General features: G+C 62.4%; 57 protein-coding genes (2 of these 57 running past the window's edge). 45 read left to right on the top strand and 12 right to left on the bottom strand.

What is annotated here, in order from left to right:
* From JVX98_RS14685 to JVX98_RS14660, 6 genes are all read left to right on the top strand, one after another.
* Positions 1-259: the final stretch of an alpha/beta hydrolase gene (locus JVX98_RS14685; RefSeq protein WP_205239066.1), read on the top strand. Its footprint begins 662 nt before the window's first position; the window shows 259 of its 921 coding nt (coding positions 663-921); its start codon lies beyond the left edge, outside the window; it ends in the stop codon at positions 257-259.
* A 126-nt stretch (positions 260-385) separates the two neighbouring features.
* Positions 386-1828, top strand: coding sequence for a UbiA family prenyltransferase (locus JVX98_RS14680; protein WP_192445981.1), 1443 nt, complete (start codon positions 386-388; stop codon positions 1826-1828).
* Entirely contained in the window at positions 1825-3147 is a 1323-nt protein-coding gene (locus JVX98_RS14675) for an FAD-binding oxidoreductase (RefSeq protein ID WP_205239065.1), read from the top strand. Before JVX98_RS14680 ends, JVX98_RS14675 begins: the two co-directional genes overlap by 4 nt.
* A 93-nt stretch (positions 3148-3240) precedes the next feature.
* The gene (locus JVX98_RS14670) at positions 3241-3681 is read left to right on the top strand and encodes an EamA family transporter (protein ID WP_192445983.1); all 441 of its coding nucleotides are present in this window, start codon (positions 3241-3243) and stop codon (positions 3679-3681) included.
* Positions 3678-4688 carry an NAD(P)-dependent oxidoreductase gene (locus tag JVX98_RS14665; RefSeq protein WP_205239064.1) on the top strand — a complete coding sequence of 337 codons (1011 nt, stop codon included), beginning with the start codon at positions 3678-3680 and terminating at the stop codon, positions 4686-4688. Before JVX98_RS14670 ends, JVX98_RS14665 begins: the two co-directional genes overlap by 4 nt.
* 107 nt (positions 4689-4795) lie before the next feature.
* Positions 4796-6151, top strand: a complete 1356-nt coding sequence (locus JVX98_RS14660; protein WP_371826565.1) for an aspartate aminotransferase family protein — start codon at positions 4796-4798, stop codon at positions 6149-6151.
* 36 nt (positions 6152-6187) lie between these two features.
* Here the strand turns inward: JVX98_RS14660 and JVX98_RS14655 are convergent, their stop codons facing one another.
* Both JVX98_RS14655 and JVX98_RS14650 read right to left on the bottom strand, forming a co-directional pair.
* Positions 6188-6787: a YceI family protein gene (locus tag JVX98_RS14655; RefSeq protein WP_192445986.1), complete on the bottom strand. Its 600-nt coding sequence runs from the start codon at positions 6785-6787 to the stop codon at positions 6188-6190.
* Positions 6784-7404, bottom strand: a complete 621-nt coding sequence (locus JVX98_RS14650; protein WP_192447135.1) for a cytochrome b — start codon at positions 7402-7404, stop codon at positions 6784-6786. Before JVX98_RS14650 ends, JVX98_RS14655 begins: the two co-directional genes overlap by 4 nt.
* Before the next feature lie 193 nt (positions 7405-7597).
* Between JVX98_RS14650 and JVX98_RS14645 the strand changes: the two genes are divergently transcribed.
* The 7 genes from JVX98_RS14645 (at position 7598) to JVX98_RS32700 (ending at position 13373) form a co-directional block, all read left to right on the top strand.
* Complete coding sequence (locus JVX98_RS14645; RefSeq protein ID WP_205239062.1) at positions 7598-8077, top strand: hypothetical protein; 480 nt, start codon at positions 7598-7600, stop codon at positions 8075-8077.
* 185 nt (positions 8078-8262) lie between these two features.
* Complete coding sequence (locus JVX98_RS14640; protein WP_205239061.1) at positions 8263-8748, top strand: N-acetyltransferase; 486 nt, start codon at positions 8263-8265, stop codon at positions 8746-8748.
* 61 nt (positions 8749-8809) lie between these two features.
* On the top strand, positions 8810-9703 hold the full coding sequence (locus JVX98_RS14635; protein ID WP_205239060.1) for a class I SAM-dependent methyltransferase: 894 nt from the start codon (positions 8810-8812) through the stop codon (positions 9701-9703).
* Positions 9704-9849: 146 nt separating this feature from the next.
* Positions 9850-10620, top strand: a complete 771-nt coding sequence (gene tpiA / locus JVX98_RS14630; RefSeq protein ID WP_192445990.1) for a triose-phosphate isomerase — start codon at positions 9850-9852, stop codon at positions 10618-10620.
* Between the two features lie 131 nt (positions 10621-10751).
* Positions 10752-11243 carry a preprotein translocase subunit SecG gene (secG, locus tag JVX98_RS14625; RefSeq protein ID WP_043617978.1) on the top strand — a complete coding sequence of 164 codons (492 nt, stop codon included), beginning with the start codon at positions 10752-10754 and terminating at the stop codon, positions 11241-11243.
* Between the two features lie 138 nt (positions 11244-11381).
* Positions 11382-13019: a CTP synthase gene (locus JVX98_RS14620; protein WP_305877765.1), complete on the top strand. Its 1638-nt coding sequence runs from the start codon at positions 11382-11384 to the stop codon at positions 13017-13019.
* Positions 13020-13268: 249 nt separating this feature from the next.
* On the top strand, positions 13269-13373 hold the full coding sequence (locus tag JVX98_RS32700; protein ID WP_371826548.1) for an alpha/beta fold hydrolase: 105 nt from the start codon (positions 13269-13271) through the stop codon (positions 13371-13373).
* 74 nt (positions 13374-13447) lie between these two features.
* Here JVX98_RS32700 and JVX98_RS14615 read toward each other — a convergent pair whose 3' ends face one another.
* The 5 genes from JVX98_RS14615 to JVX98_RS14595 form a co-directional block, all read right to left on the bottom strand.
* Positions 13448-14635 (bottom strand): DUF418 domain-containing protein, encoded by a 1188-nt coding sequence (locus tag JVX98_RS14615; protein ID WP_205239059.1) that lies wholly within the window; start codon positions 14633-14635, stop codon positions 13448-13450.
* 243 nt (positions 14636-14878) lie between these two features.
* Positions 14879-15535: a CDP-alcohol phosphatidyltransferase family protein gene (locus tag JVX98_RS14610; protein WP_205239058.1), complete on the bottom strand. Its 657-nt coding sequence runs from the start codon at positions 15533-15535 to the stop codon at positions 14879-14881.
* A complete protein-coding gene (locus JVX98_RS14605) occupies positions 15519-15917 on the bottom strand; it encodes a hypothetical protein (RefSeq protein ID WP_205239057.1) in 399 nt (132 codons plus the stop codon). The genes JVX98_RS14610 and JVX98_RS14605 overlap by 17 nt, the downstream gene beginning before the upstream one ends.
* A complete protein-coding gene (locus tag JVX98_RS14600) occupies positions 15914-16864 on the bottom strand; it encodes a phosphatidate cytidylyltransferase (RefSeq protein ID WP_205239056.1) in 951 nt (316 codons plus the stop codon). The genes JVX98_RS14605 and JVX98_RS14600 overlap by 4 nt, the downstream gene beginning before the upstream one ends.
* A complete protein-coding gene (locus JVX98_RS14595) occupies positions 16861-17505 on the bottom strand; it encodes a lysophospholipid acyltransferase family protein (protein WP_205239454.1) in 645 nt (214 codons plus the stop codon). The genes JVX98_RS14600 and JVX98_RS14595 overlap by 4 nt, the downstream gene beginning before the upstream one ends.
* 533 nt (positions 17506-18038) lie before the next feature.
* On the opposite strand from JVX98_RS14595, the gene JVX98_RS14590 reads away from it, so the two are divergent.
* The 16 genes from JVX98_RS14590 to JVX98_RS14515 all read left to right on the top strand — a co-directional run bounded on the left by JVX98_RS14590 (position 18039) and on the right by JVX98_RS14515 (position 32269).
* The gene (locus JVX98_RS14590; RefSeq protein ID WP_205239055.1) at positions 18039-18851 is read left to right on the top strand and encodes a class I SAM-dependent methyltransferase; all 813 of its coding nucleotides are present in this window, start codon (positions 18039-18041) and stop codon (positions 18849-18851) included.
* Positions 18852-19047: 196 nt separating this feature from the next.
* Complete coding sequence (locus tag JVX98_RS14585; protein WP_156134117.1) at positions 19048-19218, top strand: hypothetical protein; 171 nt, start codon at positions 19048-19050, stop codon at positions 19216-19218.
* A 180-nt stretch (positions 19219-19398) separates the two neighbouring features.
* Positions 19399-20289 carry a VOC family protein gene (locus tag JVX98_RS14580; RefSeq protein ID WP_205239054.1) on the top strand — a complete coding sequence of 297 codons (891 nt, stop codon included), beginning with the start codon at positions 19399-19401 and terminating at the stop codon, positions 20287-20289.
* On the top strand, positions 20289-21131 hold the full coding sequence (gene kdsA, locus JVX98_RS14575; protein ID WP_162731872.1) for a 3-deoxy-8-phosphooctulonate synthase: 843 nt from the start codon (positions 20289-20291) through the stop codon (positions 21129-21131). Before JVX98_RS14580 ends, kdsA begins: the two co-directional genes overlap by 1 nt.
* Positions 21132-21266: 135 nt before the next feature.
* The gene (gene eno, locus JVX98_RS14570) at positions 21267-22541 is read left to right on the top strand and encodes a phosphopyruvate hydratase (RefSeq protein ID WP_034795843.1); all 1275 of its coding nucleotides are present in this window, start codon (positions 21267-21269) and stop codon (positions 22539-22541) included.
* 146 nt (positions 22542-22687) lie between these two features.
* Positions 22688-23008 carry a septum formation initiator family protein gene (locus JVX98_RS14565; protein WP_192447137.1) on the top strand — a complete coding sequence of 107 codons (321 nt, stop codon included), beginning with the start codon at positions 22688-22690 and terminating at the stop codon, positions 23006-23008.
* 136 nt (positions 23009-23144) lie between these two features.
* Positions 23145-24191, top strand: a complete 1047-nt coding sequence (gene pdhA / locus JVX98_RS14560) for a pyruvate dehydrogenase (acetyl-transferring) E1 component subunit alpha (protein WP_192446000.1) — start codon at positions 23145-23147, stop codon at positions 24189-24191.
* A gap of 17 nt (positions 24192-24208) precedes the next feature.
* A complete protein-coding gene (locus tag JVX98_RS14555; RefSeq protein WP_205239053.1) occupies positions 24209-25579 on the top strand; it encodes a pyruvate dehydrogenase complex E1 component subunit beta in 1371 nt (456 codons plus the stop codon).
* A gap of 15 nt (positions 25580-25594) precedes the next feature.
* Positions 25595-26944 carry a pyruvate dehydrogenase complex dihydrolipoamide acetyltransferase gene (locus JVX98_RS14550; RefSeq protein WP_205239052.1) on the top strand — a complete coding sequence of 450 codons (1350 nt, stop codon included), beginning with the start codon at positions 25595-25597 and terminating at the stop codon, positions 26942-26944.
* A 66-nt stretch (positions 26945-27010) separates the two neighbouring features.
* The gene (locus JVX98_RS14545) at positions 27011-27652 is read left to right on the top strand and encodes an SGNH/GDSL hydrolase family protein (RefSeq protein ID WP_205239051.1); all 642 of its coding nucleotides are present in this window, start codon (positions 27011-27013) and stop codon (positions 27650-27652) included.
* 2 nt (positions 27653-27654) lie between these two features.
* Positions 27655-28236: a GNAT family N-acetyltransferase gene (locus JVX98_RS14540; RefSeq protein ID WP_192446003.1), complete on the top strand. Its 582-nt coding sequence runs from the start codon at positions 27655-27657 to the stop codon at positions 28234-28236.
* 18 nt (positions 28237-28254) lie between these two features.
* Positions 28255-29700, top strand: coding sequence for a dihydrolipoyl dehydrogenase (gene lpdA / locus JVX98_RS14535; RefSeq protein WP_192446004.1), 1446 nt, complete (start codon positions 28255-28257; stop codon positions 29698-29700).
* A 74-nt stretch (positions 29701-29774) separates the two neighbouring features.
* Entirely contained in the window at positions 29775-30026 is a 252-nt protein-coding gene (locus tag JVX98_RS14530; RefSeq protein ID WP_192446005.1) for a GlsB/YeaQ/YmgE family stress response membrane protein, read from the top strand.
* A gap of 131 nt (positions 30027-30157) precedes the next feature.
* Positions 30158-31129 carry a lipoyl synthase gene (gene lipA, locus JVX98_RS14525; protein WP_192446006.1) on the top strand — a complete coding sequence of 324 codons (972 nt, stop codon included), beginning with the start codon at positions 30158-30160 and terminating at the stop codon, positions 31127-31129.
* 90 nt (positions 31130-31219) lie between these two features.
* A complete protein-coding gene (locus JVX98_RS14520) occupies positions 31220-31810 on the top strand; it encodes an AAA family ATPase (RefSeq protein ID WP_205239050.1) in 591 nt (196 codons plus the stop codon).
* A 9-nt stretch (positions 31811-31819) separates the two neighbouring features.
* Complete coding sequence (locus tag JVX98_RS14515) at positions 31820-32269, top strand: type II toxin-antitoxin system RatA family toxin (RefSeq protein WP_192446008.1); 450 nt, start codon at positions 31820-31822, stop codon at positions 32267-32269.
* Here JVX98_RS14515 and JVX98_RS14510 read toward each other — a convergent pair.
* Positions 32257-32754, bottom strand: coding sequence for a CinA family protein (locus tag JVX98_RS14510; RefSeq protein ID WP_205239049.1), 498 nt, complete (start codon positions 32752-32754; stop codon positions 32257-32259). The two genes, JVX98_RS14515 and JVX98_RS14510, sit on opposite strands and share 13 nt — an antisense overlap.
* Complete coding sequence (locus JVX98_RS14505) at positions 32754-33959, bottom strand: bifunctional 2-C-methyl-D-erythritol 4-phosphate cytidylyltransferase/2-C-methyl-D-erythritol 2,4-cyclodiphosphate synthase (protein WP_371826564.1); 1206 nt, start codon at positions 33957-33959, stop codon at positions 32754-32756. Before JVX98_RS14505 ends, JVX98_RS14510 begins: the two co-directional genes overlap by 1 nt.
* Positions 33960-34107: 148 nt before the next feature.
* On the opposite strand from JVX98_RS14505, the gene dusB reads away from it, so the two are divergent.
* From dusB to hflX, 9 genes are all read left to right on the top strand, one after another.
* On the top strand, positions 34108-35151 hold the full coding sequence (gene dusB, locus JVX98_RS14500; protein WP_205239047.1) for a tRNA dihydrouridine synthase DusB: 1044 nt from the start codon (positions 34108-34110) through the stop codon (positions 35149-35151).
* Positions 35148-36299: a nitrogen regulation protein NR(II) gene (locus JVX98_RS14495; RefSeq protein WP_192446012.1), complete on the top strand. Its 1152-nt coding sequence runs from the start codon at positions 35148-35150 to the stop codon at positions 36297-36299. The genes dusB and JVX98_RS14495 overlap by 4 nt, the downstream gene beginning before the upstream one ends.
* Positions 36296-37750 (top strand): nitrogen regulation protein NR(I), encoded by a 1455-nt coding sequence (gene ntrC / locus JVX98_RS14490; protein ID WP_034795776.1) that lies wholly within the window; start codon positions 36296-36298, stop codon positions 37748-37750. Before JVX98_RS14495 ends, ntrC begins: the two co-directional genes overlap by 4 nt.
* Positions 37751-37971: 221 nt before the next feature.
* Positions 37972-40242: a PAS domain-containing sensor histidine kinase gene (locus JVX98_RS14485; RefSeq protein ID WP_205239046.1), complete on the top strand. Its 2271-nt coding sequence runs from the start codon at positions 37972-37974 to the stop codon at positions 40240-40242.
* Complete coding sequence (ntrX, locus tag JVX98_RS14480; RefSeq protein ID WP_060582471.1) at positions 40232-41596, top strand: two-component system response regulator NtrX; 1365 nt, start codon at positions 40232-40234, stop codon at positions 41594-41596. Before JVX98_RS14485 ends, ntrX begins: the two co-directional genes overlap by 11 nt.
* Before the next feature lie 47 nt (positions 41597-41643).
* On the top strand, positions 41644-43020 hold the full coding sequence (trkA, locus tag JVX98_RS14475) for a Trk system potassium transporter TrkA (RefSeq protein ID WP_043622072.1): 1377 nt from the start codon (positions 41644-41646) through the stop codon (positions 43018-43020).
* A 10-nt stretch (positions 43021-43030) separates the two neighbouring features.
* A complete protein-coding gene (locus JVX98_RS14470; RefSeq protein WP_205239045.1) occupies positions 43031-43894 on the top strand; it encodes a D-amino-acid transaminase in 864 nt (287 codons plus the stop codon).
* 109 nt (positions 43895-44003) lie between these two features.
* A complete protein-coding gene (hfq, locus tag JVX98_RS14465; protein ID WP_003535434.1) occupies positions 44004-44246 on the top strand; it encodes an RNA chaperone Hfq in 243 nt (80 codons plus the stop codon).
* Positions 44247-44324: 78 nt separating this feature from the next.
* Positions 44325-45650, top strand: a complete 1326-nt coding sequence (hflX, locus tag JVX98_RS14460; RefSeq protein WP_205239453.1) for a GTPase HflX — start codon at positions 44325-44327, stop codon at positions 45648-45650.
* A gap of 81 nt (positions 45651-45731) precedes the next feature.
* Here hflX and mazG read toward each other — a convergent pair whose 3' ends face one another.
* Positions 45732-46565, bottom strand: coding sequence for a nucleoside triphosphate pyrophosphohydrolase (gene mazG / locus JVX98_RS14455; RefSeq protein WP_205239044.1), 834 nt, complete (start codon positions 46563-46565; stop codon positions 45732-45734).
* Positions 46566-46570: 5 nt separating this feature from the next.
* Positions 46571-47158, bottom strand: coding sequence for a deaminase (locus tag JVX98_RS14450; RefSeq protein WP_192446017.1), 588 nt, complete (start codon positions 47156-47158; stop codon positions 46571-46573).
* A 230-nt stretch (positions 47159-47388) separates the two neighbouring features.
* On the opposite strand from JVX98_RS14450, the gene cysG reads away from it, so the two are divergent.
* The 6 genes from cysG (at position 47389) to JVX98_RS14420 (ending at position 54116) form a co-directional block, all read left to right on the top strand.
* Entirely contained in the window at positions 47389-48849 is a 1461-nt protein-coding gene (gene cysG, locus JVX98_RS14445; RefSeq protein WP_205239043.1) for a siroheme synthase CysG, read from the top strand.
* Positions 48850-48859: 10 nt separating this feature from the next.
* Complete coding sequence (locus tag JVX98_RS14440; protein WP_205239042.1) at positions 48860-49174, top strand: DUF2849 domain-containing protein; 315 nt, start codon at positions 48860-48862, stop codon at positions 49172-49174.
* A gap of 14 nt (positions 49175-49188) precedes the next feature.
* On the top strand, positions 49189-50859 hold the full coding sequence (locus tag JVX98_RS14435; RefSeq protein WP_205239041.1) for a nitrite/sulfite reductase: 1671 nt from the start codon (positions 49189-49191) through the stop codon (positions 50857-50859).
* Positions 50860-50876: 17 nt separating this feature from the next.
* Positions 50877-51377: a DUF934 domain-containing protein gene (locus JVX98_RS14430; RefSeq protein WP_205239040.1), complete on the top strand. Its 501-nt coding sequence runs from the start codon at positions 50877-50879 to the stop codon at positions 51375-51377.
* A 147-nt stretch (positions 51378-51524) separates the two neighbouring features.
* Positions 51525-52337, top strand: coding sequence for a ferredoxin--NADP reductase (locus JVX98_RS14425; protein ID WP_043622101.1), 813 nt, complete (start codon positions 51525-51527; stop codon positions 52335-52337).
* A 258-nt stretch (positions 52338-52595) separates the two neighbouring features.
* Complete coding sequence (locus tag JVX98_RS14420; protein ID WP_205239039.1) at positions 52596-54116, top strand: acetyl-CoA hydrolase/transferase family protein; 1521 nt, start codon at positions 52596-52598, stop codon at positions 54114-54116.
* 69 nt (positions 54117-54185) lie between these two features.
* Here the strand turns inward: JVX98_RS14420 and JVX98_RS14415 are convergent, their stop codons facing one another.
* Complete coding sequence (locus JVX98_RS14415; RefSeq protein ID WP_205239038.1) at positions 54186-54803, bottom strand: GntR family transcriptional regulator; 618 nt, start codon at positions 54801-54803, stop codon at positions 54186-54188.
* Between the two features lie 369 nt (positions 54804-55172).
* On the opposite strand from JVX98_RS14415, the gene JVX98_RS14410 reads away from it, so the two are divergent.
* Positions 55173-55738: the start of a ferric reductase-like transmembrane domain-containing protein gene (locus tag JVX98_RS14410; protein ID WP_205239037.1), read on the top strand. Its footprint extends 694 nt past the window's final position; 566 of the gene's 1260 nt are visible here — the first part of the coding sequence; its start codon is at positions 55173-55175; its stop codon lies beyond the right edge, outside the window.

The following is a 55738-nucleotide window of genomic DNA, read 5'->3' as shown; positions in this document are numbered from 1 at the left end:
CGCCGGTATGATCGTGATGGGCGGCGTCAGTGATCCGGACTTCACGAAAAGCGCTGCCTACAAGGCGAAGCTGCCAATGTTCTTCAGCCATGGCAGCCGCGACAGCGTCTATCCGGCCGAAGGCCAGAAGGCGCTCTATCGCGCGCTCAAGGCCAAGGGTTACCCGACGCGCTTCGTGCTTTTCGATAGCGGCTCGCACGGTACGCCGGTGCGCATGACCGACTGGCGCGATGCGCTGAACTGGATCGGCAGCCGTTAGGCGTCGCCCGGCTGCTGCGGATTTGTTAACCAGCCCGCCAATTTGCGAGCGAAGCAGGGCCCCGCGTTTCCACTCTGGAAAGTTGAAGTCGTGATGATACCGGCAACTATGGCTGGGATAGACTTCATGGACGCGCGCACCGAGACACGGCACATTCCGCTGTGTGTGGATCTTGACGGCACCTTGCTGGCCGCCGACACCCTGTGGGAAGGGGCAGCGATCATCCTGCTGCGCAATCCGCTGATGCTGTTTCCGATGCTATTCTGGCTGGCAAAAGGCAAGGCACGGCTGAAGCACGAAGTGGCGCTTAGATCCGGCCGCCGGGCGGAAGACTGGCCCTATCGGCAGGCCGTCATCGACCGGCTCGCGGAGGAAAAGAAGAGCGGGCGCGAACTCGTGCTTGTGACCGGCGCGGCACCGTCCGTGGCAAGCGACATCGCCGCCCATGTCGGCATGTTCTCCTCGGTCATGCATTCGACCGACGCGCTCAACCTGACGAGCAGCAACAAGCGCCGGGCGCTGGTCGAGCGGTTCGGCGATGGCGCCTTCGACTACATGGGCAACAGCCGTGACGATATCGCCGTCTTCGAAGTGGCGCGCCGCGCGATCGTAGTCTCGCCCGATGCGGCGGCGGAAAAATGGCGTCGCAACCATGATGCCGAGCGGCTCGATACCGGCAAGGTCAGCGCGCTTGCGCCTCTGAAGTCGATCCGCGTGCATCAATGGGCGAAGAACGTGCTCATCGGCGTGCCGATGATCCTCAACCACGAGGTGCTGCACTTCGATGCGATTGTCAGCGTCATCATCGCCTTCTTCGCCTTCAGCTTCCTTGCTTCCGCCGTCTACGTCATCAACGATCTCTCGGACCTTGCCAACGATCGCCGCCACGCAAAGAAGCGCTACCGGCCGCTCGCGAGCGGCCAGATGTCGGTGCCGACGGCGCTGGTGCTTGCCGGCTGCCTCATCGTCGCGTCGGTGGCGCTGACCCTTCTGTTGCCCTGGAAGTTTGCCGGGGTGCTCGCCTTCTACGCCTGCGCGACGACGGCCTATACCTTCGTGCTGAAGCGCAAGCTGCTCGTCGACGTCTTCACGCTCGCCGGCCTCTACACCACGCGCATCGTCGCCGGTGCGGCCGCGACCGGCACCGAACTCTCCTTCTGGCTGGTCTCCTTTGCGATCTTCTTCTTCCTCAGCCTCGCGCTGGTGAAGCGTTACGTCGAATTGCACGAGTTCGAGGACAAGGACGGCGGCAATGTGCCGGGACGTGGCTATCTGGCCGTTGATTTCGAGATGGTCGGTCAGGCCGGCGTTGCCTCGGCCTTCACCTCGGCCCTGGTTCTGGCGCTCTACGTGCACAGCAAGGAGCTGCAGGAGATGTATACCACGCCCTGGGCGTTGTGGCCGCTCTGCCCGTTGGTGCTCTACATGTTGCTGCGCATCTGGATGCTTGCGCGCCGCGGCATGCTGCATGAGGATCCGGTCGTTTTCATCATGCGCGACTGGCGCAGCCAACTGACCATGCTGATCGGCGCGCTGCTGATCCTATTTGGAGCCATCGGGCCGCAATGACCCTGCAAGACCATGAAAGCTGGGGCCGCATCGACAATCGCGTGCGGCCTGGAATTTCGCCTGACGACTATGAAGACCGGCTCGGCAGCCTTGGGTCAGAAGGCTATCTGCCTTTCGGCAACGGACGCAGCTACGGCGACAGCTGCCACAACGATCGCGGGACGCTGATCGAAAGCAACCTTCACGGCCGAATACTCGCCTTCGATCCCGGCACCGGCTTGATGACCTGCGAGGCCGGCGTGACGTTGCGCCAGGTGCTGGAACGGGCGATCGAACATCGCTTCTTCCTGCCGGTGACGCCCGGCACGGCCTTTGTGACCGTCGGTGGCGCAGTCGCCAACGACGTACACGGCAAGAACCATCACGCACGCGGCACCTTCGGCAATCACGTGACGCGTTTTACGCTGCTGCGCTCGACCGGCGAACGGCTGACCTGCTCGTCGGTCGAAAACCCGGAACTCTTCGCCGCGACCATCGGCGGCATGGGGCTGACCGGACTGATCCTGACCGTCGATATCCGGCTGATGAAGGTGCCGTCGCCGCACGTGCAGCAGCACGCGATCCGCTTCGAAAACCTGGACCGGTACTTTGCCCTCGTCGACGGCGTTGATGCCGAGCATGAATACTCCGTCGCCTGGATCGACCAGCTCGCCAGGGGATCTCGTATGGGCAGGGGGGTGCTGCTTGCCGGCGATCATGCCGATGGTTCCTGCGAACTGCCCGACATCCCCAAGGGGTTGAAGCTGTCGGTGCCGTTTTCGCCGCCGTTCAACCTGCTCAACCGGGCAACGCTCAAAGGCTTCAACGAGTATTATTTCCGCAAGGTGAAGCCGGGCGAGACTGTGACGACCGTTCCCTGGACGTCCTATTTCTATCCGCTGGATGCGATCGGCGCCTGGAACCGGCTCTACGGTCCGCGCGGGCTTTACCAGCATCAGAGCGTCTATCCCGCAGAAAACGCGCCCGAGATCACGGCCAAGCTCATGGAAACCGCCCGTCAGGCCGGCCATGCGTCGTTTCTGACGATCCTGAAGCGGTTCGGCGATATCAGCTCCCGGGGCGTCCTGTCCTTCCCGCGTCCCGGTTTTACTTTGACGCTGGACTTCGCCAATCAAGGTGAACGGACAGTAAAGCTGCTCGATGCGCTCGATCGCATCGTGATCGAGGCAGGCGGTGCGATCAATCCGTACAAGGATGCTCGTATGAGTCCGCAAGTCTTTGAAAAGTCTTTTCCTTTCTGGAGGAGGCTCGAAACGTCGCGCGATCCGGCGCTGGTTTCGAACTTCTGGAAGCGCACCGCTCTGGCTTTGCCAGAATGAGAATGCAGGCAATTTTATTCAATTAAATGCGCAAACTTCACGGAATATCCGTCTCTTGCCCGTAAGTAGATTTTCGGGACTGGGAGTAAAACTATGAAATATATTCCATTCATTCTCTTTACCGTGCTCACCAACGCCGCCGCTCAGCTGATGCTGAAGCAGGGCATGATGACGCTCGGACCGATTTCGATGACGGCCGAAACCGCGATCGTCCGCTTGTTTCAGATCGTCTTCAACCCCTGGGTCTTTGCCGGTCTTGCGACCTTCGTCATCTCGATGGCGTCGCATCTCTACGTGCTGTCGAAGGTCGAGCTTTCCTTTGCCTATCCGTTTCTGAGCCTGGCTTACGTTCTCGTTGCGGTCTTCGCCTATTTCGTCTTTCGCGAAGACCTCAACACCTGGCGCATCGCCGGCATCGCGCTGATCTGCGCGGGAACCGTTCTTATCGCCCAGTCGGGCATTTCATCCCATGCCGAAGACAAGCCGACTGAGGCCGCCGGGGTGAGCACCGCAGAATTCGGGAGCAAGTCATGAAACATATCATCTTTGGTGGCGATGGCTTCGTTGGCCGTCATCTGGCGGAACGCCTCGTCAAGGAGGGCGAGGAGGTCGTCGTCGCCGATATCGTCAAGTCCGACCTGCCGCATTACGGCCGCGTGCGCTTTGTCCATTGCGACGTCACCGATCTGGAGGCCGTCCAAAAGGTCGGGATCGGCGCTGACGACATGATCTACAACATGGCGGCCAAGATGCTGTCGCCGTTGCAGGTCCGCGCCAAGCGCTGGGAGTTCTTCTGGCCCGTCAACTATTACGGTGCCGAAAACATCATGAAGGCGATGGATGCCGCGGGCGCGTCGCGCCTGGTGCAGTTCACCACCGACATGATCTATGGCCACACCGTACAGTCGCCACAAACCGAGACCCATCCGGCAAAGCCGCTCGGCGAATACGGCAAGTCGAAATGGGCGACCGAACAGCTGGCCATGCAGTGGCGCAAGCAGAGCATGAACATTTCGATCTTCCGCCCGCGCCTGATCATCGGACCCGGCCGCCTCGGCATCCTGGAGAAACTGTTCAAGCTGATCGACCTGAACCTGCCGGTGCCGATGATCGGCTCGGGCAAGGTGCCCTACCAGTTCATCTCGGTGTTCGATTGCGCCGAAGCCGCGCGGCTTGCCTGGAAGGGCGGCGTTCCAAACGAAGCCTACAACCTCGGTTCCGACAATCCGCCGTCGGTGCGCGAACTGCTCGGCAACCTGGTCAAGCATGCCGGCTCAAAGTCCATTCTGCTGCCGACGCCCGCCTTCGCGGTCAAGCAGACGCTGGCCTTCTTCGACCTGATCAACAAGCCGATCATGGATCCGGAACAGTATCTGATCGCCGACGAGATGTGCGTGCGCGAGACCGGCAAGCTCAAGCGCGAGCTTGGCTGGCGCGCGGAATACAACGATGGCGACATGCTGATAGCCGCCTATGACGAATATCGAGCCAAGAAGACAGGCGCCGTTTCGGCCGCTTCCGTCGTCGTGCCGGCCGAATGAGGGGAGACACCATGCTGGACAGACCGAACCGTATCGCCGTTGCCGCTCCGTCACTCGACGGCGGCGTTGCCAAGCCGGAACTGATCACCGTCGAACAGGCGAAGGCCATGTCGATCGGCGACATCACCACGGCCTTCAAGGATCACCTGAACCCCGGCCAGCTGCATTTCATGAAGCTTCTCGGCTTTCACAAGGTGAAGATCGAGAGTGCCGAGGGCATGTTCTACACCGACCAGAACGGCCGCAAGATCCTCGATTTCTTCGGCGGCTTCGGCTCGCTCGCCTTCGGCCATAACCATCCGCGCATTCTCGACGCCCGCCAGAAGTTCCAGGACGAAAAGCGCCACGAGATCGCCATCGCCTTCATGTCGCAATATGCGGCAGCACTGGCGAAGAACATCGCGGCCTGCTCGCCGGGCGACCTCGACATGGTCTTCCTCGGCTCGTCCGGCTCGGAGGCGATGGAGGCCGCAGTCAAGCTCGCCGAACGTGCGGCCGGCCCGAAGCGGCCGAAGGTCGTCTATGCCGAGAATTCCTTCCACGGCAAGACCAAGGGCGTGCTCGCCATCACCGACGGCCAGCTCTACCGCGCCGACTTCAAGATCACCGACAACACGGTGCGCGTGCCCTTCGCCGACATCGACGCGGTCGAGAATGCCTTCAAGTCTGATCCGGAAATCGGTGTCATCGTTCTCGAAACGATCCAGGGCGGCGGCGGCATCATCCAGGCGCCGGCCGAATACTGGCAGAAACTGCGTGCGCTCTGCGACAAGTACGGTGTGCTCTGGGTCGCCGACGAAGTGCAGTGCGGCTATGGCCGCTCCGGCCGCTTCTATGCCTTCGAGCATTACGGCGTCGTTCCTGACGTGACGGCGCTCGCCAAGTCGCTCGGCGCCGGCAAGGCAGCCGTCGGCGCGATGATTGCCCGCCGCGACGTCTACATGAAGGCCTATGGCACCCCGAAGACGGCGATGATCCACGCGATGGCGACGTTTGGCGGCATGGGCGAGGCCTGCGTGACGGCCATCGAAGGCATCAACGTGCTTTACGACGAGCACCTGATCGATCGTGCTGCCGACAGCGGCGACTATCTGCTCGGTCGCCTGCAGGCACTGAAGGAGAAGTATCCGAAGATCATCAAGGACGTGCGCGGCAAGGGCCTGATGGTTGGCCTGGAGTTCCAGGACTTCAGCCAGACGCTGCCGATGGTGCTGCGTCCTGTCGTTTCGATGCTAGACGACAAGCTCAAGGGCTCGCTCTCCGGCTTCATCGGCGCGCTGCTCTTGCGGGACTACGACGTGCTGGTGGCCTTCACCGAATACAATCGCAACGTCATCCGGCTCGAACCGCCGCTGATCTGCGAGCGCGCCCATGTCGACCAGTTCATCGCAGCCCTCGACGACCTGCTCGGCCGCGGCATCGTGCGGATCGTCAAGGATTTCGTTGGAAGCCAGATCGGCTGATCGAGACGCCTATCGACTTGCAAGGGGCAGGGGCGTTCAGCGCCTCTGCCCTTTGATGTTCATGTCGAACTCAACGACGTTGGAATAGATCGGCGTGCCGACATCCATGCCATAGGGTGACCGGTGGATATTGCCGCGGATGTTGAAGGCGATCGAGCCGCGGTTCCAGTCAAGCAGCGTCACCGAGAAGCGCTCCTTGCGCGACATGCCGCGCGCCGTCAGCGTTCCCTCGACCGCGGCTGTATCCGGCCCGGTCTGTTTCACGGTCGTCGAATGGAAGGTGACTGTGCTGAAGTTGGCGGTGTCGAAGACGGCACTCGACTTCAGGAAGTCCTCAATCCGCTTTTCTCCGGTTTTCACGCTCTCGGGGTAAAGCGTGAACTCGACCGTCGAGTGGCCGACATCATTTCGGTCGATGCGGAAATTGCCGGAAAACTTGGCGAAATCGCCGACAATGCCGCCGCCACCGGCTTGCGCCACGGTGAAATGAATACGCGAAGCCGGCGTGATGCCGTAGTTGCCTGCAGCATCGGCAAGGTCCGGTGCGGCTGCAGCAGCGGGCGACGGAATGCTCCCGAACGCCAGCAGCAGCGTGAGGGAAATGGCCTTTGTTGGTGATTGCGAGTGCGATGTCATGGTTTCTTCCTTCCGGCGATAACCGGATCCGAACCAGCCGCTTGGGAGGAAGCGCGTTGGCGTGAGCCGGTCTGAAGCATGCGGACGAGGACGTCGTCGCGGCGAGCGAAGTGGTGGTAGAGGGCGGCCAGAACATGAAGCGCGACGAAGCAGAAGAGCAGATAGGCAAGCGTCATGTGGACGAGCGTCCATAGGTCTTCAGCCGCTTCCGATTTCGCCATCGGCAGATGGGGGATGACGATCCAGTTGAAATAGAAGCTCGGTATGTTCAGCGTCGATGTCGAGGCCACCGCCCAGCCGGCAAGCGGAACCGCAAGCGCGAGCATCATGAGCACGACATGGGTGGCGCTGGCCGCTCGGTGCTCAAGCGCGCTGAGGCCTGCCGGCGGACGCGGCCGAACCTCGACGAGGTGCCACAGGGCTCGGATCGTCGCCAGCCCGAGTGCGGAGAAGCCGAGCGACTTGTGCCACTGATAGAGCGAAAACTGCAGCGCCGGATCGACGGGCATTCGCCGCATGACGAAGCCGAGGCCGAGCAGGGTAAGGATCAACGCCGCAATCGCCCAGTGAAGGACGATGGTGATCCACCCAAATCCGGTTTTGTCGTTGCGCAGCATGTCCGACCCCATGGTCGTTCGCCCGGCCAGGATCGGCTCGGCGACTGCGGTAAGACTCACGAACTCGCGCTTTTATTCGCCTAGAATACCATAAAATTGCACTGAGATCTTGTTGATCTCGGCAAGCTATGGTCCATTTGCTCGTGGAGGGGACACGGAGGGGTTGTTCCCGGGAGCATGTGGACTGGCGTACATGACAAAGAAGAAAACCACACCAATGAGCCCGCACGAGCGGGAAGCCTATGAACACGGCCGCACGGGCATCCGGCTTGGAACCGAAGGCAACTATGGCGAAGCGGTCGACGCTTGGCGTCTGGCATCGAACGTCGCCGATGTGCATCTTGCGCTCACGGATATGTATTATTGGGTCAAGAGTGGCTACGGCGCCGCCCTTTGCGATGCCGGGCGCCATCGCGAGTGCATTGCCGTCTCCCTGCTCGCCCGTGAGTGGACGCTTGCGCGGCGCCAGCCGCTCTCGTCGCTTTCGATCGCGCGCGCTTATCTGGCGCTCGGCGACGGCGAGGCGGCGGCACCCTATCTCCGCGAGGTTCACGCCCTGATCGGCGATGCGATCTTCGAGCAGTTCGACGAGGATGCGGAAGCCGACGTTCACGCGGCGATCGCCGGCTTGGAGAACGGCGGCAACCAGCCGACCGCCGGCCGTCCCAAGTAATGGCGCGCGGTTATCCTTGGTAATAGCGGTGCCGGAATCTGGCGGGATCTCGGCAATTCTGACGTTGGCGTTTTCTCGCCATGATTTCATTTTATCGGCCGATTGCCCCTTCAGCGGGTGATTCGAGGTCCGCCGTTCTGGTTCGGGCCCTTTTTTAACATTTTGATTTTTCTAAGGAGTTTCCCATGAGTGAAACCGTATTGCCGTCTGATGCCGAAATTACCCTTCGGCGCATCTCAGCCCTGACCGTCTGCGACGTCTGCGAGCTCAGCGAAACGCTGAGCGAGGAACAGCGCAACATGGTGGCGGACAACGGCACCTCGATCGCCGAGGCGCATTTTTCCGAGAATGCCTGGTTCCGTGCGGTCTATGCCGATGAGACGCTGATTGGCTTCATCATGCTGCACGAAGGATCCGACTGGGATGACGGCATCGATTGCCCGGGTGTCTATCTCTGGCGCTTCATGATCGCCCGGCCGTTCCAGGGCAGGGGATATGGCAAGCAGGCGATCGCCCTTGTCGTGCGCGATCTGAAGGCGCGGGGTCTGCATGAGCTCTACACGAGCTACGGACAGGGCCCTGGCAGCCCCGAAGGCTTTTACCAAGGCCTGGGATTCAAGCCGACGGGCGAGCACTATGACGATGAACTCGAAGCGGTGCTGAAATTCTAAGCGCACCGGGGACACGGGAAAAAGAACTCCCGTGTCTCTCTCAGATGTTTAAGAGTGAAACATGAGTATTGATCTTCATGAGGCCAATCGCCTCTCCTGGAATGCCGCGACCGTGGCGCACAACAGTCACAAGGGCGACCAGGCCGCCTACTTCCGCGCCGGCGGCTCAACGCTTTATCCGGAAGAGATCGAGTTGCTCGGCGATATCGCCGGGCTCGACGTTCTCCATCTGCAATGCAATTCCGGCCAGGACAGCCTGAGCCTGGCACAGCGCGGTGCGAACGTGACCGGCGTCGATATCTCGGACGAGGCGATTGCCTTTGCCACGCGGCTTTCGACGGAAAGCGGCATCGCCGCCACCTTCGCGCGGTCCGACCTTTTCGGCTGGTTCGACGACGCCCGTGCGAGCGGTCGGCGTTTCGATCGCGTCTTTGCGTCCTATGGCACCATTTGCTGGCTGTCGGACCTCGGGATCTGGGCGCGCGGCATCGCCGATGTGCTGAAGCCCGGCGGGCGTTTCGCCTTCGTCGAATTCCATCCCTTTGCGATGGTCTTCGATCCGGGCTGGAAGCTGCACTACGACTACGCGCCCAAAGACCCGGTCGCGGAAGCGGGCGTCGGTGACTATGTCGCGGACTCGGGCGCAGGCCTTGCCCATGGAGGCTATCAGGAGGGCGTGGTGGGATTCACCAATCCGCACCCGTCCTTCGAGTTCAACTGGGGTATCGCCGATGTTGTGCAGGCACTGATCGACGCCGGGCTCCGGATGGAAGTCCTGAAGGAATACCCCTATGCCAACGGCTGGGTGGCGTTTGAAGGCATGCGCGACCTTGGCGGCGGGCGGATGGCGCCGCCTGCGGGCATGCCGAGCCTGCCGCTGATGTATGCGATTGTGGCCGCAAAGGCTGGGCCGGCGGCGGAAGATGACGCGAAGGCAAGGTGCCCTACGGCATGATGCCGGCGGCGCGCAGCGCTTGACGATCCGTTGCGGCGGGGCGGGGCAACCGGACCCGCCGCCCATGAATAATCGCCGGCGGTGCTTTTATTTGCCGGCTGCATTTGCTAGGCCGCTTCCGGAGAAAAGTACCCGGAGGAAATTGCATGACGCCCGATATCCGCCCGCTCGTCGCCGGCAACTGGAAGATGAACGGAACCCGCGCCTCGCTCGATCAGATCAAGGCGATGGCCGAAGGGGTCAAGGGCGAACTCTCCGCCAAGGTCGAAACGCTGATCTGCCCGCCGGCAACGCTGCTCTACGTGGCGACGGCGCTTTGCGACGACAGCCCGCTCCTGATCGGCGCGCAGGATTGCCATCAAAAGCAGTCAGGCGCCCACACTGGCGACCTTTCCGCCGAGATGATCGCCGATTGCTTCGGCACCCACGTCATTGTCGGCCATTCCGAGCGCCGCACCGACCACGCCGAAAGCGATGCACTGGTACGCGCAAAGACCGAAGCGGCGCATGCCGCCGAACTCGTCGCGATCGTCTGCATCGGCGAGACCGGTGACGAGCGCAAGGCGGGCAAGACGCTCGATGTTTTGAAGCGCCAGCTAGCCGAAAGCCTGCCGGATGCAGCAACCGCGGAAAACACCGTGATTGCCTACGAGCCCGTCTGGGCGATCGGCACCGGCCTGACGCCGACGGCCGCGGATGTCGAGGAAGCCCATGCCTTCATGCGCAAGGAGCTGGTCGCGCGCTTTGCCGACGCCGGCGCCAAGATGCGCATCCTCTATGGCGGCTCGGTCAAGCCGTCCAATGCGAAGGAATTGATGGGCGTCGCCAATGTCGACGGCGCACTGATCGGGGGCGCAAGCTTGAAAGCCGAAGACTTCCTCGCCATCTACCGGGCTTATGAAGAATTGACGGCCTGATCGCCTGGGTTACCGGGCAGGGGCTTTTAATGGCGCACGGCATGGTATAAAGAGGCGCGAAAATTGCGCCCGGCCATGCCGAGTTTGCGCAGGGTTTGATTCGTGTGCCCCAAGGGCAGGACTGGAAGCTGATGCAGACCGTACTACTCGTCATCTATCTCATGGTCGTCGTCGCCCTGATCGGCGTCGTACTCATTCAGCGTTCCGAAGGCGGTGGTCTCGGCATCGGCGGCGGCTCGGGCTTCATGTCCGCACGCGGCACAGCCAATGCGCTGACCCGCACCACGGCGATCCTTGCAGCGCTGTTCTTCGTCCTGGCGCTCGGCATGGGAATTCTCGCGCGTTACCAGCCGCAGGCGACCGACATCCTCGACCGTATCCCGGGCACCAGCTCGAACGGTGGTGGCGTTCTCAATTCGCTCGGTGGCGGCGCTCCGGCTCCCGCTGGCGGCGCGACTGGACAGCAGCCGGCAACCGGCAACCCCGCTCCGGCCGACAACGGCGTTCCGTCGACCGCCGCACCGGCAACGACGGGCGAAGCCCCGGCCGGCGGCGCAACGACTCCGGCGCCCGCCGCTGGCGCCAACAGCAATACGGGATCGCAAGTTCCCAGCGGCCAGTAAGGTCGCAATTCTGAAGAACCCGCCGGCGGATGTTTCATCCGCCGGTTTTGTTTTGTGTGAAATCTGCCTCCATCCCAAGACGAAAAGTTCTGGAATATGAATTTTTCGGTGGCGGAATCATTTGTGAAAAGGTATCCGGTGACTCCCATGGCGCGATATGTATTCATCACAGGCGGCGTGGTTTCCTCCCTCGGAAAAGGCATCGCTGCAGCGGCTCTCGGAGCACTGCTGCAGGCGCGTGGCTACCGGGTGAGACTGCGCAAGCTCGACCCCTATCTCAACGTTGACCCGGGCACCATGAGCCCGACCCAGCACGGTGAGGTTTTCGTAACCGACGATGGCGCGGAGACCGATCTCGATCTCGGCCACTATGAACGCTTCACGGGGCGTTCGGCGACGAAGACCGACAACATCACCACGGGTCGGATCTACAAGAACATCATCGACAAGGAACGTCGCGGCGACTATCTCGGCGCAACGGTTCAGGTGATCCCGCACGTTACCAACGAAATCAAGAACTTCGTCACCGAAGGCAACGACGACTACGATTTCGTCCTCTGCGAAATCGGCGGCACCGTCGGCGACATCGAGGCGATGCCGTTCATGGAGGCGATCCGCCAGCTCGGCAACGACCTGCCGCGCGGCACCGCTGTCTACGTCCACCTTACCCTGATGCCCTATATCCCGGCGGCCGGCGAACTGAAGACCAAGCCGACGCAGCATTCCGTCAAGGAACTGCAGGCCCTCGGCATCCATCCCGATATCCTGCTCGTTCGTGCGGACCGCGAAATTCCGGAAGCCGAGCGTCGCAAGCTTTCGCTGTTCTGCAACGTCCGCCAGTCGGCCGTCATCCAGGCGCTCGACGTTGCCTCGATCTACGACGTTCCGATCGCCTACCACAAGGAAGGCCTCGACAACGAAGTGTTGGCAGCCTTCGGCATCGAGCCGGCGCCGAAGCCGCGCATGGACGCCTGGGAACGGGTTGCCGATCGCATCCGCACGCCGGAAGGCGAAGTCACGATCGCAATCGTCGGCAAGTACACCGGTCTCAAGGATGCCTACAAGTCGCTGATCGAAGCGCTTTATCACGGTGGCATCGCCAACCGGGTGAAGGTCAAGCTCGAGTGGATCGAGTCGGAAGTCTTCGAAAAGGAAGATGCGGCTCCTTACCTTGAAAAGGTGCACGGCATCCTCGTTCCCGGCGGTTTCGGCGAGCGTGGCTCCGAGGGCAAGATCAACGCGGCGCGCTTTGCCCGCGAGCGCAAGGTGCCCTATTTCGGCATCTGCTTCGGCATGCAGATGGCGGTCGTCGAGGCGGCCCGCAATCTCGCCGGCATCGAGAAGGCATCCTCCACCGAGTTCGGCCCGACCAAGGAGCCGGTCGTCGGCCTGATGACGGAATGGGTCAAGGGCAACGAGCTCGAGAAGCGTTCGGCCTCCGGCGACCTCGGCGGCACGATGCGCCTCGGCGCTTACCGCGCAGCGCTCAAGGCCGACACCAAGATTGCCGAGATTTACGGTTCGACCGAGATTTTCGAGCGTCACCGTCACCGTTACGAAGTCAACGTCGACTACAAGGATCGCCTCGAGTCCTGCGGCCTAGTCTTCTCGGGCATGTCGCCGGACGGCATCCTGCCGGAGACGGTCGAGTACCCGGATCATCCGTGGTTCATCGGCGTCCAGTACCATCCGGAACTGAAGTCGCGTCCGCTCGATCCGCATCCGCTGTTTGCAAGCTTCATCGAAGCGGCGCTCGAACAGTCCCGGCTCGTCTGAGGCGCACAGGAAAGACAAACGAAAAAGGCCGGTCGCAAGACCGGCCTTTTTTGTATTTTCCGTCGAGGCGTGACTCACGGTCCGCGAAATCAGCCGCGCGTCAGCGTTAAAGCGATAAACGGTATGCTCGATGCGCTGCTGACGCGACCCGTGCCGTTGGATGTCCGCGCTGGTGATCGCCGGCACGAGGGATGTGGTCGATCCGGAGCCAGTGCTTCGCCGTGAGCATCTGGCGGGCTTCTGCCTCAGGTGCGTTTCGTCGCGTTCGAGGGCGTCGGCCATTTCTCGCCGATCGAAACACCGGCCGAGGTCGCCGCAGCAATCGTGACCTTCCTGGCGATGCTCGACCTCTAGGCGGATCGGAGGCGCCGTCGGACAAGATGGCGCCTCCGATCCCAACGGACCGAGTGATGCGAAATCGATGCCTGTCAGCGCGCCTCCGCCGGGCGGCGCCATTGGGGCACGCGGCCGATGGTGATGAAGCGCAGGATCCACTCGAGCGGCCCATAGGCGAAGCGGGCCATCCACCAGCGGCTGATGACGAGCTGGGCGACAAAGATCGCAAGCGCGATCAGCATGGTTGCCAGCGGCGAAACCTGGCCGATGAGAGCAAGGCCGTAGCCATGAAAGATCAGGGCCATGAGCAAGGACTGCATCAGGTAGTTGGAAAGGGCCATGCGGCCAGCAGGCGCCAGCAGGTTGCGCAGCTCGTGGCCGGCTTTGGATCCGAAGAGCAACATCATGCCGCCGACATAGGCGCCGGTGAGAAGCGGGCCGGTGGCGAGGCCGATCGAAAGTGCGATGACCGCGATCGGCGATTCGGGCATCTCGACGCTGACATAGGCATAGATGACGGCGCCAGGCAGGCCGACCCAGAGGCCGGTGCGAACGAGGCGCTGGAACAATGCCGTGTTCGCCTCCGGCCGCGCCAGGGTCTTGCGACGTCCGGCGATCAGGCCGAGCAGGAACATCGCCAGCGCGCACGGCGCTTGCAGCAGGACCAGGATGATCCAGACCGAGTTGAGTTCCGTCAGGTGCTGACCGATGATGGCCTGCCAGTCGCCGCGGAAAGCAAGCTCGGCCGCCTCCGCAGCGGAGAGAATGGCGGACCGATCGAGCGGCACCGGATCCAGCGTGATGAGGATGCCGAGTGCGCCCCAGACCAGTGCAAGGAGAAGGACCAGCCATTTGGCTAGCCGGAAGAGGGCTGCATCGCCGCAGTTTCTGAGCATCAGCAGGGCGATGCCAAGCACAGCGTAGGTGGTGAGAATATCGCCATGGAAAAGCAGAACCGCATGGGCAAGCCCGATTAGCCAGAGGCCCATCTGTCGGCGCAAAAGCCTGGGCACAAGGGCCTCGCCGGATTTTTCCGCCGAGCGCATTTGCAGGGTGAAGCTGTAGCCGAACAGGAACGAGAAGAGCAGGTAGAATTTCATCTCGAAGAACAGCGCGATCACGAAATGCACGCTGCGATCGAGGACGCCGCCGAAGGCTGGGTCGGCGATTTCCAATCCGTAGAAGGCAGAAGCGAAGGCCATGATGTTGACCAGGAGGATGCCGAGCAAGGCAAATCCGCGCAATGCGTCGACGTCGTCGATGCGGTCAGGGGTACTCATTCGTGTTCTCCGTAACGGGAGGCGCTGTAATTTTGCGCCGTAACCGATTGAAAAAGTTTGCTTTCAAGAGGCGGCGATCACGGGTTTGATCACCGCCGATCTCGGCGCGCGCGAGCATTCGTTCATCGGTGGCGCTCGCCGCATTTAATAAATAGACTAATCTATCTAATAATTGACGTGGGCATACGTCAAGGGGCCACGCGATGTTGCGGCGGCCTCGTTCATGATGCGTGAAGAGGGTGTTTAGCCTTTGTTGGGCGCGTTTTTCCGAAGCCAGGCAATCTGGCGACGGGCGCGCAGGCCGGCCGTCAGCGCTGCCCCGATCGAAATCGCAAGAAGCGCGATCCACAGCACTTCGCCATCGCCGAGCCAGAGGCCTTCAAAGGCCGAAACAACGGCGGCCAGCGTCATCGTCGCCATGCGGTGCTGTTTGGCCATCGGGCCGGAGAAGTCGCTCGGCGCGCCATTGGCACGGCCGAGTTCGCGCACATAGGCGGTCAACACGCCGAAGGTGGCCGCAGCAAAACCGAGAGCTGGCACGCCGATGGCAAAACCTGCGCCGACGAAGATGAGGATGTCGGCGATGCGGTCGGGAAACTCGTTCCAGAAAGGACCGTCTGCCTCGCCCTTGCCGCCCTCGACGGCGACCATGCCGTCGAAGAGGTTGCACAGCAGGCGCAACTGGCAAAAGAGGGCGGCAGTGATGAACAGGCTTGCCCTTACAACATCCTCGCTTTCGCCCGCGAGCCAGAAGGCAAGGCCGGCTAGGGCGGCCGCCAGCATGCTCGCCTGCGAGATCCGGTTCGGCGTGAGGTTCATCGATGCCAGGCGGCGTGCAACGGCCTGCGCCCAGCGGGTGTTGCGACTTGCGAGCGGCCTGCGGTCACCTGTCTCGGTCATGTTCGCCTCGGCTGATGGAATAGTTGTAGATGGCGGCGTAGGTGGTCGAAGCCGTAAGCGGCAGCGCGATCGTTTTCAGGATCTCGGGCGTGCCGCTGGCCGCGTGGATCGCGACAAGTACGGCCGAGGAACCAAGGCAGGCGATAAGTGGTGGCAGGACCAGGCGCAAGGCGCCGCTGAAATGCTTGGAGAGCGCGTCGATCACCGTCTTGAGATAGAGCGTCAGCAACGCCGACAGCGTCCCCTGGACGAGGCCGGCAACAAGCGGCTTCGGCATCGGGTGATGGCGGTTGGCGAAAAGCGCCCAGCCGCCCATGGCGAAAAAGGCGAAGGCCACATGAACGACGCCGCTTGATGCCAGCCCCTTCAGTTTGGCGCTCATGTCAGCGACCAACAGTAGCGGGTCAGATGGAAGAAAATCGGGGCGGAAAAGACGACGGAATCGAGCCGGTCGATGAGCCCGCCATGGCCTTCGATCAGATGGCCCCAGTCCTTCACGCCGCGATCCCGCTTGATTGCCGACATGACGAGGCCGCCGAAGAAGCCCATCAGGGTGATGATGAGTGACATCAGCGCCGCCTGCGCCGGCGTGAACGGGGTAATCCACCAGAGCGAGGCGCCGATCAGGGTTGCGCTCGCAACGCCGCCGACGAAGCCCTCGACCGTCTTCGACGGCGAAAGAGTGGGCGCGATCTTGGTTTTGCCGAAGAGCTTGCCCCAGACATATTGCAGCACATCGCTCGACTGAACGACGATGACGAGGAAGGCGATGAGGAGCACGTTGCGTCCCTCATAGCCCGGGATCTGCAGCGTGAGCAGCGCCGGCACGTGCGAGGCGCAGAAGACGCAGATCATCAGCGCCCATTGCACCTCGGAGATCCGGACCAGGAAGTCGCGGGTGTCGCCGCGAAGGACCGCGACGATCGGCATCAGCAGGAAGGCGTAGACCGGCACGAAGATCGAATAGATCCCGTATTGCTCGGCCCAGAGCAGCAAGTAGTTGATCGGCAGGACGACGAAGAAGGCGGCGGCGATCGCCCAGTGGTCGCCGCGGCGCGTGTTGATGAGCGTGATGAATTCGCGCAGCGCCGCAAACGAGCAGAAGGCAAAGAGCAGCAACACGCCGACCCGACCGGCAACGAAGGCGATCGCGATCAGGACCACCATCGCCCACCACGCCTTGATGCGGGCGTTGAGGTTCTCGATCGCGCCGTTCGACCCGTCAGGCGAAAGCTTCTGCTTGAGCACGTAGCCGACGCTCGACGCCAGCACGAGAATGCCGCCGACGCCGGAGAGCAGCTTGAGCATGTCCAGGCTGGCTGTGCTCATGCGCGGTCATCCGTCGATGACGGCGCGAGCGAAAGCAGCGCGGCTTCGGCACGGGCGATGAATTCTTCCTTCGTCTCCTGCGCCTTGAGGCGCATCGGTTGGCCGAAATTGACGGTGCAGATGAGCGGGATCGGCACGAACTCCCCCTTGGGCATGACGCGATTGAGATTGTTGATCCAGACGGGGACCAGCGCCACGTCCGGGCGCTTGCAAGCGAGGTGGAAGAGCCCGCTCTTGAACGGCAAAAGGCGTGCTTCGGTCTGGTTGCGCGTTCCTTCAGGAAAGAGAATGAGCGACGATCCGTCGTTGAGCACGGCCGCCATCTGCTCGACCGGGTCCTGCGTGCGCGCTTCCGGGTCGCGCTCGATCAGCACCGCGTCGAAGACGTCGCGGCCGATGAAGGTCGAAAGCTTCGATTTCAGCCAGTATTCGGCACCTGCGACCGGCCGCGCGCGTTCCCTGAGCCAGGGCGGCAAGACCGCCCATATCAGCACGAAATCGCCGTGGCTGGAGTGGTTGGCGAAATAGATGCTCTGCTTCGGCGGCAGGCCGGTCTCATGCCAGATGGCGCGCGCCGCCGTCAGCGCTCGCGCAAACATCATGATGGCGATGGAAGCCAGCTTGGCCATCATCTCGCGCATCATGTGAACGTGTGCCCGACTGGAAGCCGGGCCAGCGTCCCGATGCGCCGTTTGGCGTCCCTCGGCCATGCCCGGATGCGTTGCTTGTCCTGCAAGTCGATAATCAAATGCTGCCCCTCAGCCTGCTGCCCGGCATAACTCCCGGCTGCATTGGTGAATTTTACGCAATTGTGACGGCTTCTCAAGCGGTTGAAATCATAGGCAGCATGATAACGTGCAGACCGTGCCGGATATTCGTTCGCCGGGGCAGTTGGACAAACCCGTGCGGCCGCAAGCCGCATGGCATGGACCTTTGTTTGCGTTGACCACCCGCAACCCAGCCGCTAGCGTGCGGCTTCCAGTAAGAGGAGCGTCGTCCAATGCGCCAGTAATGCCCGGTGAAAACCGAATCGCCTCAACTTCGCTTGCGAAGGGGATGGACGATGGCATTGCTGCGATCCGCATCGACGGACGAACGCCAGGGCATTTCTGCCTGCGATCTCCATTCGCCTTCATGAGCGGTCATATCAGGACAAAGTTTCCAGGGACCGAACATGCAAGATATTTCCTCCTTCAATCTCGATATCATCGATCACAATCGCCAGGCGTGGGACCGGCAGGCAAGCCAGGACTGCGAATGGTCGCGTCCGGTCACGCCGGAGATGATCGCCGACGCCCGCAAGGGTCAATGGCAGGCGCGGCTGACGCCCGGTGACTTGCCTGAGGGGTGGTTGCCCGACGTCAAGGGTAAGAGGATCCTCTGCCTGGCGTCCGCGGGTGGGCAGCAGGCACCGATCCTGGCTGCGGCCGGTGCCGATGTTACGGTCTTCGACATCTCCGAGGGACAGCTCGAACAGGATCGGCGCGTCGCCGAACGCGAAGGGTTGCCGCTTTTGACCGTGCAGGGCGACATGCGGGACCTCTCTGTCCTTGCCGACGAAACCTTCGATATCGTGTTTCACCCCATCTCGAACCTCTACGTTCCGGATATCCGTCCGGTCTGGCGGGAGTGCCACCGGGTGCTGAAAACAGGCGGTCGGCTGCTTTCGAGCTTCTACAATCCGATCGTTTTCGTCGGCGACCGCGATCCGGCCCATGCGGAAAAGGGTCTTATCCGCCCGGCCTACCGGCTCCCCTTTGCCGAAGCGGAGCATCTCCCTCCCGATGTCGTGCAGGCCAAGGTCGGGCGCGGCGAGGCCCTGGTGTTCGGGCATAGCCTTTCTCAGCAGATCGAGGGGCAATTGCACGCCGGTTTCCTGTTGGCCGGCTTTCACGAGGATTGGCAGCCGTCGGCTCGTTTCCTGATCGACAGGTTCGTGCCGACCTTCATCGCCACCTTCGCCATCAAGAGCGATCGTCGCCCCTGATGGAGTGAGCCCGGTGTCCCGGCCGGGCCGAAGGCTTACGCGCAACAAGAGCAACCGCAGCGGCCGGTAGGGGGCTGCGGTTGTCGAACCCGGTTTCGTCGCCGCCTATTTACCTCGCGTTACTGTTACGTACTCGCCAAAGCATCGTTTTCGTACTTTCCTGTTCATCAGCGAAACTGGAAAGGGGTCAATCCGTATGCGCTTCATCGCTTTGTTGTTCGTGCCTTTGGCGGTCGCCGTGCTGGGGCTCTCGGGTTGTGCCTCGACGTCCTCGACCAATACGTCCTACACGCAGCCCCAGACCTTCGCCCCCGGTCTCGGTGCGGGGAACACGGCCAACGCCACGACGGCGCCGGGCTACTACTGACCTTCCGGCGGTCCGCCTTCTGTCGGCAAGCATAATCCGCGGCGGGGCAGCCGGCCGCGGATGGTTCACGTTTGTGGCAACGGCCCGAGCCCGGACCGTCGATCCGCTCCCTGGCGGTGACCCGGCTTGCATTCGCCGGCCAAAAGTTGCAAACAGCGGCGAACCATCAGGGAACACGCCATGAGCCTCTCCAAGCGCACCACCCGCCCGCTCGATCACCTCGTGCTGCCGGTGGATACGCTTACCCAGGCGCGGCGCCGGCTTTCCGATCTCGGCTTCACGGTCGCGGACGATGCTCGCCATCCCTTCGGCACCGAAAATGCCTGCGTCTTTTTTGCCGACGGCACCTATCTCGAACCGCTCGCCATCGCGTCCCGCGAGGAATGCGAGGCGGCCGCACTCGACGGCAACGCCTTTGTGGCGCGCGATCAGGCTTTCCGGTTCCGCCAAGGCCCGGAAGGTCTTTCGGCGCTGGTCTTCGGCACCGAGGACGCGGCGAGCGATCATATCCGCTTTCGGGCGTGCGGCATCTCCGGCGGTGACATGCTGGAATTCTCCCGGCCGATGAAGCTGCCGGATGGCCGTGAGGGCCTGGGCTCCTTCCGCCTGGCCTTTGCCGCGGATCTTCGCGCGCCGGATCTCTTTCTCTTCAACTGTCAGCGCGTTCGCGCGCTCCCCACCGATCGGGCGGCGCTGGAACGGCACGAAAACGGTGTGATCGGCATAAGCGAAGTGGTGCTGTCGGAAGCCAATCCGACCGATTTCCAGTATCTGCTGCAGGAAGCGGTCGATGAGCGCGAGGTTTCGGCGCATTCCTTCGGCATGGATGTCGCGACCACCAACGCCAAGATCTCGGTGCTGAACGCCGCCGGCATGGAGGCCTTCTTCGGTCGCTCGGTGCGCAGTGCCGAACGGGGCTTGCGCGGGCGGGCGGTCGTCTTCCGGGTTGCCGATCTCGAAGCGACGCGGGCGCTGTTCGCCGACAACGATATCGAATTTGCAGAAATGGGCGGGCGCCTCATTGTTCCCGAAATGCCGGGGCAAGGGGTGATCTTCGCGTTTGGAGCTTGATGATGAAAACCAATGCCAGAGTCGTGGTCGGTGAGGGCGCCCGTCAGGTCGCCTTCGCACAGACCGAGAAGTTGTCGCTGATCGCTGGCCCCTGCCAGATGGAGAGCCGTGAACACGCCTTCATGATGGCGGGCGCGCTCTCGGAACTCTGCAACAAGCTCGGCCTCGGCCTCGTCTACAAGTCCTCCTTCGACAAGGCCAACCGCACCTCGCTTTCGGGCAAGCGTGGCATCGGCCTCGACAAGGCGATGGAAATCTTCGCCGACCTCAAAAAGGAATTCGGCTTTCCGGTTCTAACCGACGTGCACACCGAAGAGCAATGTGCTCTGGTCGCGCCGACGGTCGACATTCTGCAGATCCCGGCCTTCCTGTCGCGCCAGACCGATCTTCTGGTCGCAGCCGCCAAGACCGGCCGCGCGATCAACGTCAAGAAGGGCCAGTTCCTGGCGCCTTGGGACATGAAGAACGTGTTGGCGAAGTTCACCGAGAGCGGCAACCCCAATGTCATGCTCTGCGAGCGTGGCGCTTCCTTCGGCTACAACACGCTGGTCTCCGACATGCGCTCGCTGCCGATCATGGCTTCGCTCGGCGCGCCGGTCGTCTTTGATGCGACGCATTCGGTTCAGCAGCCGGGCGGGCAGGGGGGCTCTTCGGGCGGTCAACGAGAATTCGTCGAGACCCTGGCGCGTGCGGCCGTTGCGGTTGGCGTCGCAGGTGTGTTCGTCGAGACGCACGAAGACCCTGATAATGCGCCGTCGGACGGCCCGAACATGGTGCATCTAAAGGACATGCCGCGGCTGCTCGAAAAGCTGCTGGCGTTCGACGCGATCGCCAAGGGCTGAGCCCCGCGACGCTTCGTGAAATTTTCATGAACCGCAATGGCGCGGTTGTTTTTGCATATTGCGCGCCATTGTAATTTCGAGGCCTTGGCGTATGACAGGCCCCGACCACCCACCGTCCTCAACAGGGAAGAGATCATGACTGCAATCATCGACATCATCGGCCGAGAAATTCTGGACAGCCGCGGCAACCCGACCGTCGAGGTCGACGTGTACCTGGAAGACGGAAGCTTCGGTCGCGCGGCAGTCCCGTCGGGCGCCTCGACCGGTGCGCATGAGGCTGTCGAGCTGCGCGATGGTGGAACGCGTTACCTCGGCAAGGGCGTCGAGCGCGCCGTCGAAGCCGTCAACGGCGAGATCTTCGAAGCGATCGGCGGTCTCGATGCCGAGAACCAGATCCAGATCGACAAGACCATGATCGAGCTCGACGGCACGGCGAACAAGTCGCGCCTCGGCGCCAACGCCATCCTCGGCGTTTCGCTTGCCGTTTCCAAGGCCGCCGCTGAAGCTGCCGGCCTGCCGCTCTACCGCTACGTCGGCGGCCCGAACGCCCACGTTCTGCCGGTTCCGATGATGAACATCATCAACGGCGGTGCACACGCGGACAACCCGATCGACTTCCAGGAATTCATGATCGTTCCGGTTGGCGCCGACACGATGCGTGATGCCGTGCGCATGGGCTCGGAAGTGTTCCACACCCTGAAGAAGCAGCTCGCAGCCGACGGTCACAACACCAATGTCGGCGACGAAGGCGGCTTCGCGCCGGGTCTCGCCTCTGCTCCGGCAGCCCTCGACTTCATCATGAAGTCGATCGAAAAGGCTGGCTACAAGCCGGGCGAAGACATGTTCATCGCGCTCGATTGCGCCGCGACCGAATTCTTCAAGGACGGCAAGTACGTTCTCGAAGGTGAAGGCCGCACGCTCGAGCCGGGCGCAATGGCTGAATACCTGGCGGAACTCGCTGCCAAGTACCCGATCTTCTCGATCGAAGACGGTATGGCCGAAGACGACTGGGATGGCTGGAAGGCAGTGACCGACCTCATCGGCAACAAGTGCCAGCTCGTCGGCGACGACCTGTTCGTCACCAACTCGGCCCGCCTGCGCGACGGCATCAAGATGGGCGTTGCCAACTCGATCCTCGTCAAGGTCAACCAGATCGGCTCGCTGTCGGAAACGCTCGACGCCGTCGAGACCGCACACAAGGCACGCTACACCGCCGTCATGTCGCACCGCTCGGGCGAAACCGAAGACGCGACGATCGCCGATCTCGCGGTCGCCACCAACTGCGGCCAGATCAAGACCGGCTCGCTCGCCCGTTCGGACCGGCTCGCAAAGTATAACCAACTGATCCGCATCGAAGAGCAGCTCGGCCTGCAGGCGAAGTACGCCGGCCGTTCGATCCTGCGTGGCTGATCGCCGCCTGATTTCCGTCTGAAAATCGAACCCGCCCACACGGTCCCGTGTGGGCGGGTTTCTATTTTCCTGCCGTTCATGGTCAACGGTCGGTTAATCAATCGCCGCTAATCTGATTGCCGTACTGCGTATCAGGGCGTGAATGCATGTGGACACGGCATCATAAGAAACGGAAACTGGGTCGGCTGGTGATGCCGCTGATCGCGGTCGCCTTTCTCTCCTACTTCGGCTATCATTCCATTCACGGCGGCTATGGCCTGAAGGCGACCGAGCAATTCGATCGCCAGATCGTCGAGCGGCAGGCGCGGCTGGATAAGCTCACGAAACAGCGGTTGATCCTTGAAAAGGAGGTTCAGCTGATGAGTGATGGGTCGCTGGAAAGGGACATGCTGGATGAAAAGGCTCGCCTCGCGCTCAACATGTCGCGAAGTGACGAGATCGTTATTTTTCACCGCGCCGCAAATTAACCTGAATTCAGTTAATTGAAATTTGTAAAGTAAAATCAATTGTTTGCATGGAATGCGAGCCATGCAAATATGGCATTGCTGTGTCTGCTTTCTTTCCCTATGGTAACCGCAAAAGGCTAACCATTGGGAGGAACGAATGGCTCCGCGAAAATCCGCGTCCGTTTCCAGCCGCAAGAGTGCCGCAAAGCCGGCGAAGAAAGACTTCAATGGCGGCACGTTCGCCGAATTCTCCAAACAGGAAGATCTGAGTGCCTACCGCGAAATGCTGCTGATCCGGCGTTTCGAGGAGAAGGCCGGCCAGCTCTATGGCATGGGCTTCATCGGCGGCTTCTGTCACCTCTACATCGGCCAGGAAGCTGTCGTCGTCGGCATGCAGATGGCGCTGAAAGAAGGCGACCAGGTCATCACCGCCTACCGTGACCATGGCCACATGCTGGCCTGCGGCATGAGCGCCCGCGGCGTCATGGCCGAACTCACCGGTCGTCGCAGCGGTCTTTCCAAGGGGAAGGGCGGCTCGATGCACATGTTCTCCAAGGAAAAGCACTTCTACGGCGGTCACGGCATCGTCGGCGCCCAGGTGTCGCTCGGCACCGGTCTTGCTTTCGCCAACCGCTATCGCGGCAACGACAACGTGTCCGTTGCCTATTTCGGTGACGGCGCTGCCAACCAGGGCCAGGTCTACGAAAGCTTCAACATGGCGCAGCTCTGGAAGCTGCCGGTGATCTACGTGATCGAGAACAACCGCTACGCCATGGGTACGTCCGTTTCGCGCGCTTCGGCACAGACCGACTTCTCGCAGCGCGGGGTCTCCTTCAACATTCCCGGCTTCCAGGTGGACGGCATGGACGTGCGTGCGGTCAAGGCCGCCGGCGACGAGGCTGTTGAGCATTGCCGTTCGGGCAAGGGGCCGATCATCCTCGAGATGCAGACCTATCGCTATCGCGGTCACTCGATGTCCGACCCGGCGAAGTATCGCTCGAAGGACGAAGTGCAGAAGATGCGCTCGGAGCATGACCCGATCGAGCAGGTGAAGGCGCGTCTGACCGAAAAGGGTTGGGCGAACGAGGACGAACTGAAGCAGATCGACAAGGACGTCCGCGACATCGTTGCCGACAGCGCCGATTTTGCCCAGGCCGATCCGGAGCCGGATGCATCCGAGCTCTACACCGACATCCTGCTTTGATCCGGGGAGGGACAAACATGCCAGTAGAAATTCTTATGCCTGCCCTTTCCCCGACCATGGAGGAAGGCACGCTCTCGAAATGGCTGAAGAACGAGGGCGACAAGGTCACCTCCGGTGACGTCATTGCCGAGATCGAGACCGACAAGGCGACGATGGAAGTCGAAGCCGTTGACGAAGGCACGATCGGCAAGCTCTTGATCGCCGCCGGCACCGAAGGCGTCAAGGTCAACACCCCGATCGCCGTGCTGCTGCAGGACGGCGAAGGCGCAGGCGATATCGCCGCTCCGAAGGCCGAAGCACCGAAGGCAGCTGCTGCCGAAGCGCCGGCCGCTTCCGCGCCGGCTTCGGTTGCAGCCCAGCCGAAGGTCGAAGTTGCCGCTGATCCGGCGATCCCCGCCGGCACCGAAATGGTCACCATGACCGTTCGTGAAGCGCTTCGTGATGCGATGGCCGAAGAAATGCGCGCCAGCGACGACGTCTTCGTCATGGGCGAAGAAGTCGCCGAATACCAAGGCGCCTACAAGATCACCCAAGGCCTCTTGCAGGAATTCGGTGCACGTCGCGTCATCGATACCCCGATCACCGAGCACGGCTTTGCCGGCGTCGGCGTCGGCGCTGCCATGACCGGTCTGCGCCCGATCGTCGAGTTCATGACCTTCAACTTCGCCATGCAGGCGATCGACCAGATCATCAACTCCGCTGCCAAGACGCTCTACATGTCCGGTGGCCAGATGGGCGCGCCGATCGTCTTCCGTGGCCCGAGCGGTGCCGCTGCCCGCGTGGCCGCCCAGCACTCGCAGTGCTACGCCGCCTGGTACAGCCATATCCCGGGTCTGAAAGTCGTCATGCCCTACACGGCCGCCGACGCCAAGGGCCTGCTCAAGGCTGCGATCCGCGATCCGAACCCGGTCATCTTCCTCGAAAACGAAATCCTCTACGGTCACTCGTTCGAAGTGCCGAAGCTTGACGATTTCGTTCTGCCGATCGGCAAGGCCCGTATCCACAAGGTCGGCAAGGATGCGACGATCGTCTCCTTCGGCATCGGCATGACCTACGCCGTCAAGGCAGTTGCCGAACTCGAAGCGCAAGGCATCGACGTCGAACTGATCGACCTGCGCACCATCCGTCCGATGGACCTGCCGACGGTCATCGAATCCGTCAAGAAGACCGGCCGTCTCGTCACCGTCGAAGAAGGCTACCCGCAGTCTTCCGTCGGCACCGAAATCGCGACCCGCGTCATGCAGCAGGCCTTCGACTACCTTGACGCTCCGATCCTGACGATCGCCGGCAAGGACGTGCCGATGCCTTACGCCGCGAACCTCGAGAAGCTGGCGCTTCCGAACGTCGCAGAGGTTGTCGATGCGGTGAAAGCCGTTTGCTACAAATAAGGGGAGGGCCCTTCGATGCCTATCAACATCACAATGCCTGCCCTCTCCCCGACGATGGAAGAAGGCAATCTGGCCAAGTGGCTGGTCAAGGAAGGCGATAAGGTCAAGTCCGGCGACGTGATCGCCGAGATCGAGACCGACAAGGCGACGATGGAAGTCGAAGCCGTCGACGAAGGCACCGTTGCCAAACTCGTCGTCCCCGCCGGCACCGAAGGCGTCAAGGTCAACGCGCTGATCGCCGTCCTCGCCGCCGATGGCGAGGATGTCGCTGCCGCCGCCAAGGGCGGCAACGGCGCGGCAGCACCGGCACCTGCCGCCAAGGCTGAAGCGCCTGCACCGGCAGCGCCGAGCGCTCCGGCTGCGGCTCCCGCACCGGCTGCTTCTGCACCGGCTCCGGCTGCGCAGCCTGCAAAGGCCGAAGGTGGCGCGCGCGTGTTCTCTTCGCCGCTCGCCCGTCGCCTTGCCAAGGACGCCGGCATCGATCTTTCGGCGATTGCAGGTACCGGCCCGCATGGCCGCGTCATCAAGAAGGACGTTGAAGCTGCCGTTTCCGGTGGCACCGCCAAGCCCGCCGCCGCACCGGCTGCCGGCGCTGCTGCTCCTGCAGCCGCTCCGCTTGCCAAGGGCCCGTCGGACGACGCCGTTCTCAAGCTCTTCGAGCCGGGTTCCTACGAGCTCGTGCCGCATGACGGCATGCGCAAGACGATCGCCAAGCGTCTCGTCGAATCCAAGCAGACGATCCCGCACTTCTACGTGTCGGTCGATTGCGAACTCGACGCGCTGCTGGCGCTGCGCGCACAGCTCAATGCCGCTGCTCCCGAGCAGGGCGGCAAGCCGGTCTACAAGCTCTCCGTCAACGACATGGTCATCAAGGCCCTGGCGCTGGCACTGCGCGACGTTCCGAACGCGAACGTTTCCTGGACCGAAAGCAACATGGTCAAGCACAAGCACGCCGACGTCGGTGTTGCCGTGTCGATCCCCGGCGGCCTGATCACCCCGATCGTGCGCCAGGCGGACCTGAAGAGCCTGTCGGCCATCTCCAACGAGATGAAGGACCTCGGCCAGCGCGCCAAGGACCGCAAGCTGAAGCCTGAGGAATACCAGGGCGGCACCACTGCCGTCTCGAACATGGGCATGATGGGCGTCAAGAACTTCGCCGCCGTCGTCAACCCGCCGCACGCCACGATCCTGGCGATCGGTGCCGGCGAGGAACGCGTCGTCGTGAAGAACAAGCAGATGGTCATCGCCAATGTCATGACCGTCACGCTCTCGACCGACCATCGCGCCGTCGATGGCGCGCTCGGCGCCGAACTGCTCGGTGCCTTCAAGCGCTACATCGAAAACCCGATGGGCATGCTGGTCTGAGTTGGATAAGGACCGGCCTTTGGGCCGGTCCGTTCCTTTTCGCGTAGTCGAAGGCGGGCCCGGACGATGAAAATAGTTCTCTGCTATGGCGACAGTCTGACCTGGGGCTATGATGCTACCGATGGCGGGCGTCATGCGCTTGCCGATCGCTGGCCAAGCGTATTGCAGAAGGCACTCGGCCCGGACGTCCAGGTCATTGCCGAAGGGCTGAACGGCCGCACCACCGCCTATGACGATCATCTCGCCGATTGCGACCGCAACGGCGCCAAGGTGCTGCCGACGGTGCTGCACAGCCACGCCCCGCTCGATCTCGTCATTCTGCTGCTCGGCGCCAACGACATGAAGCCGATCATTCACGGGACCGCGTTCGGTGCCGTGCAAGGGATCGAGCGTCTCGTCAGCCTGGTGCGCCGGCATGATTGGCCGGTCGCTGGCGAAGAAGGCCCGGAGATCCTGATCGTATCGCCGCCGCAGCTCTGCGAAACGGCCAATACCGGGTTTGCTGCCATGTTTGCCGGCGGCATCGAACAGTCGGCGATGCTGGCGCCACTTTACCGTGACCTCGCCGACGAACTCGATTGCGGCTTCTTCGATGCTGGCTCGGTGGCGGAGACCACGCCGCTCGATGGCGTACATCTCGATGCGGAAAATACGCGAGCGATCGGCCGCGGCCTGGAACCGGTCGTGCGGATGATGCTCGGGGTGTGAGCATGGTGGGGGGCGTCACCATACGTCCGGCGGAAAGACGTGAGGCGGCGGAACTCGCCATCCTCGTCGACATCGCCGCGCATGGCTTTGCCTCCTGGCTTTGGTACGGCGCGGTTCAGCATGGGGTGACGGATACGGCCTTCGAGCGCGGCCGTAACAAGCTGCGCGAGGAGCCCGGCCCGGGGAATTGGCGCGATGCGCTGGTTGCCGAGATCGATGATGAGGTTGCCGGACTGTCGGTCGGCTATGGGATCGGGCCGGAAGCGGCTGAGATTACGGCCAGGCACCCGGTTCTCGAGCCCCTGCTGGCGCTGCAGAGGCAGATCGTCGGGCACTGGTTCATCGAGAGCCTCGGCGTCTATCGCCATCAGCGCGGTCGCGGGATCGGCAAGGCGCTCTTGGCAAAGGAATTCGAACGCGCCGGATCGGCGCCGGTGAGCCTGATCACCGAAAGCCACAACGTGAGGGCGCAGGCACTATACAGGGCAAACGGCTTCGGCGAGGCAGCGCGCGTCGAAGCGGTTCCGCTCTTTGAGGAAAGCAAGAAACACGACTGGGTGCTCTTCACCCGCAAGGTCGCTTGAGACAAAGGCAGGAAACACATGGCTGAGAATTACGACGTCATCGTCATCGGTTCGGGTCCGGGGGGCTATATCGCCGCCATTCGTGCGGCACAGTTGGGTCTCAAGACCGCGGTCGTCGAGCGCGAGCATCTGGCCGGCATCTGCTCCAACTGGGGCTGCATCCCGACCAAGGCGCTGCTGCGCTCCGCTGAGGTTCTTCATTATGCCCAGCATCCGGGCAGCTATGGCATCAAGATCGAGGGCACGGTGACGCCGGATCTGAAGGCGATCGTCGCCCGCTCGCGCGGCATTGCCGAGCGCATGAACGGCGGCGTCGGCTTCCTGATGAAGAAGAATAAGGTCGACGTGATCTGGGGCGAAGCCAAGCTGACGAAGCCGGGCGAGATCGTCGTCGGCAAGTCGACGAAGCCCGTCGTCCAGCCGCAGGCGCCGCAGCCGAAGAACACCAAGGGTGAGGGCACCTACACCGCCAAGCACATCATCATTGCCACCGGCGCCCGTCCGCGCGCGCTGCCGGGCATCGAGCCCGATGGCAAGCTGATCTGGACCTATTTCGAGGCGATGAAGCCCGAGGAAATGCCGAAATCGCTGCTGGTCATGGGCTCGGGCGCGATCGGTATCGAGTTCGCCTCGTTCTACCGCACCATGGGTGTCGACGTGACGGTCGTCGAAGTCATGCCGAACGTCATGCCGGTCGAAGACGCCGAGATCTCGGGCATTGCCAAGAAGCAGTTCGAAAAGCAGGGCATGAAGATCCATCTCCAGGCCAAGGTGACGAAGGTCGAGAAGGCTGCCAACTCGATCACCGCCCATGTCGAGATGAAGGATGGCAAGGTCGAAAAGATCACCGCCGATCGCATGATCTCGGCCGTCGGCGTCCAGGGCAACATCGAGAACCTCGGCCTCGAAACGCTCGGCGTGAAGACCGACCGCGGCTGCATCGTCATCGACGGCTACGGCAAGACCAACGTTCCCGGCGTCTACGCGATCGGTGACGTTGCCGGCCCGCCGATGCTCGCCCACAAGGCCGAGCACGAAGCCGTCATCTGCGTCGAGAAGATCGCCGGCCTGCCGAACGTGCACCCGATGGACAAGCTGAAGATCCCGGGCTGCACCTATTGCCACCCGCAGGTCGCTTCGGTCGGTCTGACGGAAGCTAAGGCCAAGGAACTCGGCCGCGACATTCGCGTCGGCCGCTTCCCCTTCGTTGCCAACGGCAAGGCGATTGCGCTCGGCGAGGACCAGGGCCTGGTCAAGACGATCTTCGACAAAAAGACCGGCGAGCTGCTCGGCGCCCACATGGTCGGTGCCGAAGTCACCGAACTGATCCAGGGTTTTGTCGTCGCGATGAACCTCGAGACGACCGAGGAAGACCTGATGCACACCATCTTCCCGCATCCGACGATCTCGGAGACGATGAAGGAAAGCGTGCTCGACGCCTACGGCCGCGCGCTCAACGCCTAAAGGGTGTAGCGACGGAACTTTTCACGCGGCTTCGGCATTGATTACTGCCTCGTTTTCAATGCACGGAGATAACAATGAGCGTGAACGGCGTCGGTATTCTGGCTGCGATCATCATCGGCGGTTTGGCCGGGTGGCTCGCAGAGAGGTTCATGAACAGCGACATGGGGCTGTTCATGAACATACTGCTCGGCATCATCGGCGCGGTGGTGCTGAACTTTATCCTGGCGGCCTTCGGCATGACCTTTGGCGGCTGGGTTGCCTATCTGGTCATCGGCTTCATCGGCGCCTGCCTGCTGATCGCCGTTGGTCGCGCCGTCAAACGATAGCCTGCCGGGCCATCTGCGCTTCCGTCGGGCGTGATATGAAGACGGCCTGACATTTGCCATCGGGCCGTCTATATAGAGCGAAAATGGGTCACCCGGCCTGATGCCGGCCCCGCCGCGACGAGGAAGACAGTATGGTAACGGTATTCGATGCCGTCTCTGACCGGGCGCAACGCGTCCGCCATCCGGAAAAGGCGCACAAGCCCGACACGGAAGTGATGCGCAAGCCGGAGTGGATCCGCGTCAAGGCGCCGATGTCCAAGGGCTATATGGAGACCCGCGAGCTGGTGCGGTCGCATAAGCTCGTGACCGTGTGCGAAGAAGCCGGCTGCCCGAACATCGGCGAGTGCTGGGACAAGAAGCACGCCACCTTCATGATCATGGGTGAGATCTGTACCCGCGCCTGCGCTTTCTGCAACGTCGCGACCGGCAAGCCGAATGCGCTGGACATGGAAGAGCCGGCGAACATCGCCAAGGCCGTCAAGCAGATGGGCCTCAGCCACGTGGTCATCACCTCGGTCGACCGCGACGACCTGGAAGATGGTGGCGCCGAGCACTTCGAGAAGGTGATCTGGGCGATCCGCGAAGCATCGCCTTCGACGACCATCGAGATCCTGACGCCGGACTTCCTGAAGAAGCCGGGCGCGCTCGAGCGTGTCGTTGCTGCCAAGCCCGACGTCTTCAACCACAATATGGAAACCGTACCGGGCAACTACCTGACGGTCCGTCCGGGTGCACGCTACTTCCACTCCGTCCGACTGCTGCAGCGCGTGAAGGAACTGGACCCGACCATGTTCACCAAGTCAGGCATCATGGTTGGCCTCGGTGAAGAGCGCAACGAAGTGCTGCAGCTGATGGATGACCTGAGAACCGCTGACGTCGACTTCCTGACGATCGGCCAGTACCTGCAGCCGACCCGCAAGCACCACAAGGTCGAAGCGTTCGTGACGCCCGAGGAGTTCAAGTCCTACGAGACCGTCGCCTACACCAAGGGCTTCCTGATGGTGTCGTCGAGCCCGCTGACGCGCTCCTCGCACCACGCCGGCGACGACTTCGCCCGCCTGCGCGCGGCTCGCGAGAAGAAGCTGGCGGCCGTGGCAGGCTGATAGCCCGGCTTTCAAAAGATACCGAAACTCCGGCCCCGCGCCGGAGTTTCACATTGGGTTTCGTTCTTCCCGAATTCCGCGGGAGTCTCCATGAACCAGCCGTCAAAACCGGCAAGCGTCAACTATGTCGACGATGCCGTTGCCGCCGACCATATTCGCAGTGCCAGGCGTATCCTCGTTGTCGGGTGCTCCGGCGGCGGCAAGTCGACGCTTTCACTGAAGCTCGCCCGTCAGTTCCAGCTAGCTTATATTTCGATCGATCGCGATATCCGCTGGTTGCCGGGTTGGGCCGAGCGTGACCGGGCGGAGCAGCGCCAGCGCATTGTCGAGAGGATCGCCGCCGATCGCTGGGTCATGGATGGCACCAGTCCGTCCTCATTCGATATCCGGGTGCCAAGAAGCGACATCGTGATCTGGGTGCGCATGCCGCGGCTTGTCTGCATACGTGGCGTCGTTACCCGCTGGCTGAAACACTTCGGCCGCACCCGCCCGGAGATGGCGCCGGGGTGCATCGAAAAGGTCGATTGGGATTTCCTTCAATTCATCTGGACGTTCGAGCAGAAATTTACGCCGCACATCGTCGCAGGTCTGGCAAAGCACGGCCCCGACGTGCCGGTTCTGCAGCTGAAATCGCGCCGCCAGATACGCAGGCTCCTTGATCTTCTCGGTTCTCCCGCTTAACTCCCCTTTATGCCGCATTTCGAAACCAACCACGTCGTCAAGCACACCGCAGACCAGATGTTCGATCTCGTTGCCGACGTCGAAAAGTATCCGCAGTTTCTGCCGCTCTGTGAGGCGCTGAAAGTACGTTCCCGCAAGGAACGTGACGGCAAGATGCTGCTGCTTGCCGACATGACCGTCGGTTACAAGGCGATCCGAGAGACCTTCACGACGCAGGTGCTGTTGAACAAGGCCGAGCGCACCATCGATGTGAAGTACATCGACGGGCCGTTCAAATATCTCGACAACCGCTGGCGCTTCGAGCCCTCGGGCGAGGGGCAGTCGGTCGTGCATTTCGACATCGACTACGAATTCAAGAGCCGCATTCTCGGCGCGCTGATGGGCTCGATGTTCGATCGCGCGTTTCGCATGTTTTCCGACGCCTTCGAAAAGCGCGCCGACAGCATCTATTCGGCCTGAGCGATCTGCATCAGCATCTCGAGCGCGGTGCGCACCGTCGCAAGCCTGACGTTGCTGCGGCCGATATCGCCGTAGCGCATCTCCCGGTGCAGCAGCCCGCCGTTTCGGCCGGCTGCGGCCAGATGCACCAGCCCGACCGGCTTGTCAGCCGACCCGCCGCTCGGTCCGGCAATGCCCGTGACGGCCACTGCGAAATCGGCCGCAGAATGCTGAACGGCACCCTCGGCCATCTCGACAGCCGTCTGTCGCGCGACGGCGCCATGGGCGGCGAGCGTTGCCGCCTCGACGCCGAGCATTGCGACCTTCGCCTCGTTGGAATAGGTGACGAAGCCACGATCGACGACGGCGGACGAGCCGGATATTTCGGTGAGCGCGCCGGCGATCAGGCCGCCGGTGCACGATTCAGCCGTCGCGACCTTGAAGCCCTTCACGCTGAACGCAGCGATGATCTGCCCGGCCTGGACTTCGATATCGGCGGGCCACATCAGGTGAGGGTCCCATAGATGACGGTGGCCGTTGCGATCGCCGCGATGCCTTCATCGCGCCCGACGAAGCCGAGACGTTCGTTGGTGGTCGCCTTGACCGAGCAGCGGTCGAGCGAAATGTCCAGCATGTCGGCAAGGTTCTCCCGCATCGTCTGGCGGTGCGGACCGACCTTCGGCGCCTCCGCGATCAGCGAAACATCGGCGTTGGTGATGACGCCGCCGCGCTCGCGCACGATCTTTGCCGCATGTTCCAGGAAGATGCGCGACGGCGCGCCTTTCCATTGCGGCTCCGACGGTGGGAAATGATCGCCAATGTCGCCGGCGCCGCAGGTGGCCAGCAGCGCATCGGTGAGCGCATGCAGCGCCACGTCGGCATCGGAATGGCCGGAGAGTTTCTTGGTGTGCGCAATGAAGACGCCGCAGAGCGTGACACCGTCGCCCTCGACGAGCTGGTGCACGTCGTAGCCGTTGCCCGTGCGCACATCGGGCAGGGCAATGCGCTTGAGTTTCTCGTCGGCCATGGCGATATCCCTTTTCAGCGTAAGCTTGACATTGTCGACGGCGCCTTCGACGAGCACGACCTTGAGGCCGGCCCATTCGGCGATCGACGCGTCGTCGGTGAAATCCGTGCGGCCGCTTCTTGCCGCATCCCGGTGGGCGGCAAGAATGGCCTGGAGATCGAAGGTCTGCGGCGTCTGCGCACCATAAAGGCCGTCGCGGGGCACGGTTTCCGTGACCATGCCATCCTTGCCGGCACGCTTCAGCGTGTCTGCAACGGCGACTGCCGGCAGCACGGCCTTGACGTCCTCACTCAGTGCCGCAGCGCAGCGCGACAGCAGTGCGTGATCGGCAAAGGGGCGCACCGCGTCGTGGATCATCACGCGGCGCGCGCCGATGTCGGCCAGGGCCTCAAGGCCGGCGAGCACCGATATTTGCCGGGTCGCGCCGCCGTGGACGATGATTACGTCGTTGGCCGCGGAGCGCTTGCGTGCAGCGTCAAACAGCGCCTCGTCGTCTGGATGGATGACGACGACGATCGGGCCGCCGTCCGGCCATGTCGCGAAAGTGTCAAGCGTATGGGCGATAACGGGGCGGTCGCCGATGGTTCGGTATTGCTTCGGACCCTCGGCCGATTGTCCGGCGCGTTCGCCGCGTCCTGCCGCAACGATAACGACGCCGCACTTGAGCTGTTCTTGAGGCTGCATTTTCTGTATGAGGTCCCGCATTCGCCGATCTTCGCCGTGATGTACCGCGAAGGGTCGTGCTTTGCCAGCCGAGCTTAGAATTTTGCGCGCCGCGCCGAAATCGCTTGGCAAGTCCGAGAACAATGTCTAAAAATAGTGCAGGAACAACATGTGCCTGAAAGATATGCATTTGCCAATTCCGGCTCTTTCGTCTCCGCTTCGCATCGGATCCATCGAAATCCGCAACCGGGTTGCGCTCGCGCCGATGTCCGGCGTCACCGACCTACCATTCCGGCGGCTTGCCTGGCGCTTCGGCGCGGGTTTCGTCGTCACCGAAATGGTGGCGAGCCGTGAACTGGTCGGTAATGCCCAGGAATCCTGGGCGCGGCTGAAGAACTCCGGGATCAAGCCGCATATCGTCCAGCTTGCGGGCCGCGAGGCGCATTGGATGGCGGAGGCGGCGAAGATCGCCGCCGACAATGGCGCCGACATCATCGACATCAATATGGGCTGCCCGGCAAAGAAAGTGACGGGCGGTTATTCCGGATCGGCCCTGATGCGCGACCCCGATCATGCTTTGTCGCTGGTCGAGGCGACCGTCAACGCCGTCGATGTGCCGGTGACGCTGAAAATGCGGCTTGGATGGGACGAAAACTCGATCAACGCGCCGCTGATTGCCAAGCGGGCGCAAGAGGCAGGCGTGAAGGCGATCACCGTGCACGGTCGCACGCGCATGCAGTTCTACAACGGCAAGGCGGATTGGGATGCGATCCGGCTGGTTCGCGAGGTCGTTACCGCGCCGCTGGTCGCCAATGGTGACGTGGAGACGGTTGCCGACGCCGAGGAGACCCTTCGCCGATCGGGCGCGGACGCCGTCATGGCCGGCCGTTCCTCCCAAGGGCGCCCGTGGCACGTCGGCCTCCTTGCTGGCGCCGTGAAGCATCCATCGCCGGCGGAGGTCGCCGATATCTTTGCGGAGCACTACGAAATGATGCTCGAATTCTATGGCGTCGAGGTCGGCCTTCGGCATGCCCGTAAGCATGTTGCATGGTACCTCGATCGAGCCGCCCCTGACATGGCGGGGAGTGAAAAGGCGGCAATCCTGACATCGACCGATGCTCGTTTCGTCCGCGACAGGGCTCGCGCGGCGATGCTCGATGCCGACCCGGGCAAACCGGAAGGCGAGGCGGTCGCGGAAGGAATTGCGGCATGACCGAGAAACCGAGCATGCCGGATGCCGTCGCCAACGGCCTGTCGATGGCGGTATTGAACGCCATCCAGAACCCGGTGATCATGGTCGATGCCAAGGGGCTCGTCGCCTTTGCCAACTGGGAGGCCGAATCGTTTTTCGGCGCCAGCGCCAACCACCTGGCGCGCCACGACATCAGTGCCTTCATTCCCTTTGGTAGCCCGCTGCTGACGCTGATCGAGCAGGTGCGCGAGCGCAAGGCGCCGGTCAACGAGTATCGCGTCGACCTGAGTTCGCCGCGCCTTGGCGCCGACAAGCTGGTCGACCTCTATGTCGCCCCGGTGCTGTCTGAGCCGGGTGCGGTCGTCGTCGTCTTCCAGGAGCGCTCGATGGCAGACAAGATCGACCGGCAGCTGACGCATCGCGGCGCTGCCCGTTCGGTCACCGGTCTTGCCTCGATGCTGGCGCATGAAATCAAGAACCCGCTCTCGGGCATTCGCGGTGCGGCGCAGCTGCTGGAGGCTTCGGCGAACGACGAAGACCGCGCTCTGACGCGGCTGATCTGCGACGAGACCGACCGCATCGTTTCGCTGGTCGATCGCATGGAGGTGTTTTCCGACGAACGCCCCGTCGATCGCGTACCGCTCAACATCCATTCGGTGCTCGACCACGTGAAGGCGATCGCGAAGGCGGGGTTTGCCCGCCACATCAAGTTCGCCGAGCACTACGATCCGTCGCTGCCGCCGGTCTATGCCAACCGTGATCAGCTGGTTCAGGTGTTCCTGAACCTGATCAAGAACGCGGCCGAAGCGATCGGCGAGCGCCACGACGGCGAAATCCTGCTGACGACCGCCTACCGGCCGGGCATTCGCCTGTCGGTTGCCGGGACGCGCGAGAAGATCTCGCTGCCGCTGGAATTCTGCGTGCACGACAATGGCCCAGGCGTCCCTCAGGACCTGCTGCCGCTCTTGTTTGACCCCTTCATCACCACCAAGACCAATGGTTCAGGCCTGGGTCTCGCTCTGGTTGCCAAGATCATCGGCGGCCATGGCGGGATCGTCGAATGCGACAGCCAGCAGAACCGCACCACCTTCCGCGTGCTGATGCCTGCCTCCAAGGGCCAGGCCGCGGATGACGACGACATGCCGATGACAAAAGGAAACCTTGCATGACCGGTGCCACGATCCTCGTCGCGGATGACGACGCCGCCATTCGCACCGTGCTGAACCAGGCGCTGAGCCGCGCCGGCTACGATGTCCGCATCACCTCCAACGCGGCGACGCTGTGGCGCTGGATTGCGGCGGGCGATGGCGACCTGGTCGTGACCGACGTGGTAATGCCGGACGAGAACGCCTTCGATCTTCTGCCGCGCATCAAGAAGGCGCGTCCCGACCTGCCGGTGCTGGTCATGAGCGCCCAGAACACGTTCATGACGGCGATCAAGGCGTCGGAGAAGGGGGCCTACGACTATCTGCCGAAGCCCTTCGATCTGACTGAACTGATCGGCATCATCGGCCGGGCGCTGTCGGAGCCGAAGCGCCGGCCGGCAAAGCTCGACGACGATACCCAGGACGGTATGCCGCTGGTCGGTCGTTCGGCGGCGATGCAGGAAATTTACCGGGTGCTCGCGCGCCTGATGCAGACCGATCTGACGCTGATGATCACCGGCGAGTCCGGCACCGGCAAGGAGCTGGTCGCCCGCGCGCTGCATGATTATGGCAAGCGCCGCAACGGCCCGTTCGTCGCGATCAACATGGCGGCGATCCCGCGCGACCTGATCGAATCGGAGCTCTTCGGCCACGAGAAGGGTGCCTTCACCGGCGCGCAGATGCGCTCGACCGGTCGCTTCGAGCAGGCTGAGGGCGGGACGCTCTTCCTCGACGAGATCGGCGACATGCCGATGGATGCGCAGACGCGTCTTTTGCGCGTGCTGCAGCAGGGGGAATATACGACCGTCGGCGGACGCACGCCGATCCGCTCCGATGTGCGCATCGTCGCGGCAACCAATAAGGACCTGAAGCAGTCGATCAATCAGGGCCTTTTTCGTGAAGACCTCTATTATCGCCTGAACGTGGTGCCGCTTCGGCTGCCGCCCCTGCGCGACCGTGCCGAGGACATTCCGGACCTCGTGCGCCATTTCGTCCAGCAGGCCGAGAAGGAGGGCTTGGACGTCAAGCGCTTCGACCATGAGGCGCTGGAACTGATGAAGGCGCATCCCTGGCCGGGCAACGTGCGCGAGCTGGAGAACCTGGTGCGGCGCCTGACGGCACTTTATCCACAGGACGTCATCAGCCGTGAGATCATCGAAAACGAGCTTCGCTCCGAGATTCCGGACAGCCCGATCGAGAAGGCGGCGGCACGCCCCGGCTCGCTGACGATTTCGCAGGCGGTCGAAGAAAACATGCGCCAATATTTCGCAAGCTTCGGTGAGGCCTTGCCGCCGGCTGGCCTTTACGACCGGGTGCTGGCGGAAATGGAGTATCCGCTGATCCTTGCGGCGCTTACCGCCACTCGCGGCAACCAGATCAAGGCGGCCGATCTGCTCGGCCTCAACCGCAACACGCTGCGCAAGAAGATCCGCGAGCTCGGTGTTTCGGTCTATCGCAGCTCACGCAGCGCTTGACTTGGCCACACCCACCGTTGCATTTTCGCCACAATGCGTTGCTTGAACGGATAACGGCCGCCGAATCGCGCGTCGTTGCCGTCCTGGTCAATCGATTTGACCCAATCGATTGACGGGGGTGCAGCGCGGCAGCCCAGCTGGGTGGTGAGGTCAACCTTTGACCCGAGAATGCAAGTAAAAGATGCCGTCGCCGGCTGGCGACGGTTGGGGGAACGCTTTTCATGGTGGACGCAATGGCCTTGCCGCTGGGCACAGATGAGGGACTGGCGGCGCAGGATCGTCGTGGGTCCTTTGCCCTGCCGGGCCTGATGTTGGCAACCGGCGCGCTGATCTGCGCGACCGTCTCCCTGCTCGTGCTTCTCGGTCTGACGCCCATCAAGCTCGAACGAAATGTCGTCATCGCCTGCGCGGCGATCAATAGCCTCTTTGTCGTCGGCCTCATCTATCTGATTGCCCGCGAAATCCTGCGTCTCCTGCGCGCCCGCCACAAGGGGCGCGCAGCTGCACGCCTGCACGTGCGCATCGTCGCGCTGTTTTCGATCGTCGCGATCACGCCGGCGGTGCTCGTCGCGATCTTTGCCAGCATCACGCTGGATGTCGGCCTCGACCGCTGGTTCTCGCTCCGAACCCAGGCGATCGTCCGCTCCTCGATCAACGTCGCGCAGGCCTATGTGCTCGAAAATGCGAGCTATCTGCAGGGCCAGACCGTGTCGATGGCCAACGACCTCGAACGCAATCGCCAGCTCTACAGCCTCGACCGTACGGGCTTTGCCGAGCTGATGACCCGACAGGCGCGGGGACGCGGTATGCTGGGCGCCTTTCTTGTGCGCGCCGACGGCAGCCCCATCGTGCAGGCCAGCATCTCGACCGACCGCCCGCTACCGGCCATTCCCCCGGATGCATTGAAGAGCTCCGTCTCCGGCCAGCCGACCCTGATTCCGCCGGGCATCACCAACCTTGTCGGCGCGGTCATCCCGCTCGACGACATTCCCGGCACCTTCCTCTACACGGTTCGCAATGTCGACCCGGAGGTCATGCGCTCGCTCCGGCTGATGGAGGAGAACACCGCCGAGTACAAGATGCTCGAGGCCGGGCGAACCTTCACCCAGGTCGCCTTCGGCGTGCTCTATATCGGCTTTGCCCTCATCGTATTGCTTGCCGCGATCTGGACCGCCATCGCGGTCGCCGACCGGATTGTCCGGCCCATCCGCCAGCTCATCGGTGCCGCCGACAGCGTTGCCTCCGGTAATCTCGACGTCGTCGTGCCGGTCCGCGCCGTCGATGGCGACGTCGGTAATCTCTCGCGAACCTTCAACAAGATGGTTTCGGAGATCCGCAGCCAGCAGGAGCAGATCCTGGAGGCCAAGGACGAAGTCGACCACCGCCGCCGCTTCATCGAGGCCGTTCTTTCGGGCGTGACTGCGGCCGTCATCGGTGTCGGGCGCGATCGCCAGATCACCATCGCCAACCCGTCGTCCGAGGATTTCCTGAAGAAGGCGGCGCCGGATCTTCTCGGTGCTGACCTGCGGGAGGTCGCACCGGAGATCGAGGAGGTCCTGGTCGAGGCCGAAGGCCGCCATCGCAACGATTACCGCAAGCAGATCAACGTCATGCGCGGCGGAACCGAGCGCACGCTGAACGTGCAGGTGACGCGGGAAGAGGGCGGCGAGGCGAACGAATCCTACGTCATCACCATCGACGACATCACCGATCTCGTCATCGCCCAGCGCTCGACCGCCTGGGCCGACGTGGCGCGCCGCATCGCGCACGAGATCAAGAACCCGCTGACGCCGATCCAGCTTTCCGCCGAGCGCCTGAAGCGACGCTACGGCAAGCAGATCAATCAGGACGACAAGGCGGTCTTCGATCAGTGCACCGATACGATCGTGCGCCAGGTGGAAGACATCGGCCGCATGGTGGACGAGTTCTCGGCCTTCGCGCGCATGCCGAAGCCGACAAAGGAACGGGCGGATCTTCGCGCGATCCTGAAGGATGCAGTGTTCCTGCGCGAAATGGGCAACAACCATATCAACTTCGTGCGCGACTTTGGCGAGGAGCCGCTTGAGGGCCTGTTCGACGAGCGCATGCTCGGCCAGGCCTTCGGCAACATCGTCAAGAATGCCGTCGAATCGATCGAGGCGGTGCCGTCGGACGCTGTCCGCGGCCAGCCTGTTATCGTGGCGCGTGCGCGAAGCGATGCGGCGACCGGCCTGTTCGTCGTCGATATCATCGACAACGGCAAGGGCCTGCCCACCGAAAACCGGCACCGTATTTTGGAGCCATACATGACGATGCGCGAGAAGGGCACGGGCCTGGGTCTCGCCATCGTCAAGAAGATCATTGAGGACCATGGCGGACAATTGGAATTGCACGACGCGCCAGCCGAATACGACGGCGGTGTCGGGGCGATGATCCGCGTGATCCTGCCGCCTGCCGGAGAAACCGGGGGCGAAGAGAGCTTGAAGGATAAGGGTGCGAGCGATGGCCGCTGATATTCTGGTTGTGGACGATGAGGAAGATATCCGCGAGATCGTGTCGGGTATCTTGTCCGACGAGGGGCACGAAACGCGCACCGCCTTCGACAGTGACAGCGCGCTGGCGGCGATCAGCGATCGTGTGCCGCGGCTGGTCTTCCTCGACATCTGGATGCAGGGAAGCCGCCTCGACGGTCTGGCGCTGCTCGACGAGATCAAGGGACGCCACCCGGATCTGCCGGTCGTCATGATTTCCGGCCACGGCAACATCGAAACCGCGGTCAACGCCATCAAGCGTGGCGCCTATGATTTCATCGAAAAGCCGTTCAAGGCGGACCGCCTGATCCTGATCGCCGAGCGGGCGCTGGAGAACTCCAAGCTCAAGCGCGAAGTCTCGGAACTGAAGAAGAAGTCCGGCGACCCGGTCGAACTGATCGGCACGTCCGTTGCCGTCTCGCAGCTTCGCCAAACGGTCGAAAAGGTTGCGCCGACCAACAGCCGCATCATGATCCAGGGGCCTTCGGGTTCCGGCAAGGAACTGGTCGCGCGCATGATCCACCGCAAGTCGACGCGGTCCACTGGGCCGTTCGTGGCGCTGAACGCAGCGGCGATCACGCCGGACCGGATGGAAATCGCGCTGTTCGGGACCGAAGGCACGCCGGGCCAGCCGCGCCGCACGGGCGCGCTTGAGGAAGCTCATGGCGGCATCCTCTATCTCGACGAGATTGGCGAGATGCCGCGCGAGACGCAGAACAAGATCCTGCGCGTGCTCGTCGACCAGCAGTTCGAGCGTGTCGGCGGCACCAAGCGCGTGAAGGTCGACGTCCGCATCATCTCGTCGACTGCCTACAACCTCGAAAACATGATCTCCGAGGGCCTGTTCCGCGAAGACCTCTTCCACCGGCTGGCCGTCATTCCGGTTCGCGTCCCGGCGCTGGCCGAGCGGCGCGAGGACATTCCGTTCCTCGTCGACATGTTCATGCGCCAGGTCAGTGAGCAGGCCGGCATCCGTCCGCGCAAGATCGGTGACGACGCGCTGGCGGTGCTTCAGGCGCATGATTGGCCGGGCAACATCCGCCAGCTTCGCAACAACATCGAGCGGTTGATGATCCTTGCGCGCAGCGACGGTCCGGATACGCCGATCTCGGCCGACATGCTGCCGACGGAAGTGGGCGACACGCTGCCGAAGATCTCGGCGCAGGGCGACCAGCACATCATGACGCTGCCGTTACGCGAGGCTCGCGAAATGTTCGAACGTGATTATCTGATCGCGCAGATCAACCGATTCGGCGGCAACATTTCGCGCACGGCGGAATTTGTCGGCATGGAGCGGTCGGCACTGCATCGGAAGCTGAAGTCGCTGGGCGTGTGACCGGAATTCCCGGCCAACCCGCCCGCGCTCGCATGTGAAAGAACGACATGAAGGTAGTCATTTGTGGCGCGGGGCAGGTCGGCTACGGCATTGCCGAGCGGCTGGCGCAGGAAGACAACGACGTTTCGGTGATCGATACGTCGGCGGCACTGATCGCCAACATTACCGAGAGCCTCGACGTGCGCGGCTATGTCGGCCATGGGGCGCACCCGGACGTGCTGGCCAAGGCGGGTGCCGACCAGGCCGACATGCTGATTGCGGTGACGCTGTCCGACGAAGTCAACATCGTTGCCTGTGAAGTGGCGCACGCGATCTTCAACGTGCCAACCAAGGTCGCGCGAATCCGGGCGCAGAGCTATCTCGCGCCTGAATATGCAAACCTGTTTTCGCGCGAGAACGTGCCGATCGACGTCACCATTTCGCCCGAAGTCGAAGTCGGGCGGCTGGTGTTGCGGCGCATTTCCTTTCCCGGCGCGATCGACGTCGTACGTTTCGCCGACGACCGCATCGCCATGGTCGCGTTCGAATGCCTGGAGGATTGCCCCGTCGTCGGAACGCCGCTGCAGCAGTTGAGCGAACTGTTTCCCGATTTGCTTGCGACGGTCACCGGCATTTTCCGCAACGGCAAGGTAATCGTGCCGCATTCCGACGACCAGTTGCAGGCGGGCGATATCGCCTATGTCGTCTGCGATCGGGATCATGCGCGGCGCACGCTGGCGCTGTTCGGGCATGAAGAGCAGGAGGCGCGGCGCATCATCATTTTCGGCGGCGGCAATGTCGGATATTTCGTTGCCAAGGCGATCGAGGACCATCAGTCGCGCACGCGGGTGAAGCTGATCGAGAGCGATCGTGACCGCGCCGTGATGATGGCCGACAAGCTGAGCAGCACGGTCGTGCTCAACGGCTCGGCCATGGACCAGCGGATCCTCGCGCAGGCGGATGTCCAGGATGCCGATCTCGTGGTGGCGCTGACCAACAACGACCAGATCAACATCCTCGGCAGCATGATGGCGAAGCACCTGGGTGCAAAGTCCACGCTCGTCCTCATCAACGAGCCGTCCTACCAGGATTTCGCTGCGACCGCCGGCGTCGATGCCTATGTGAACCCGCGCGCCGTGACGATCTCGCGCGTGCTGCAGCATGTCCGCAAGGGCCGCATCCGTTCGGTCTACGCAGTGCAGAAGGGCATGGCCGAAGTCATCGAGGCCGAGGCTCTCGAAACCTCGCCGCTCGTCGGCAAGGCCCTGCGCGATCTCGAACTTCCCGACGGTATCCGCATCGGCGCGCTCTATCGCGACAAGACGTTCATCCGTCCTGACGGTGCCACCCGGATCAAGGCGAAGGATCGCGTCGTGCTCTTCGCCACCGCGGATGCGGTGCGCCACGTCGAGCAGCTGTTCCGCGTCAGCATCCAGTATTTCTAAAGGCGAGACGATGTCCCGAATTGCCTATGTCAACGGCGCCTACGTGCGGAACGCAGACGCCGGCGTGCATATCGAGGACCGCGGCTACCAGTTTGCCGACGGCGTCTACGAGGTCTGCGAGGTGCGACACGGCTATATCGTCGACCTCACCCGTCATCTCGACCGCCTTGGCCGGTCGCTCAGCGAGTTGCGCATCGATTGGCCGATGACTAGGGCGGCGCTCGTCCACGTGATCCGCGAAGTTGTCCGGCGCAACCGGGTAAGGAACGGCCTGTTCTACATGCAGGTCACGCGCGGCGTAGCGCGCCGCGACCACGTCTTTCCGGCGGCAGAAACCCGCCCGTCCATCGTCGTGACGGCGAAACGCACCGATGCCGCGGCCATTGCCAGGAAGGCGACCCACGGAATTGCGGCGATCACGGTGCCGGAAAACCGCTGGGACCGGGTGGACATCAAGTCGGTCGGGCTTCTGCCCAACGTGTTGGCGCGCCAGAAGGCCAAGGAAGAAGGCGCGCAGGAGGCGATCTTCGTCGATGCCGACGGCACGGTGAAGGAGGGGGCGGCGACCAATGTCTGGATCGTCGATCGTGATGGAAACCTGCGCACGCGGCCGGCAGAACACGGCATCCTCAAGGGAATCACCCGCACCACCTTGATGGATGTGGCGGTGCCGCTGGGGCTCAAAATCGAGGAGAGGGCGTTCTCGGTGGATGAGATGCTCGCGGCGCGCGAAGTCTTCATCACCGCTGCCACCAGCATCTGTTTTCCGGTCATTTCGGTCGACGGCAAGCCGATCGGCAATGGTCATCCGGGAAGCATAGCACAGAATATTCGCGAAGCCTTTTTCGGCGTTGCGGAAAAGACATTGATTTGATACCAACTCTGAAGAGGTGTCGGGGAAGGTACTTGTGGCGCCTCTGATTGCTGAATTTGACAAAAATGCACCGGCGCGAAACGCCGGCAAATAAGAAAGAAGCGGCGCGATGGCGGAACGTTCTCAAAACTTGCAGGATCTCTTTCTCAACACGGTCCGCAAGCAAAAGATTTCATTGACAATTTTTCTTATCAACGGCGTCAAGCTTACCGGCGTTGTGACCTCGTTCGACAACTTCTGCGTCCTGCTGCGTCGCGATGGCCACTCGCAACTGGTCTACAAGCACGCGATCTCGACCATCATGCCCGGCCAGCCGCTGCAGATGTTCGAGAACGAAGAAGCCGCATCCTGACGGGACGTTAGGCACATTACCAAGCGTGATTCAAAATTGTCGTCGATCATTCCGGAGCTCGAGAAGCTCCGCGACGACATGCGCGCGGTCGTTATCGTTCCGGTCTTGAAAAAGACCGGACGGCAGTCCGCAGAGATCCTCTCGACCACCACGACGCGCTCGGACGAAAGTCGTCTCGAAGAGGCGACCGGCCTCGCCATGGCGATCGACCTTGAGGTCGTGCACGGCGCCATCGTTCCGGTGGCGCAGCCGAAGCCCGGCACCTTGCTCGGCACCGGCAAGATCGAAGAGATCGGCCATATCCTCGTCGAGCTCGATGCAGGCCTTGTCATCGTCGACCATCCGCTGACGCCGGTGCAGCAGCGCAATCTCGAGAAGGAATGGAACGCCAAGGTCATCGACCGCACCGGCCTCATTCTCGAGATCTTCGGCCGCCGTGCCTCCACCAAGGAAGGCACGCTGCAGGTCGATCTCGCGCACCTCAACTATCAGAAGGGCCGCCTGGTCCGAAGCTGGACCCACCTTGAGCGCCAGCGCGGCGGTGGCGGCTTCATGGGCGGTCCGGGTGAAACCCAGATCGAAGCGGACCGGCGCTTGCTGCAGGACCGCATCGTCAAGCTCGAGCGCGAGCTGGAGCAGGTGCGCCGCACACGGCAGTTGCATCGCTCCAAGCGCAAGAAGGTGCCGCACCCGATCGTCGCTCTCGTCGGCTACACCAATGCCGGAAAATCGACGCTGTTCAACCGCATGACCGGGGCAGGCGTTCTCGCCGAGGACATGCTGTTTGCGACGCTCGACCCGACGCTTCGGCGGCTGAAGCTGCCGCATGGCCGCATGGTCATCCTCTCCGACACTGTCGGCTTCATTTCCGACCTGCCGACGCACCTTGTTGCCGCGTTCCGCGCGACCCTCGAAGAGGTGCTGGAGGCAGATCTGATCCTGCACGTGCGCGACCTTTCTGACCCGGACAACCAGGCGCAGGCAAGCGATGTTCTCAGAATCCTTTCCGATCTCGGCATCGACGAGAAGGAAGCCTCCGAGCGCCTGATCGAGGTTTGGAACAAGATCGACAGGCTCGACGACGAATCGCGCGAGGCATTGCGCGGCAAGGCGGCGACGTCCAACAACACGGTTGCCGTTTCCGCGATCACCGGTGACGGTGTCGACGAACTGCTCGCCGAAATCGGCCGCCGTCTTTCCGGTGTTCTGACGGAATGCACGGTCGTTCTCGGCATCGATCAGCTGCAGCTTCTGCCCTGGGTCTACCAGCACGCGATCGTCGATGGTCGTGAAGACCTGGAAGATGGCCGGGTGAGCCTTGATCTCAGGCTGACCGAGAACGAGGCCTCCGAGCTGGAGCGTCGCCTCGGAAATGGGCCGAAGCCGGCCGCGGAAGACTGGTAAGCCATAGCTTGCCGCGGGGTCGGCGGCTGTCGGCCTTGGCTTAGGGTAACGGGGCGCATGCGAGGGCGCGTCCCGCTCGCTCTAGCCCAGTTGCCGTTCGATCGCCTTCGCCGCCTGCCAGAGCTCTTCCATCCGTTCCAGCGTTGCCTCATCCAGTGTCTCGCCGGCCGCGCCGAGCTCGCGCTCGATATGGGCGAAGCGGCGGCGGAACTTGGTGTTGGTGCCGCGAAGCGCCATCTCCGGATCGGTGCCGACATGGCGGCCGATATTGACGACGGCGAAGATCAGGTCGCCCAGTTCGTCGCTGACCTTGGCGCGGTCTTTTTCGCGCAGCGCCTGGCGCAACTCGCCGATTTCTTCCTCGATCTTGTCGAGGATTGGTTCCGGTTCGGACCAGTCGAAGCCCACCTTTGCAGCGCGCTCCTGCAGCTTCAGGGCTTCTACGAGCGCCGGAAATGAGCGCTGCACCGAGCCCAGATGGTTTGCGGCTGCATCAGGCGCGAGGCCACGCTTGGCACGCTTTTCCTGCCGCTCGGCCTTCTCGGCCTGCTTGATTTCATCCCATTGCAGCTTCACCGCCTCGGGCGTATCGGCGTCGGAGCGGGCAAAGACATGCGGATGGCGGCGGATCATCTTGCGGGTCACCGCTTCGACGACGTCGCCAAAGGCGAAGTCGCCGGCTTCCTCCGCCATGCGGGCATGGAAGACCACCTGCAGCAGCAGGTCGCCGAGCTCGTCGCAGAGGTCGTGCATGTCGCCGCGCTCGATGGCGTCGGCGACCTCGTAGGCCTCTTCGATCGTATAGGGCTTGATGGTCTCGAAGGTCTGGACGATGTCCCAGGGGCAGCCGGTTTCAGGTTGGCGGAGCGCCGCCATGATGTCGAGCAGGCCCTTTATGTCGCGTGAAGGTTCCATGGATCTCAATTCAGCGGAATGGCGTTTTCGTCCTTGCCCGACTGGTAGCTGTCGGAAAGGCTCTGGTATCGGGCGCGGATGCGGGCATCCTGGGCGGCGAGCCGATCGCGGGTTTCAGCGTCGGCGTCCTTCGAAAGGGCAGCGATCGAGGCGGAATGCCAGAAGGCGTTGTCCTGAGCGTAACCACCTGGTTCCAGCCGGAAGACTTCCTTCAGGATCTTCAGGTCGTGCGGGATCGCAAAGGCGTCGCGCGAGTCCTCGTGGCTGAAGAAGTAATAGAAATTGTCGAAGCCGGCCCAGGTGATGGCCGAAAGGCACATGGAGCAGGGCTCGTGCGTCGACAGGAAGATGAGATCACGCGTATCCGGCTTTTCCGCCATCTCGTAGAAACGCTTCAGCGTATGGACTTCGCCATGCCAAAGCGGATTTTCCGTCTCGTTGTTGGTTTCGGCGAGCACCAGAGACAGATCGGACTTGCGCAGGATCGCCGCGCCGAAGACCTTGTTGCCGGCGGCGACACCCTTTTCGGTGAGCGGCAGGATATCCTCTTCGATGACGGTCAAAAGCCGTTCGGCGAGTTCTGGTTTTGTCATGTCACAGGTCTCCGGCAGGTCGTTGACCGCATTTAACGGACGTTGCCCATGCGGCGCAATGGCCGCGCCAAGGTCGGCGATTGAACAGGCTCGGAGATATTTGCTCAAAATGGTGCAGCGCCGAGCAAAACAATACGTGCCTGGAAAGGCATTGAAATTTCTGTTCCTTCAATTGTCGTGCGCCATAAGGGATATTCGCCGCAGCCTGTAGAAGGAACGACCGTCTAGCCATGCCGCAGCAGCTCGCCGTTTTCCCCGCATTCTTTCGCGTCGCGCAAAAGCGCGTGGCGGTTTTCGGCAATGGCGACGAAGCCTTTGCCAAGGTGCGGCTGCTGCTCAACACGGAAGCGTCGATTGTGGTCTTCGCCGACGCACCGGAAGCGGAGTTCGCGCAATACCTTCGTGACCGTGGTATCGAACATATCGCCGCCGCCTTCGCTCCCGAGCAGTTGGACGGCGCCATCCTCGTTTTTGCCGCGACCGGCAATGCCGCCGAGGACCAGCGCATCGTCATCGCAGCGCGCGAACGCAAGATCCCGGCCAATGCCGTCGACCAACCCGATTTCTGCGATTTCTTCACACCGGCGCTCGTCAATCGTGCTCCGGTTGCCGTTGCCATCGGTACCGAAGGGGCGGGGCCGGTTCTGGCGCAGATGATCCGCGCCCAGATCGATCAGCTGCTTTCCCCCTCGCTCGGTGTCGTCGCGTCGCTTGCGGCAAGCTATCGCGAGACGGTCGATCGCCTGGTGCCGCGTGGCGTTGCCCGCCGCCTGTTCTGGCGCCGGTTTTTCCAGGGCCCGGTCGCCGACAAGGTCGCCGGCGGCGATCTGGCTGCCGCCCGCCGCGAGGCGTCGCGTCTTCTCGATGCGCCTGAGAAGGCGAAAGGCCACGTCTGGCTCGTCGGCGCCGGTCCGGGCGCTGAAGACCTGCTGACGCTTCGCGCCCAGCGCGTGATGATGGAAGCCGATGCGATCGTTTATGATGCGCTGGTGCCGCAGGCGATCGTCGATATGGGCCGTCGCGATGCCGAGCGCCTGTCGGTCGGCAAGCGCAAAGGCTGTCACACGAAGTCCCAGGATGAGATCAACCAGTTGCTGGTGACGCTGGCTGCTGAAGGCAAACGCGTCGTCCGTCTGAAGTCCGGTGATCCGCTGGTCTATGGCCGTGCCGGCGAAGAGATGGCGGCGCTGCGCGAAGCCGGCATCAGCTACGAGATCGTTCCGGGCATCACCTCGGCCTTCGCCGCGGCTGCCGATTTTGAATTGCCGCTGACGCTGCGCGGTGTTGCCTCCTCACTGGTCTTCACCACCGGCCATGATTTGACCGGTGAAGTCCTGCCCGATTGGGCGCGGCTTGCGGTCTCCGGAGCGACGATCGCGGTCTACATGGGGCGCACCGTCGCCGCGTCGGTCGCCGGTCGTCTGATGCAGGCAGGCCTTCCGCCGGAAACGACGGTTGCCGTTATCGAGAATGCCAGCCGCGCCGATCGGCGCCTGCTGCACGGCACGCTGCAAGACCTGCCGGATCTCGAAAACCGCAGCGAGCTAGCAGGTCCGGTCATGGTCATCATCGGCGATGCTGTTGCTGGTGCCAATTTCGAGCGGTCCGAACCGCTGGTCGCAGGCAAAGCGCGTGGCGAGAAGAAAAACGTTGAAGACGTCTTCGGGCGCAACGAACAGATTTTGAATTGAGGAAGAGGTCATGGTGAGCAAGGTTTTGACGGCAAATCGACTTTCGGACGGCATCTCCGTCTGGCTGGATGCCGCGGGCAACTGGGTCGAGCAGCTTCAGGACGCCTTCATCGCCCGCCATGCCGAGGCCGTGACGGCGCTCGAAGCCACCGGCAAGCAGGCGTTCGACGACAACAAGGTTGTTGATGCGAACGTCGTCGATGTCGAAGAGGTCAACGGCACGCTTCGTCCGCTGCGCATGCGCGAGCGCATCCGCGCCGAGGGCCCGTCGATCCCGTATGCTGCCGGCTACAATGGCCTTTCCGGCCCGAAACACGCTGCCTGAGGAACCGATACCCGATGTACCGTTACGATGAATTCGACCACGCCTTCGTATCCTCCCGCGTCGAACAGTTTCGCGATCAGGTCGAGCGCCGCCTGAGCGGTGAGCTCGCCGAAGACGCCTTCAAGCCGCTGCGCCTGATGAACGGCGTCTATCTGCAGCTTCACGCCTATATGCTGCGCGTCGCCATTCCCTATGGCACGCTGTCGAGTCGCCAGATGCGCATGCTCGCCCATATCGCGCGCAAGTATGACCGCGGCTACGGTCACTTCACCACGCGCCAGAACATCCAGTATAACTGGCCGCGTCTGTCGGACACGCCGGATATTCTTCAGGAACTCGCAAGCGTCGAGATGCATGCGCTCCAGACCTCTGGCAACTGCATTCGCAACGTCACCGCCGATCACTTCGCCGGTGCAGCGGCCGATGAAGTCGCCGATCCAAGGCCTTACGCCGAAATCCTGAGGCAGTGGTCGAGCGTGCATCCGGAGTTCTCGTTCCTGCCGCGCAAGTTCAAGATCGCCGTCACGGGCGCTGAGCGCGACCGCGCGGCGATCCAGGTTCACGACATCGGCCTGCACCTGAAGAAGGACGAAAACGGCCGCATCGGCTTTGCCGTCTATGTCGGCGGTGGCCAGGGCCGCACGCCGATGATCGCCAAGAAGATCCGCGACTTCCTGCCGGAAGAGGATCTGCTCTCCTACACGACCGCGATCATGCGCGTGTACAACCTGCACGGCCGCCGCGACAACAAGTACAAGGCCCGCATCAAGATCCTCGTGCACGAAACCGGTGCCGAAGAACTCTCGCGTCAGGTCGAGGTCGAATTCGCGGCGCTGAAGGACACCGAACTGAAGCTGCCGGAGACGGACATCCAGGCGATCTCCGCCTATTTCGCGCCGCCGGCCCTCGAAAGCCGCGCCGAAGGCTGGGAGAGCCTCGCGCGCTGGAAGAAGACCGATCCGGAATTTTCCCGCTGGGTGCAGCAGAACGTGCAGCCGCACAAGCACCCGGACTACGGCATGGTGACGATCTCGCTGAAGCCGATCGGCGGCATTCCGGGCGACGCCAGTGACGCGCAGATGGATGCCGTTGCCGATATCGCCGAGGAATATGCCTTCGACGAAATCCGCGTCAGCCACGAGCAGAACCTGATCCTGCCGCATGTGGCGCTGGCCGATCTCGAGCCGGTCTACCGCGCGCTGGTCGCGTCCGGTCTTGCCACCGCCAATGCCGGGCTGATTACCGACATCATCGCCTGTCCTGGGCTGGACTACTGCGCGCTTGCCAATGCGCGCTCTATCCCGGTGGCGCAGGAGATTTCCACCCGCTTCGGTGCGCCGGAGCGTCAGGCCGAGATCGGCGAGCTGAAGATCAAGATCTCCGGCTGCATCAATGCCTGCGGTCATCACCACGTCGGCCATATCGGCCTGCTTGGCGTTGAAAAGAAGGGTGCGGAACTCTATCAGATCACGCTTGGCGGCTCCGGCGACGAGAACACCTCGATCGGCGAGATCATCGGCCGCGGCTTCGAGCCCGAAAAGGTGACCGACGCCGTCGAGACGATCGTCGACACCTATCTGGGACTGCGCCGCGACAGGGACGAGACCTTCCTCGAAGCCTATCGCCGCGTCGGCCCACAACCCTTCAAGGATGCGCTCTACGGCAGCGCGCAGGAAGCTGCCTGAGGCTCCGAGGAACAGACATGATGAAAATCTGGAAGGAAACCGGTTTCGTGGGCGATGATCCCTGGATCATCGAGACGGAGGAAACCAAGGCAGGCTCGAACGAGAAGGCGATCGTCGGTCTCGACGCCTTCCTTGCCAAGGTCGCAGACAGCGACGAAACCGGTCTCGGTGTGGTCATCGCGCCGGCCGACGACGTGACGAAGCTTGCACCACACCTCGATCGCCTGGCGTTGGTGGCGGTCGCGTTCCCGGCGTTCAACGATGGCCGTGCCTTCAGCCATGCATCGCTGCTGCGCGCGCGTCTCGGCTTTAGCGGCGAGGTGAGGGCGGTCGGCGACGTGCTGATCGACCAGATCCCGCTGATGCTGCGTTGTGGCGTCCAAAGCTTCGCTGTCAGCAATGCAACGGCGCTGAAGCGTCTTTCAGAAGGACGCCTGCCGGGCATTGCCGTGCACTACCAGCCAACCGCCAAGCCCACGACCGACGCTAAATCCTATAGCTGGCGGCGGGTATCATAGGGTAGGGTTGGCCGCGACAGTGTGAAGCACGCCGAAATTCCCAAAAGCGACTATATTTGGAAGAGATTTCCTTTCAACAAGGCGCAGCTTGGAATATCGGCTTATTGTTGATAGACAGGGTCATCATTTACAGGACTTGTAGCTAAGATGAATGCTCCGGCAAAAACGGAAGATTTCGCGATCCAGGCACCGGCAGGCGTCTACGTCGAGACGGTGACCAGCGTTGAACACTATACGGATCGGCTCTTCCGCTTCCGCATGACCCGCCCTGCCGAATTCCGCTTCCGCTCGGGCGAATTCGCGATGATCGGCCTGATGGTCGGCGACAAGCCGGTCTATCGCGCCTATTCGATCGCCAGCCCCGCCTGGGACGAAGAACTCGAATTCTTCTCGATCAAGGTGCCGGATGGCCCGCTGACCTCGCACCTGCAGGGGATCAAGCCGGGCGACAAGGTGCTGATGCGCAAGAAGCCGACTGGTACGCTGGTGCTTGATGCGCTGGTTCCCGGCCGCCGTCTCTACATGTTCTCGACCGGCACCGGCATTGCACCCTTCGCAAGCCTGATCCGTGATCCCGAGACCTATGAAAAGTTCGAGGAAGTCATCCTCACGCACACCTGCCGTGACGTCGCCGAGCTGAAATACGGCTTCGATCTGGTCGAGGAAATTCGCAACCACGAATTCTTGAACGAGATCGTCGGCGACAAGCTGCGCCACTATGCGACCGTGACCCGCGAGGAGTTCCCGTTCAAGGGCCGCATCACCGACCTGATGGTCAACGGCAAGTTCTTCTCCGATCTCGGCCTGCCGCCGCTCGATCCGGCTGTCGATCGCGGCATGATCTGCGGCTCGACCGCGATGCTGAAGGACACCAAGGAAATCCTCGAGGCCGCAGGTCTCACCGAAGGCGCCAACAACAAGCCGGCCGAATTCGTGATCGAACGCGCCTTCGTCGGCTGACCCTTTTTTGTGCAATTTATCGTTTGAGGGGCGCGCCGAGGGTGCGCCCCTCGTCGTTTAAGGCGAAATGCCATCGAGCTATGCGTCGGCGGTAGCTCCGCCTTTCCCATTCTGCGTACCGCCCTGCAGTCCCAGCGGCTATCGTGCTCCTGCAAATCTTCATAGCGTGCGCACGCAGACATGCGAAAATAGGCGCACGACGAACCAAGCCCGCGCCGTCCTGATATGAGCCTCGTGGGCCATTTCTGGGAGTGCCCGATGAGCCATGTTTCACCAACCGACCTGGAAGCCAGGATCCGCTGCAAACCGCTGCGTGATCGCATCGCCACGCCGGAAGAAGCGGCCGCGCTGATCAAGGACGGCATGACCATCGGCATGAGCGGCTTCACCAAGGCCGGCGACGCGAAGGCCGTGCCGCTTGCCATGGCCGAACGGGCCGCTCGGGAGAAGTTTCGCATCACGCTGATGACGGGCGCCTCGCTCGGTCATGACATCGACAAGACCCTGACGGAGGCGGGAGTTCTTGCCCGGCGCCTGCCGTTTCAGTCGGATCCGGTTCTGCGCGCTGCGATCAACCGCGGTGAGGTGATGTTCATCGACCAGCATCTGTCGGAGACCGTGGAGCAGTTGCGCTCCGGCCAGATCAGTCCCATCGACTATGCGGTGGTCGAGGCGGTGGCGATCACCGAAGACGGCGGCATCGTCCCGTCGACCTCGGTCGGCAATTCCGCAAGCTTCGCGATCCTGGCGAAGAAAGTGATCGTCGAACTCAATCTCAGCCATAGTCCCGAACTCGAAGGCCTGCACGATATCTTCATTCCGGCGAAGCGCCCGAGCCGCACGCCAATCCCGGTCGTCGCCTGCGACAGCCGCGCCGGTTCACCCTACATCCCCGTCGATCCCGAGAAGATCGTTGCCATCGTCGTCACCGAGAAGGAGGACAGCGCTGCGCGGATTTCGCCGCCGGATGCGGAAACGACGGCGATCGCGGGGCATCTGATCGGCTTCCTGGAAGAGGAGGTGCGCAAGGGGCGGCTCGACATGACGCTCAATCCGCTGCAGGCCGGCATCGGCGTCATCGCCAATTCGGTGCTGAGCGGCCTCGTCGACAGCCCGTTCCATGATCTGCGCATGTATAGCGAGGTGCTGCAGGACAGCACGTTCGAGCTTTTCGAAGCGGGCAAGCTGAGCTTTGCCTCGGCGTCATCGATGACGCTGTCCAGCGCCTGGGCCGATCGGGTGTTTCGCAATATCGGCGCCTACAAGGACAAATTGGTGCTCCGTCCGCAGGAGGTGAGCAACCACCCGGAGATTATCCGTCGCCTGGGCGTCATCGGCATCAACACGGCGCTCGAATTCGATATCTACGGCAACGTCAACTCGACCCATGTCGGCGGCACCGACATGATGAACGGTATCGGCGGCTCCGGCGATTTCGCCCGCAACGCCTTCCTGTCGATCTTCGTCGCCAAGTCGGTTGCCAAGGGCGGGGCGATTTCATCCGTGGTGCCGATGGTCTCCCATGTCGACCACACGGAGCACGACGTCGATATCCTGGTGACCGAACACGGCCTTGCGGATCTGCGCGGCCTGGCGCCGCGCGAGCGCGCGCCCGCCATCATCGAGAACTGCTGCCATCCGGCCTATCGGGCGCTCCTGTCGGATTACTTCAGCCGCGCCGTTTCTACCCGCGGCGGACAAACGCCGCACATTCTGGAAGAGGCTTTCGACTGGCATGTACGTCGGCTGAAGACCGGCAGCATGATGCCGGCGGCCTGAAGTGCTTCGACGAAACCAGTGCGAAAGCAATCGCTTGCAGTGGTTTCTTTTGGCGGGGCCAATGTTTCTTCAGGCGTCTGACAGGTAGCTCATCAGCTCAGCCATCGCGGCCGATGCGCCTTCCGCATCGGCCCGCTCGATCGCATCGATCACCGTGACGTGGCGGCGGACCGAACCGGCCATCTTTTCGGGCGAGGACGAAGCAAACCAGATGCGGCGGGCATGTGTCTGCAGCGGCGCAAGCGCTGCAGTCAGGAACCGGTTCGGGCAGGCTTCTTCCATCAGTTCGTCGAACACTTTGTCGGCGACGAGAAAGCCCTCCATATCGCCTGCCTCGAGGCAGGCGGCCATCTCCGCGCCGCAGGCTTTCATCGCGCTTCTGTCTTCGGCGCTTGCGTGCGCTGCGACCAGAGCGGCCGCAAGCGGCTCCAGCTTCTGGCGCGTCTGCATGACATGCACCTGGTCGTCCGGCCGGATCGTGGTGATTTGCAAGCCGACGCGGGGACGGATATCCATGAGACCCTGCCAGGCCAGCTTCTGGATCGCCTCGCGAACCGGTGTTCGCCCAAGCCGGGCAAGTTCGATCAGCTGTCTCTCGGTGACCAGGGCGCCGGGCGCGAGCTTCAACGTGACGATCAGGCGTTCGAGCGCGAGGTAGGCGAGGTGAGCCTGGGATTGCGGTGACATGCCGTTCCTTTGGTGCTGATATATCAGCAGCTTGCACGAATTCCTGCAGCCAGGCAAGCGCCCAGATTGTCCGGATTTACGCCTGTCACAAGCGGCGGTTTTCCGACGCGCACGATAAAATAAGTGAATGCTTAAAAAATACGAATTTCAAAGGCATGAATAAGCGAACCTCATAGGACGTTTCCAATCGGAATCGTGTTGACGAACCGAAAGGTGCTTGCCACTCTCCCAACAAGGCCCGCACACGAAAGAGGTGTGAAGGCCGTTGCGGCAAGAACCTGGTTGCTGTTTCCTTGGTCGTAGGCGATCGAAGGCAACAGGCACAAGGTTGGGCAACAACCGTCAGCCATCGGCGTTGAGGGGCGCAAGATGCAAGTGGGCGCGTTTCTGGTCTGGTCCTTGATGGCATTTGCGGCGCTGCTGGCCGTACCCGCAGTCAGTCACACCAATGCATTGACGACGTTTTCGCTGATGGCCTCCTCTGCCGCCTTCGTCGGCATGGCGGTCGCCCAGTTCATGGCCGCGCGCCCGCCGTTCGTAGAAGCGCTCTTTGGTGGCCTCGACCGCGTCTATCACTTTCACCGCAGGATCGGCATTTCGGTGCTGTGCCTCATCCTCGTGCACTATTTCCTGAAACCCGACTTCAAGGGCCTGGCGCTGACGAGCGGTCTGAACCAGCTTGCGGCATCCGCAGGAAAATACGCATTCTACGGTTTCGTCGTTCTGCTCGTTCTCAGCATCGTCAAGATCATCCCGCGGACGAAGATCGAGATTCCGTACCATCTGTGGCGGTATACGCACCGCTTCATCGGCCTGCTTTTCATCATGGTCGCCTTCCATCAGATGTTCATCAAGCGTCCCTATGACGGCACCGCGCTTCTGGCTGTCTATCTCAACATGTTCGCGACGCTTGGCATCCTCAGCTATGCCTATAC

It is taken from the genome of Ensifer sp. PDNC004 (assembly GCF_016919405.1).
GTDB lineage: Bacteria > Pseudomonadota > Alphaproteobacteria > Rhizobiales > Rhizobiaceae > Ensifer.
Note: the sequence above shows the minus strand (reverse complement) of the source record. Positions and strands in the feature narration are given on the sequence as shown.

What these genes read in the sequence shown, in the direction of transcription:
- JVX98_RS14435 (WP_205239041.1), top strand. Translation starts at nt 49,189, where the DNA reads ATGTACCGTTACGATGAATTCGACCACGCCTTCGTATCCTCCCGCGTC.
- hflX (WP_205239453.1), top strand. Translation starts at nt 44,325, where the DNA reads ATGCGCGCGGTCGTTATCGTTCCGGTCTTGAAAAAGACCGGACGGCAG.
- JVX98_RS14485 (WP_205239046.1), top strand. Translation starts at nt 37,972, where the DNA reads ATGGTGGACGCAATGGCCTTGCCGCTGGGCACAGATGAGGGACTGGCG.
- JVX98_RS14470 (WP_205239045.1), top strand. Translation starts at nt 43,031, where the DNA reads ATGTCCCGAATTGCCTATGTCAACGGCGCCTACGTGCGGAACGCAGAC.
- JVX98_RS14565 (WP_192447137.1), top strand. Translation starts at nt 22,688, where the DNA reads ATGTGGACACGGCATCATAAGAAACGGAAACTGGGTCGGCTGGTGATG.
- tpiA (WP_192445990.1), top strand. Translation starts at nt 9,850, where the DNA reads ATGACGCCCGATATCCGCCCGCTCGTCGCCGGCAACTGGAAGATGAAC.
- JVX98_RS14645 (WP_205239062.1), top strand. Translation starts at nt 7,598, where the DNA reads ATGACAAAGAAGAAAACCACACCAATGAGCCCGCACGAGCGGGAAGCC.
- JVX98_RS14635 (WP_205239060.1), top strand. Translation starts at nt 8,810, where the DNA reads ATGAGTATTGATCTTCATGAGGCCAATCGCCTCTCCTGGAATGCCGCG.
- JVX98_RS14545 (WP_205239051.1), top strand. Translation starts at nt 27,011, where the DNA reads ATGAAAATAGTTCTCTGCTATGGCGACAGTCTGACCTGGGGCTATGAT.
- JVX98_RS14680 (WP_192445981.1), top strand. Translation starts at nt 386, where the DNA reads ATGGACGCGCGCACCGAGACACGGCACATTCCGCTGTGTGTGGATCTT.
- JVX98_RS14550 (WP_205239052.1), top strand. Translation starts at nt 25,595, where the DNA reads ATGCCTATCAACATCACAATGCCTGCCCTCTCCCCGACGATGGAAGAA.
- pdhA (WP_192446000.1), top strand. Translation starts at nt 23,145, where the DNA reads ATGGCTCCGCGAAAATCCGCGTCCGTTTCCAGCCGCAAGAGTGCCGCA.
- JVX98_RS14580 (WP_205239054.1), top strand. Translation starts at nt 19,399, where the DNA reads ATGAGCCTCTCCAAGCGCACCACCCGCCCGCTCGATCACCTCGTGCTG.
- JVX98_RS14660 (WP_371826565.1), top strand. Translation starts at nt 4,796, where the DNA reads ATGTCGATCGGCGACATCACCACGGCCTTCAAGGATCACCTGAACCCC.
- mazG (WP_205239044.1), bottom strand. Translation starts at nt 46,565, where the DNA reads ATGGAACCTTCACGCGACATAAAGGGCCTGCTCGACATCATGGCGGCG.
- cysG (WP_205239043.1), top strand. Translation starts at nt 47,389, where the DNA reads ATGCCGCAGCAGCTCGCCGTTTTCCCCGCATTCTTTCGCGTCGCGCAA.
- JVX98_RS14425 (WP_043622101.1), top strand. Translation starts at nt 51,525, where the DNA reads ATGAATGCTCCGGCAAAAACGGAAGATTTCGCGATCCAGGCACCGGCA.
- lpdA (WP_192446004.1), top strand. Translation starts at nt 28,255, where the DNA reads ATGGCTGAGAATTACGACGTCATCGTCATCGGTTCGGGTCCGGGGGGC.
- dusB (WP_205239047.1), top strand. Translation starts at nt 34,108, where the DNA reads ATGTGCCTGAAAGATATGCATTTGCCAATTCCGGCTCTTTCGTCTCCG.
- JVX98_RS14505 (WP_371826564.1), bottom strand. Translation starts at nt 33,959, where the DNA reads ATGCAGCCTCAAGAACAGCTCAAGTGCGGCGTCGTTATCGTTGCGGCA.
- JVX98_RS14670 (WP_192445983.1), top strand. Translation starts at nt 3,241, where the DNA reads ATGAAATATATTCCATTCATTCTCTTTACCGTGCTCACCAACGCCGCC.
- JVX98_RS14510 (WP_205239049.1), bottom strand. Translation starts at nt 32,754, where the DNA reads ATGTGGCCCGCCGATATCGAAGTCCAGGCCGGGCAGATCATCGCTGCG.
- ntrX (WP_060582471.1), top strand. Translation starts at nt 40,232, where the DNA reads ATGGCCGCTGATATTCTGGTTGTGGACGATGAGGAAGATATCCGCGAG.
- JVX98_RS14615 (WP_205239059.1), bottom strand. Translation starts at nt 14,635, where the DNA reads ATGAGTACCCCTGACCGCATCGACGACGTCGACGCATTGCGCGGATTT.
- JVX98_RS14415 (WP_205239038.1), bottom strand. Translation starts at nt 54,803, where the DNA reads ATGTCACCGCAATCCCAGGCTCACCTCGCCTACCTCGCGCTCGAACGC.
- JVX98_RS14530 (WP_192446005.1), top strand. Translation starts at nt 29,775, where the DNA reads ATGAGCGTGAACGGCGTCGGTATTCTGGCTGCGATCATCATCGGCGGT.
- JVX98_RS14430 (WP_205239040.1), top strand. Translation starts at nt 50,877, where the DNA reads ATGATGAAAATCTGGAAGGAAACCGGTTTCGTGGGCGATGATCCCTGG.
- kdsA (WP_162731872.1), top strand. Translation starts at nt 20,289, where the DNA reads ATGATGAAAACCAATGCCAGAGTCGTGGTCGGTGAGGGCGCCCGTCAG.
- JVX98_RS14655 (WP_192445986.1), bottom strand. Translation starts at nt 6,787, where the DNA reads ATGACATCGCACTCGCAATCACCAACAAAGGCCATTTCCCTCACGCTG.
- eno (WP_034795843.1), top strand. Translation starts at nt 21,267, where the DNA reads ATGACTGCAATCATCGACATCATCGGCCGAGAAATTCTGGACAGCCGC.
- JVX98_RS14420 (WP_205239039.1), top strand. Translation starts at nt 52,596, where the DNA reads ATGAGCCATGTTTCACCAACCGACCTGGAAGCCAGGATCCGCTGCAAA.
- secG (WP_043617978.1), top strand. Translation starts at nt 10,752, where the DNA reads ATGCAGACCGTACTACTCGTCATCTATCTCATGGTCGTCGTCGCCCTG.
- JVX98_RS14675 (WP_205239065.1), top strand. Translation starts at nt 1,825, where the DNA reads ATGACCCTGCAAGACCATGAAAGCTGGGGCCGCATCGACAATCGCGTG.
- JVX98_RS14640 (WP_205239061.1), top strand. Translation starts at nt 8,263, where the DNA reads ATGAGTGAAACCGTATTGCCGTCTGATGCCGAAATTACCCTTCGGCGC.
- JVX98_RS14520 (WP_205239050.1), top strand. Translation starts at nt 31,220, where the DNA reads ATGAACCAGCCGTCAAAACCGGCAAGCGTCAACTATGTCGACGATGCC.
- ntrC (WP_034795776.1), top strand. Translation starts at nt 36,296, where the DNA reads ATGACCGGTGCCACGATCCTCGTCGCGGATGACGACGCCGCCATTCGC.
- JVX98_RS14610 (WP_205239058.1), bottom strand. Translation starts at nt 15,535, where the DNA reads ATGACCGAGACAGGTGACCGCAGGCCGCTCGCAAGTCGCAACACCCGC.
- trkA (WP_043622072.1), top strand. Translation starts at nt 41,644, where the DNA reads ATGAAGGTAGTCATTTGTGGCGCGGGGCAGGTCGGCTACGGCATTGCC.
- JVX98_RS14495 (WP_192446012.1), top strand. Translation starts at nt 35,148, where the DNA reads ATGACCGAGAAACCGAGCATGCCGGATGCCGTCGCCAACGGCCTGTCG.
- lipA (WP_192446006.1), top strand. Translation starts at nt 30,158, where the DNA reads ATGGTAACGGTATTCGATGCCGTCTCTGACCGGGCGCAACGCGTCCGC.
- JVX98_RS14595 (WP_205239454.1), bottom strand. Translation starts at nt 17,505, where the DNA reads ATGCGCGAGATGATGGCCAAGCTGGCTTCCATCGCCATCATGATGTTT.
- JVX98_RS14665 (WP_205239064.1), top strand. Translation starts at nt 3,678, where the DNA reads ATGAAACATATCATCTTTGGTGGCGATGGCTTCGTTGGCCGTCATCTG.
- hfq (WP_003535434.1), top strand. Translation starts at nt 44,004, where the DNA reads ATGGCGGAACGTTCTCAAAACTTGCAGGATCTCTTTCTCAACACGGTC.
- JVX98_RS14585 (WP_156134117.1), top strand. Translation starts at nt 19,048, where the DNA reads ATGCGCTTCATCGCTTTGTTGTTCGTGCCTTTGGCGGTCGCCGTGCTG.
- JVX98_RS14605 (WP_205239057.1), bottom strand. Translation starts at nt 15,917, where the DNA reads ATGAGCGCCAAACTGAAGGGGCTGGCATCAAGCGGCGTCGTTCATGTG.
- JVX98_RS14540 (WP_192446003.1), top strand. Translation starts at nt 27,655, where the DNA reads ATGGTGGGGGGCGTCACCATACGTCCGGCGGAAAGACGTGAGGCGGCG.
- JVX98_RS14600 (WP_205239056.1), bottom strand. Translation starts at nt 16,864, where the DNA reads ATGAGCACAGCCAGCCTGGACATGCTCAAGCTGCTCTCCGGCGTCGGC.
- JVX98_RS14440 (WP_205239042.1), top strand. Translation starts at nt 48,860, where the DNA reads ATGGTGAGCAAGGTTTTGACGGCAAATCGACTTTCGGACGGCATCTCC.
- JVX98_RS14650 (WP_192447135.1), bottom strand. Translation starts at nt 7,404, where the DNA reads ATGCTGCGCAACGACAAAACCGGATTTGGGTGGATCACCATCGTCCTT.
- JVX98_RS14450 (WP_192446017.1), bottom strand. Translation starts at nt 47,158, where the DNA reads ATGACAAAACCAGAACTCGCCGAACGGCTTTTGACCGTCATCGAAGAG.
- JVX98_RS14555 (WP_205239053.1), top strand. Translation starts at nt 24,209, where the DNA reads ATGCCAGTAGAAATTCTTATGCCTGCCCTTTCCCCGACCATGGAGGAA.
- JVX98_RS14590 (WP_205239055.1), top strand. Translation starts at nt 18,039, where the DNA reads ATGCAAGATATTTCCTCCTTCAATCTCGATATCATCGATCACAATCGC.
- JVX98_RS14515 (WP_192446008.1), top strand. Translation starts at nt 31,820, where the DNA reads ATGCCGCATTTCGAAACCAACCACGTCGTCAAGCACACCGCAGACCAG.